The sequence below is a fragment of the Escherichia sp. KTE31 genome (genome assembly GCF_000407925.1).
In the GTDB taxonomy this organism is placed as follows: Bacteria; Pseudomonadota; Gammaproteobacteria; order Enterobacterales; family Enterobacteriaceae; genus Escherichia; species Escherichia ruysiae.
Window position 1 is genome coordinate 1,491,453 of record NZ_KE136722.1, and the last position, 57,671, is coordinate 1,549,123.

Consider the following 57,671-nt stretch of genomic DNA (forward strand, 5'->3'; position numbering starts at 1 on the left):
TTTAATATCGCCCACGCTATCCGGATGTTTTTATTTGCCAGCGCCACCACGGCGATATTGTTATTACGTCTTTCTGCCACCGACTGTAGCCAGAGGCTGCGTCTGTCTGTTTTTCCGGCGCTGAACCTCAGGACTGCACGGGCACCATGGATTATCAGCGTTCTCAGGTAACTGTCACCACGTTTGCTGATATGGCCCAGCCGCTCTTTTCCGCCGCTTGAATGCTGTCGCGGAACCAGTCCAATAAAGGCCGACATTTCCCGACCGTTTTTAAATTGCTTCGCATCGCCCACGGCAGCCACCAGTGCACTCGCCACTATCGGGCCAAAACCCTCTATTTCCATCAGCCGTTTTATGCGGATATCGTCCCGTGCCGCCTGCTGAAGACGCCGGTCATGACGCGATATGCGCTCATCCAGCATCTGCATTTCCTCTGACAGCTCGCACAACAGACGGATGAAGCGGTCATTCCACTGCTCCTGCTGCGACAGGATTTCCGGCAGGGCTTTACGCACGTGATTTATCCCCACTGGCAGCACCAGACCAAATTCACTCAACAGCCCCCGGATTTCATTGCACAGTGCAGTCCGCTCGCGGATGATCCTGGCCCGGACCCGGTGCTCTGCCTGTAACGTCTGCTGTGCTTCCGATTTGAGAGCGACAAAACGCATACCAGGCCTGCTGATGGCCTCGCAGATGGCTGCTGCATCATTGGCGTCGTTTTTGTTGCCTTTGAGATAAGGTTTGACGAGTTTCGGCGGAATAATACGCACGGTATGGCCCATGCGGGTGAGCTCGCGGGCCCAGTAATGGGAAGAGCCACAGGCCTCAATACCAATAAGACAGGGAGAAAGGCCGGAGAAAAACGTCATCATGTGGGCACGGCGCAGGGTTTTTCGCAGTACCACTTTTTCATGGTGATCGACGCCGTGGATCTGAAAAACATTTTTTGCAAGGTCGAGACCAATACGCTTAATATTCATGACGGACACCTCCACCTGGGAACTGAGTACACCTCAGTCTGGCACATTGATGCCGTAAGGCGGGAGGTGTCCATCACATCGGCCTGCGAATTACTTATAGATAACCGCTGTGCCGCTTAATTTATTGTTGTTGGTGGCGGATGTGATGCTGTATCCACTGGCACCAGCCGCCGCCGCTTTTTCAGCCAGTTTCGCTTCCAGGGCATCGAGGGTGGATGCGCCATCGGCAGAAACTACGCCAATTTTATTCATGCTTTGTGCCTGGGATGCCGTGACCGGCTCCGCCGCGAACACGCCAAATGACAGAGTGGAAAGAGCCATAGCAGCAACAACAGTATTGATAGTTTTCATAATTAATCTCTCGCAGGTGATTTTTGTTTAATTGACGTTGTTTCGTCGATGTGATGAGTATCACGTTTTTTTACGAGAGATAAAATCGAAGAGAATTGACCGCCTTGTTCAAATAAATTGATTGATATCTAACATGTTGATAATCCATTCATTTATCGTATGTATGAACCAATTTTGTAACATGTGGCAGTTACGGCTGCGTTAAAGGCACGGAATGCCACGAAAAACGCAAATCATACTATCTACACATCATGCTAGTTGCAGTTAACGTAACTGGCTGTCTTTCGAACCTCTGCGATTATATCCTGTATAATCCGGTTTTTGTAAATCTTTCTCCTGCTGACAGTGAATGCATAAGCGCACGCCAGGAATGGCTTCCCGACGAGCCTGCGGGATGGGAGCGCCGCACTCTTCACATTCATACAGGCTTTCGCCACGCGGAATTTCACCCCTGGCGCGGGCAATCGCATCTTCAATTGTACTGTTGATCTGTTCGTTGACGGCGTCATCGTTAGCCCAACCGGATGCCATATCGTCCTCCCCATATCAATGCTTGTACAGTTAAGTGTAGCTAATATAGGGGCGAACCTGGGCAGTTCAAGCGTCAGATCTCCGACCATTCCCGCAGCAGATTATGATAAAGATTGAGTAGCGACAGGATCTCTTCTCCTTCACCGTAGCGGTTTTTGAGTGACTGAATATTGTTGTCCAGCTCGAACAGCATGGCGCGCTTTTTATCGTCGCGGATCATTGATTGTATCCACATAAATGACGCCACCCGTACGCCGTGCGTTACTGGCGTCACACAGTGCAGGCTGCTGGAGGGATACAACACCAGATCGCCAGCCGGGAGTTTTACCCGATGTTGCCCGAAGGTGTCATTGACGACCAGTTCGCCGCCTTCGTAACTTTGTGGATCGCTCAAAAACAGCGTGGCGGAAAGATCGGTGCGCATCCAGCCGTTTTGCGGATGACTGCGTACCGCGCCATCCACATGAAAACCATAGGTTTCATTATTCTGATAGCGATTAAACAGCGGCGTGGAAATGGTACGCGGCAAGGCAGCGGCAAAGAACAGTGCATGTTGGTTAACCGCGTTCAGCACTTCATTTTGTAATGCGGCATATAACGCGCTGCGGGTGTCTACCTGTTGATTATTCTTGACCTGCGCGCCTTGTGCGCCGGTGGTGACACGTCCATCAATCCATTCGGCTTGTTCCAGTTGGGCACGAAACCGGGCGACGTCCTGTGGCGATAACACACCGGGAATGTGGTACATCATATAGGTTCTCCAAAAAGTGGGGGCTGAGCATCACACCGATTGTTGATAGAGTGCACTTAACTCATGCCGGATGCGGCGTGAACGCCTTATCCGGCCTACAAAATGATGTGAATTCAATGCATTGCACGAATTTTGCAGGCCTGATAAGCGTAGCGCATCAGGCAGTTCTGTTCTCGCCATCAATCTTAGTGCGCCCTGCACCCCACATCTGAATCAGAAATGCATATTGGCGGTGAGCAGGAAAGTTCTTGGCTCACCCGGGTGATAACGGTAGCCGCTCTTGTTGATTGAGGCGACGTAATCGGTATCGAACAGGTTGTAGACATTTAACTGGAAGTCGAGATTGCGATTAACCCGATAACCCAGTTTGGCATCGGCGACCCAATAACCTTCGGTAAACGCTGGCGTTCCCACCGCGCCGTCTGAACCTTTACGCATACTGCCGATATAGCGAGCGCCTGCACCAACGGAGATATCATCGGTTGCCTGATATTGGCTCCATAGGGTAAAGGCGTGTTCCGGCGTATACGGCAGTGATGAGGAACCATCCTGAGCAACGTCAGCGCCGTTTTTGATAGTCGCTTTTTGCTGGGTGTAACCGCCAATCACTTGCCAGGCCGGAGTGATATTCCCGGCAACGGAAATCTCATAGCCTTCGACGCGTTTCTTACCGTATTGCGAGTAAGTCCCGTCATCATTTTGCTCAACTTCATTTTCGATATCAGTACGGAACAGCGCGGCAGTGAGTAGCAGGCGTTTATCCAGCACCTGCCATTTGGTGCCAATCTCACTGGTTTTGGCTTTTTGCGGTTTAAAGTCGGTACGGCTGGCACTGTTACCGCTACCAGACTGCGCAAGAGCGAAATTACTGCCACCTGGTGGTTGTTGGGAAACGGCATAGTTCACGTAGACATTGCCATTGTCTGTCAGGTGATACAGCGCCCCGGCTTTCCAGTTCACCAGATTGCCAGACTTAGCGGTGTCGACAGTAGTGACTGGAGAACCGTTTGCTACGCCACTCGGGCAGGTGACGGCACCGCGACCACTGCCGCCGCAGGCGGTAGCACTGTCGTATTCAGTATGATAATTGTCCAGCCGAATTCCGCCGTTCAGCTCAAAATCACGGGTGATTTGCAGCGTATCGAAGGCATAAATTGCAAAGGTATCCGTCTGACCATTGGCATTTGCGCCGTTGCGCGTCAGGCCACCGGGATGAATGCTGCTGTCAGGATGATAAATATTCACCGCCGGTAACGTCACCGGATTAACGCCGTAGTTGGTTTGCGTTTCGCGGGTAAATTCCACGCCGGTACTGATATCATGACCGATAGAGCCGGTATAGAACGTCGAGGTCAGGTTGGTCTGGTTGGTGAGAATTTTATTACTCACATCTTTGGTATTCGCAGTGCGTGACCATGTCCAGCTATTCACATCGCTGGTGGGCTGGGTAATATTCGACGCCCCGCCCATAATTGCCGTCATCAGGTAATCCTGCTTCACGCGCGACCAACGCGTGGTATTGCGAATAGTGGTGTTATCGCTGATGTCGTGCTCAAAACGCATGGTGGCAGTATCGGTGGTCGAATCGTCGTAATCGGAATCTGTACCATAAAAGTTATGCGTATCAACTTTTCCGGAATGATTCAGCGCCGCCGTACCCGCAGAAGGTGCGGAATAGCCCGGTAAACCAATGGTCGGAATGCCGCCGTCTGGCGTATTGTGCTGGGTGACGTGTAAATAGTTGAGATACAAACGATTCGACGTACCGAGACCAAATGCCACGGAAGGGGCGACGCCGTAACGCTCGTTTTTGACTTTATCGCGCCCGGCATCGTGCGTCTTTTCGCCCATCATATTCAGACGTACCGCAGTGGTATCGCCAATGACCTGATTAACATCCAGCGTGCCGCGACGGAACCAGGCGCTACCAATACTGGCGGAGGCGTCAATACCTGAATCATTGCGCGGCTGTTTGCTGATCATATTGATCGAACCCGTCGGCGCACTACGCCCGTAGTCGGTGCCGGACGGGCCTTTAATCACTTCGACCTGTTCGGTATTGAAGGTGTCGCGCGAGACGCTGCCGATATCGCGAATACCATCAATATAAATGCTGTTAGAGGTATCGGCGCCGCGCATATAAATGGCGTCACCAGTGGTGGAGTTACCGTTCTCACCAGCAAAAAACGCACCCACGCCGGGGACGTTTTTAAGCGCGTCGGTAAGGTTGGTTGCGCCCTGATCTTTAATCACTTGTTCCGAAATCACCGTCATCGTGCGGGTTGTATCCGCTACCGGACGCGAGAATTTCGGATCGGCAGATTGTTGTGGTGCATAAAGCGAAGGCGTTGATGCTTCGACAACCAGCGTGTCATCCGCGTTAGTTTGCCCTTCGGCGGCGAGTGCCTGTGCTACAGGCGTGATACCGATACAAAGACCGGCAAAGAACGTGAGCGAATGAAATTGTCTGGCAGGGAAATTGCGATTGTTTTCCATTTTGCAGGTGACTTTTTCTTATATGTTAAAATTTTCACTGTCACGAGAAAGCATCTTTGCGGATGCGATGCCACTGTTAATCCCGTAAAAGCGATTGTGCAAGTGATAATAATTTTGATAAGCATTATCACTTGGCGCGATTTTCTATCACCCATTGCGCGAAAAAGAAATACATTTATTTACATTGTGTTCATATTTGATGTTTTTCGATTACAAAATGGACGAAAACTGCATCCAGAGGCGAATGCAGTTACGTTGGTGGGGTTATTTGTAGATGGTTGCAGTACCGAACATCTGGTCATTTCCGCCTGCGGAATTAATGACATAACCTTTCGCGCCTTGTTCGCGCGCTTTTTCTGCCAGTTTATCCTCCAGATCGCTTAGGTTAGATGCGCCGGTCGCCGAAACGGTTCCGGCTGGTCGTAGTTGACCGCTGTCCTGGCTACTCAGTGGCTGCGCGGCATAAGCCGTGAAGGTGATTCCGCTCAGGACGGTGGCAATCAGTAGTGCGAGGCACTTTTTCATAATGACATCCTCATAAATACAACGAGTAGTGCCTGATAAGTGTAGGTCTCCTGTGCGATGAAAATGACGCAAAAAATTGACAGACATGCGCTTATTTTTTGAACAATATTTTTTTACAAAACAAGACAAATCAATGACATGCAGCGTGCTGATTTTTATGATGAATTGATGAAAAATGCAGTCGGGTTAAGGTTTTGAAGCATGTTAAACGCAGCCAGATATTTACCCTGCTGCGTTATGCGGGTATCTTACGCCGCTGCTTAAAGGAGAATGCTATGTCCGCCCAGAAACCGGGGTTACACCCGCGCAATCGTCATCACAGTCGCTACGATCTCGCCACGCTTTGTCAGGTGAATCCTGAACTGGCGCAATTCCTTACGCTTACCCCTGCCGGTGAGCAAAGCGTTGACTTCGCCAATCCGCTGGCAGTGAAGGCGCTCAACAAGGCGCTGTTGGCACATTTTTATGCTGTGGCGAGCTGGGATATCCCTGACGGTTTTCTCTGCCCACCGGTGCCGGGTCGGGCAGATTATATTCATCATCTTGCTGATTTACTGGCTGAGGCAAGCGGAACAATTCCAGCCAATGCCAGCATTCTGGATATCGGTGTTGGTGCAAATTGTATTTATCCGCTGATTGGTGTGCATGAATATGGCTGGCGTTTTACTGGTACAGAAACTAACAGCCAGGCATTAAGCAGCGCGCAGGCGATCATCAGCGCCAATCCGGGTCTTAACCGCGCTATCCGCCTGCGTCGGCAAAAGGATACCGGCGCCATTTTTAACGGCATCATCCACAAAAACGAGCAATACGACGCAACCTTGTGCAACCCACCGTTCCATGACTCCGCAGCAGCAGCGCGTGCCGGCAGCGAACGCAAACGGCGTAACCTGGGGCTGGACAGAGATAACGCGCTGAACTTTGGCGGTCAGCAACAGGAGCTGTGGTGTGAAGGTGGCGAAGTGGCCTTTATCAAAAAGATGATTGAAGAGAGTAAAGGCTTTGCGAAGCAGGTGATGTGGTTTACCTCGCTGGTATCTCGTGGCGAAAACTTACCGCCGTTGTATCGTGCTCTGACGGATGTTGGCGCGGTGAAAGTGGTCAAAAAAGAGATGGCCCAGGGGCAAAAACAGAGTCGCTTTATTGCCTGGACCTTTATGAACGACGAACAGCGCCGTCGTTTTGTCAATCGCCAGCGTTAAAGCGTAGGCTCCCCCGATGGCAGTGGTGCTACCGGGGGCGTTCCCGGCAGCACCTGATAAGTTTGCACCGGCGCACGAACACCAGCCTGGTCGAAATGTTTTTTCACCTGGCTGTCGAGGGCAAATCTCACCGTCCACTGTTTGAGCGGCAGCGTGGTAAACGAAACACGCAGCGTAAACGCGGTATTGCTTAAGCCGACAATACCGGCAAAGTTCGGTTCACCAATAATCAGCCCGCGAATTTCTTCATTTTCCATCACCGCCGCTACGGCATCCTTCAGCGCCTGATTGGCTTTATCGGCATCCTCATGCCGATCGACATCATAGTTTGCTACCACCGAACCAATGCCACGGACGAAGTTAGCAAAGGTGGTTATCGAAGACCACGGAATGATGTGATACGCACCGGTATCCTGACGCACGCCCACGGAGCGAATCGACATCCGTTCCACCGTGCCGGTCAACGGCCCGATGGTAACCAAATCTCCAGTGTTCATACCGTTTTCAAACTGAATGAACACGCCGGTAATAATATCTTTCACCAGCGTTTGCGAACCAAACGAGATAGCCAGACCTAATGCCCCGGCACCTGCCAGCAGCGGCGCGATATTGACGCCGATTTCCGACAACACAATCATGATGGTGATGGTGCTGATAATCACCGCCAGCGCATTGCGAAACAGTGTCAGCAGGGTACGCGTGCGGGCGCTGGGCAGCGGGCGACCGTGAATATCCGAAGCCAGCCGGTTTTCGATCAAACTGGCGAGCACCGTCCAGCCAACCGCCGAGAAGAAAAGGATGAGCGCGATACGGATCAGGATATCCACGGTTTTCTGTCCCGCGCCGTTTTGCAGCCAGTTCCAGAAATCGAACAGCCCCCAGGCGCTGAGCAGCAACATTACCGCCACGCACACCGTCAGAATACGTGCCGTTTTCAGTGCTGCTGATAGCCAGCCGTTCAGCCGTTTTTGCAGCTCCGGATAGTTACGCTGAGTATGTGGCGAGAGAGTGATGGTCTTCGCCAGCCAGCGGGAAAACATACCGGAAACAAACGCCGCGATACCAATAATCGCCAGACTGCGCACCGTTGCGCCCATCATAAATTTCAGGCTGTTTCCTGGATCGAACAACGAAAAGAAAAACAGCACAATAAAATAGGCGCTTGCCAGCCAGTGCCACACCAGCGCAAAGGCGCGGATAAACAGGCTGAAGAATGCCAGCGAGTGCTCCGCGAAGTTGAGCAAATGCTGGGTAATCTCTTTTTTATTACGAAAGATCAGATACAGCGCCCAGACGGTCATGCACAGCATGATTATCACGTTTGCCAGCGCCCCAATTTGCACATTCACCTGATTAGAGATAATCGGCACTGCCACAATCAGTCCATAACCAATCAGACTGCTTAACCAGCTAAGACGGCGGCACCAGTAGCGGGCGCTTTCATCCTGAATATTGAACGGGCGCAGCTCTGCCACGTTCGGGCAGAAAATCAGGCGTAAAACAGCTTTGAAAAATTCAATCAGAGCGAAAGCATTGAGAAACAGGCTTTGTTGAAAAGCGATGGTTTTGCTACCGGCGTTGAGGTTGTCGCTTAGTACCTGGCCGACAAATAACGTCAGAGCCAGCAACAGCAAATCGATAATAAACGCCCCGATAATCATCGCTGGAAGCTGCAACCAGTTACTGCTCTCACGGTTTTTTTGCCGCGCCCACTGACCCATTTTGCGATACAGCGGTAGCGCGCACAGGCGAATCAGCCAGTAAAAACCAAACACCAGCACCGCGAGCATTGAAAAATGGGTCAGCGCGTTGTTGAAGGTTTGCGGGTTAAAGGGTTTATGCGGGGAGCCAGTGATATTGCGGTAAAGTTGCCCGAAGCGCGCGGAGAGGGCTTCGCCATAATGGCGGCTGATTTCAGTCACCTTTTGCAGCACGGTTTGCTCTTCAACCAGCGTCGGCGGCACGATTTTCGGTACGGGGTCTGCGGGGGGCGTGGCGGCAACGGTGCGTAGCTGGTCGATCAACTCTTTGCGCGAGGTGTCATTATCCAGCACATCCGCCAGTGCGCCATAGGCCGCTTTTTTTTGTTCGATATCCGGTTCCGGAGCCGGTTCGGAGGTTGAATCTGTTGTTGCTGTGGTTGTTACGCCGGGTATGGACACCGCGTGGGCAGGTGCGCCCAGCAGGCAGATGAGGATGAACAGAATCCACCGCATGACTCCTCCAGTGAGAAAACAGAGCAAAAAGATAAGTATAGATGCTGGGGGAGGGGCGATTTGAAATGAGAGGAATCTGGTGTTCCTCCCTTTCAGGGGAAAGGGAGGCTGAGAAGTTAAGAGACGTGCTGTAAAAATTCCTGCAAACGCTGGCTCGGCGGGTTTTTGATCAACACCTGAGGATCACCATCTTCCGCAATCCGGCCTTTATCAATAAAGATCAGACGTGAAGCCACTTTCTCAGCAAAACCGATTTCGTGGGTCACAATCACCATCGTCATGCCTTCTTCTGCCAGATCCTGCATAACCTTCAGCACTTCATGGCGCAGTTCCGGGTCAAGAGCGGAAGTCGGTTCATCGAACAGCATCATTTTCGGTTTTACCGCCAGCGCACGGGCAATCGCCACACGCTGTTGCTGACCACCAGAAAGTTCGGAAGGGTAGTGATGTGCGCGTTCTGCCAGACCGACCTTCGCCAGCAGCTCACGTGCCAGTTTTTCCGCCTCTTCTTTGTTTGCGCCACGCACGCGTAGCGGACCAAACATCACGTTTTCCAGCGCCGTCAGGTGCGGGAAGAGGTAAAATTGCTGGAACACCATGCCCGCTTCCTGGCGAATCAGACGCTCGTCAACTTTCGGATCGTTAACCTTCAGACCATCGACAATCAGATCACCAGAGGTAATTTCTTCCAGTTTGTTGATGCAGCGCAGCAGGGTTGATTTACCGGAACCAGAAGGCCCGATAATCACCACCACTTCGCCCTGAGCAATGTTCAAATCGATATTGTGCAGCACCTGGGTAGGACCAAAATGCTTGGAGACGTTTTTAAATTCAATCACAGGATTTTCATCCTTCTTTCCAGACGACGCAGAATAAAGCTCAGCACCAGGGTAATAATCAGATAGAACACCGCCACGGCGCTCCAGATCTCAAGGGCGCGGAAGTTACCGGCAATAATTTCTTGCCCCTGACGGGTCAGCTCCGCCACGCCGATAACAATAAACAGCGAGGTGTCTTTAATGCTGATGATCCACTGGTTGCCCAGCGGCGGCAGCATACGGCGCAGTGCCAGAGGTAAAATGACGTAGCGAATGGTTTCCCAACGTGAAAGACCAAGTGCCAGCCCGGCTTCACGGAAACCTTTGTGGATTGACAGCACTGCACCACGCGTGATTTCCGCAATGTATGCGCCGGAGTTGATCATGATGGTGACCACCGCCGCAGTAAACGGGTCGATGCGTAAGTCGTTAAACGCCATCGGCAGGGCGAAGTAGATAAACATCACCTGGACGACGATAGGTGTGCCGCGAATCACTTCAATAAAGACTAACGCGACGTGGTTGGCTATCCAACCGCCAAAGGTGCGTGCAAAACCTGCCGCCAGTCCGATCACCAGGCCGCCAGCCAGACCGAGGATCGAAATCCACAGGGTCATTTTGGCGCCTTCAATCAGAAGCGGAATGGCAGGCCAGATGGCACTCCAGTCAAACTGCATATGTTGTTCCTGTTACCGTGGTGTAAATAATCAAATTCAGGGTAATTAATGACGTTGGAGCAAGCCTGTGCCCTCACCCTAATCCTCTCCCCAGAGGGGAGAGGGGACTGTCCGTGCGCTTTACAGGCGTGGTGTTATTATTTCGGTTCTGTACCGAACCATTTTTTGTAGATTTCGTTGTAAGTTCCGTTTTCGCGCAGGGTTTTCAACGCGCCGTTGACTTTATCACGCAGCTCGTCGCTACCTTTCGGGAAAGCAATACCGTATTGCTGTGCTTCCAGAGAGTCACCCACCGCTTTGAACTGGCCGTTACCAGCGGTTTTGATGAAGTAAAGAATGTTTGGTGTATCGTGCAGGACGGCGTCTGCGCGGTTAGTACCCAGTTCCATATAGGCGTTATCGATGTTCGGGAACTGTCGCAGATCTTTGGTTTTGATGTTCGTCTTCGCGTAATCAACGGAGCCAGTGCCGCTCTTCACAGCAACCACTTTACCGTCGAGATCTTTCACGCTTTTCACATCGTTGTTGTTCGCTTTCACCATCACTAACAGACCGCTTTTGTAGTAGCCGTCAGAGAAATCGATCGCTTTTTTACGCTCGTCGGTGATAGTGATGCCCGCCAGCGCCAGATCGACGTTTTTGGTTTGCAGCGCCGGAATGATACCGCTGAAATCCATCGGTTTCAGTTCGTAATCCAGCTTCAGTTCTTTGGCGATTGCCGCCCACAGATCAACATCAAAGCCCACGTATTTGTCGCCCTGTTTAAATTCAAACGGAACGAAAGCGGTATCTGTCGCGACAACTAATTTTTTATCTGCGGCATGGGAAGAAACCGCAAAAGCCAGGGTCAGTGCTGCCAGTGAAACTTTTAATACAGACTTCATAGCATTTCCTTTTTTCTATCCACGGGACGATCCCCTGCGTAACATTTACCTATATGAAAAAATCGTGCCAGTTTTGCAACTCGTTGATTTTTCGAGAGGCGATGAAAACGGATTGCACGATTTATGAGGCAACACCGTTAGATTGCACCATTATGGGGCGCCAAAGTGGTGCGCTAAAATAGTGCAGTCAACACAGTGATTATTTAGCGTAAATCCTGATGAAAAAACAATCTTTATGTAACGATTGTGTGATGATGTTGATACAAAAAATTTACTTTGCCAGGCTGGAAGGGCAGTTGGATGCACTAAAAAAGTGCGTAGAGACGAGGCATCAAAAAAAACGGCCCCCTTTCAGGAAGCCGCTTTTATTGCCTGCTAACGTTTTGAACCATCAGCGGCGGTGTTATTCGATGTTAGATTCGATAAACCACAGGAATTTATCCAGGTCGCGGGAGGCGGCAGTCAGGATATCTGCAGTATCATCATCTTTTGCTTCACCGATGGCTTTACGTACATCATTGGCGACAATTGCATAACGATCCGCCAGCTCTTTCAGGTGATCCTGAACGTTGTGGATGTCCAGCGGGTAGCTTTTCAGCGGTGTTTTGCTATTGATAACTTGAGTGGTGCCAAGGGCAACGCCGCCCAGTTGTACCGCGCGTTCAGCCATGGTATCCAGATGATCGATCAGAGCGGTACGGAAGCCATCCAGCATTTCATGTACGGCAATGAAGTTAGCGCCGCGCATATTCCAGTGTGCCTGTTTGGTAATCAACGAAAGATCAATAAACTGGATAACCTGACGATTCAGCAACTCTACTGTCGCTTTTTTCTCGCTGTCAGAGACATCGTTGCGGGTATAAAGCAGATTGGTCGCTTTTGATTTAACTAATTTAGCGGTACTCATAATTTCATATCCTCTTGATGTTATGTCCCAGTAATTAACGAGACTAAGTATAGCACCGGCTATGTGTTCCGCTATTCTGGCTGTTCCTATCACACTAATAGTGGTAACAAGCGTGAAAGATAAAACCGACGAAAATACAGTGGCTTATATATTCAAATAAGAACGATTCTTATTTATTTGTTCACCAGGAATTTTCGGAATAAATATGCTTTTGTGTAGTCAGATATATAAGGATGTGGCAGGTGAAAATTAGCGAAATATTCTGCATGGTTATGCATAACCATGCAGAATTGTAAATTTAATTAATATCTATTTCTTCTATTTTGCTCTCTTTGCGTGCTGTCAGCGTGGAGCCCATTGAAGCCGCGATGATAGCGCCGAGCGCCAGAATCTGTATTGGCGTCAGCATCTCACCGAGGAAAATCATCCCGGAAATGGCAGCCAGTGCCGGTTCCATGCTCATCAGCGTACCAAATGTCCGCGTCGGCAAACGGGTGAGGGCAATCATCTCCAGCGAGTAGGGCAGAGCGGTCGAGAGAATTGCGACAGCTAAACCTAATGGAACAACCGACCAATGCCAGAGAGCCTCTCCAGCCTGTAACGCACCGATTGGCACGAAAATTAATGCCGCAATCAGCGAACCGATCGCCACCGTCGCAGGGCCGTGTTCAGCACCGGCACGTTGCCCACTTAATATGTAGATAGCCCAACAAGCACCGGCACCGAGCGCCAGCGCACAGCCGGTTAAATCGACATGGGAAACATCTTGCCCCAGCGGCAGCAGGAACCACAGACCGAGCACTGCCAGCAAAACCCATACGAAATCTACCGGGCGACGAGAGGAGAACAGCGCCACCGCCAGTGGCCCGGTGAACTCCAGCGCAACTGCAATTCCCAGAGGTACAGTCTGAATAGAGAGATAAAAGAGATAGTTCATCCCACCCAGAGATACACCGTAAAACAACAGCGGCAACCGTTGTTCTCGGGCAAAACGCAGCCGCCACGGTTTAAAGAATGCGACAAGAATCAATGTTCCCAGCGCAAGGCGCAGTGCAGTCACTCCAGGCGCGCCAACCAGTGGAAAAAGTGATTTTGCTAATGAAGCCCCACCCTGAATAGACGCCATGGCAACGAGCAATATGACTATTGGTAACCAGACCGGCATTTTACGTAATGACCCTGGCATCTTTTCTCCCATAAAGTTGTATAGCAAGGTAAAGCGTGGAGTGTACTGGATGTACCAGTGGCTGGTTGAGCATTTGTTGAAAAATTTTTCCCCATTTTGGCTAAAATGCGCCAGGATTGATGGATTCATCAGTTTGCTGATTAAGAATAATCTGGATGAGAGAGTGTGAATATATGCGTAATACTTACGCTATTCACTGAAAAAGTGATTTAAATTTAGATGGATAGCGGCAAATGGAAACGTTCTGTTACACGAAATGGCCCGTTAGACATCACAAATCGCGAAGAGTTTCCCATTAATTTTTGATATATTTAAAACTTAGGACTTATTTGAATCACATTTGAGGTGGTTATGAAAAAAATTGCATGTCTTTCAGCACTGGCCGCAGTTCTGGCTTTCACCGCAGGTACTTCCGTAGCTGCTACTTCTACCGTAACTGGTGGTTATGCACAGAGCGACGCTCAGGGCAAAATGAACAAAATGGGCGGTTTCAACCTGAAATACCGCTATGAAGAAGACAACAGCCCGCTGGGTGTGATCGGTTCTTTCACTTACACCGAGAAAAGCCGTACTGCAAGCTCTGGTGACTACAACAAAACCCAGTACTACGGCATCACTGCTGGTCCGGCTTACCGCATTAACGACTGGGCAAGCATCTACGGTGTAGTGGGTGTGGGCTATGGTAAATTCCAGACCACTGAATACCCGATCTACAAACATGACACCAGCGACTACGGCTTCTCCTACGGCGCGGGTCTGCAGTTCAACCCAATCGAAAACGTTGCTCTGGACTTCTCTTACGAGCAGAGCCGTATTCGTAACGTTGACGTAGGCACCTGGATTGCCGGTGTTGGTTACCGCTTCTAATCACTTCGGTGATATAAAAAATCCGCCTCTCGGGGCGGATTTTTTTATCTTAAGATTTGGGATCGAATATATCGGTTCCGAGATGGTTGTAATCCACCTTCTGTAACTGGAAGTTAGTGATGTATATCGGCCCGACTTTCTTCTCAGAGATAAACGGGTAATTGATGTTGATCTCCTTCGCTTTAATCCCTGTCCATTGAGAGAAAAAACCTAAGAAGTCATTGGCTGAACGGCGGGCTTTAATTATCCGGTGCGCTTTATCGTCGCTGGAAATGACCATAAAAGGCACCTGGAAATTTTGCTGATATTTATCGTCATGAGCCAGATATTGCACTTCTTTACCGCGTTCTTTAAAGGCCAGACCGTGGTCAGAAAAGTAAACCAGCGAGAAACTGCTACCGCTGTTGCGTAACTGGTCATAGAGTTTGCGCAGTAAATCGTCCGTTTGCGTCATGGTGTAGAGATAGCACGACGTCTCTTTCGATTGCACAAAGGTTTCGTATTTGCCTTGTGTCCGGTCGCAGGCCTGCGGATGTGAGCCCATCAGATGCAAAACAATCAGTTGCGGTTGCGAGTGTTCTTGCGCCAGCACCTGAGCGGTCATGTCCAGTAACGCTTCGTCTTTGGTGTTCTTATCTGCTTCAAAATTACCTTCTTTCAGGAAGTGCACTTCATCTGCACGTTTAGCAATGCTGGCGATGGCGGTATCGTACTCACCAATTTGTCCCTGATTGGAAAACCACCAGGTCTGAAAACCTGCGCGGTTGGCAAGGGTGACAAAGTTATCCTGAAATTGTGGCTTGCCATCGACGACGCGGTTAAGCGTTAAGCCAAGCGATTTTTGCGTGGAGCCGCTGGCGGCAATGTAGTCAGCGAAGATCAGACCGTTAACGCTGCTGGCAAACGGGGTGTTGTTCCAGTGACCGCCAAAGGCACCGAGAGCGTCGCGACGTGCGCTTTCACCGATCACCACCACATAGGTCTGATATTTCGGTTTAACTGCAGTAACCGTCCAGGTATCTTTCATCCCGGAAAGTTTTGCCATCCGCTCTTGCTCTTCAATCACCTCGTTATTGTTGACGATGACATCCTTAGCGAAACGAAATACCGGATAGCCAGTATCCTTCAATTTAAATACGCCGCCCCAGGCCAGGTTTTGCGCGGGGGCAACAAAAAAAGTCGCCACGCTGAATACCAGACACAGGCTGTCGAATTTACTCCAGCGCGTTTTTTCACTCTCTTTTTTTCGCCGGACAGCTATCACGCCGAGCGCAAAAATAAATAAGCCGACCAGATAGCTGTACCACGGAAAAATCGTCAGGATTTCAGTTGACTCTTCCATATTGGTGGAGTGCAGGGCCAGCAAGGTATTGAAGTTAGGCGCGCCGTAGGCCTGAGCAAAAGGGAAATAACAGGCTGCCACTAACGAACTGACGCCAACCAGGACTTTTTGCACGCGAGGCAATGTCCGCCATAGCAAAAGCAAAATAGCCGTAAACGCGGCGGTGTAGAGAAAACTGAAGGGATAGCCTAAGCCGAGATTAATTAATAGCGACTGTAAAAAGTAGAACGCAGTCCACGGGCTAAATACCCGGCTACGGGTAACAAGCGATTCTTTGAGGGTTAAATTCATATGCCACTATCGTAACAAACGCCATGTGCTTACCCTGGCGTCAAGGGTCAATACCTGCAAGAGTGCGTGAAGAGGGGAAAAGGGTCCGCATCCGCGAGCCGCAATATACGCAGGGCTGCAAGAAGATAGAGCGAGCCGCCGTTCAGGTCAACTACTGACGAACCAATCTTTTGCGAAGGGGATTGCAAATCCGACAAAAAGTGGGGGTTTTCAGGCAGAAACTATTTATGCCTGCAATAAAGCAGGAGTGAAGCGGCGTACCGCGACGCCGCTATTTATCGGAAGGTTTATCCTGCTGCGGTTTATTGTTGACCATATCGCACAACATAGAGAGCAGCATTAACCGTACTTTAAAGGGAGAATGACTAAACACGCGCATACACCTCTTGAACTCATTCATAAGACCTCCTGACTTGCTAATCCCGTCGATCCATGAGGGATGATTGCATTACATACAGATATAGCACAGGCTATATTATATAGCTATTGCTAAAACGTTAATTTTTTGTGCCTTCGCAACTCTGGTTTACAATGTGCGCACGAAATGAGAACGCTATATATGTGTCACCATAATGAGGAAGCACAATGAGTCGTCGCGCAGGTACGCCAACAGCAAAAAAAGTGACGCAGTTAGTGAACGTGGAAGAACACGTTGAAGGGTTTCGCCAGGTCAGAGAAGCGCATCGCCGTGAACTTATTGACGATTATGTTGAGCTGATATCTGACCTGATAAGAGAAGTGGGGGAAGCCCGTCAGGTGGACATGGCTGCTCGTCTGGGCGTTTCGCAACCGACGGTGGCTAAAATGCTTAAGCGGCTGGCAACCATGGGACTGATTGAGATGATCCCGTGGCGTGGTGTGTTTTTAACGGCGGAAGGGGAGAAGCTGGCGCAGGAAAGCCGCGAGCGCCATCAGATAGTCGAAAATTTCTTGCTGGTGTTGGGCGTCAGCCCGGAAATTGCCCGTCGTGACGCGGAGGGTATGGAACACCATGTGAGTGAAGAGACGCTGGACGCCTTTCGTTTGTTTACCCAGAAACACGGTGCCAAATGAGCCTGCCTTTTTTACGCACGCTGCAAGGCGATCGCTTTTTTCAGTTATTAATTCTCGTTGGTATCGGATTAAGTTTTTTTGTTCCCTTTGCGCCGAAATCCTGGCCTGCTGCTATCGACTGGCACACCATCATTACTTTAAGTGGCCTGATGCTGCTGACCAAAGGTGTTGAATTAAGCGGTTATTTTGATGTGCTGGGGCGCAAAATGGTGCGCCGTTTTGCTACTGAGCGTCGGCTGGCGATGTTTATGGTACTGGCGGCGGCGCTGCTTTCTACCTTTCTGACCAACGATGTCGCGCTGTTTATTGTTGTCCCGCTGACCATCACGCTGAAAAGACTGTGTGAGATCCCGGTTAATCGGCTGATTATTTTTGAGGCGCTGGCAGTGAATGCCGGATCGCTGCTGACGCCGATTGGTAATCCGCAAAATATCCTTATCTGGGGACGTTCGGGTCTTTCGTTTGCCGGTTTTATTGCACAGATGGCACCGCTGGCTGGTGCGATGATGCTGACATTGCTGCTGCTGTGCTGGTGTTGTTTTCCTGGAAAGGCGCTGCAATATCATACGGGGACGCAAACGCCGGAGTGGAAACCACGGCTGGTGTGGAGTTGTCTGGGGCTGTATATCGTCTTCCTTACGGCGCTGGAGTTGAAACAAGAGCTGTGGGGGCTGGTGATTGTGGCGGCGGGCTTTGCGCTGCTGGCACGTCGCGTGGTGCTCAGTGTGGACTGGACGTTGCTGCTGGTGTTTATGGCGATGTTTATTGACGTCCATTTACTGACCCAGCTTCCGGCGTTGCAAGGCGTGTTGAGTAACGTGAGTCATTTATCCGAACCCGGATTATGGGTAACGGCGATTGGTTTATCGCAGGTGATCAGTAACGTGCCGAGTACTATTTTGCTGCTGAACTATGTGCCGCCGTCGTTGCTGCTGGCATGGGCGGTTAACGTAGGTGGTTTTGGCTTGTTACCGGGATCGCTGGCAAATTTGATTGCGCTACGGATGGCGAACGATCGTCGTATCTGGTGGCGTTTCCATCTTTATTCGATACCAATGCTGTTGTGGGCGGCGCTGGTAGGATACGTTTTGTTAGTTATGCTCCCGGCAGTGTAAGAGCTGGCAAATAAAAAGGCGGATTATGAGTCCGCCTTGTGCTTTAAGTTTTAAAGATTAATTCAGACGAACCGGCATCCCGGAACGGTTTTGAATAGCCTGATCCAGAACAGCCTGGTCAACATCTGGCTGACCGGTCACTGTCTGCACGCTCTTGGTTAGCGTAATTGGCACAATTTCCTGACCTTCAAACTGAGCTTCGGTCGTAGACAGCGGATTATGGACTTCAATATAACGGCTGCCGTCCGGCTCGGTGGTGGCTTTTACCGGCTCATCAATAAACTGTACGCGAGTACCGACCGGCACTTTCTCGAACAGGAATTTGATGTCTTCGTTACGCAGACGCACACAACCGTGGCTTACGCGCAGGCCGATACCAAAGTTGGCGTTGGTGCCGTGGATAGCGTACAGGCGACCGATATACAGTGCATACAGTCCCATCGGGTTATCCGGGCCAGCCGGAACGACAGCCGGAAGCGGTTCGCCCGCAGCGCGGTATTCTGCATGCATTTTAGCGGTCGGCGTCCAGGTCGGGCCTGCTTTCTTACGCTCTACTTTGGTGGTCCAGTTGATAGGCGTGTCTTTACCTAACTGACCAATGCCGATCGGCAGTACGATAACGGTGTTAGTCCCTTTCGGATAGTAATACAGACGCATCTCTGCGCTGTTAATCACAATGCCTTCATGAACAGTGTCCGGCAGGATCAGTTGCTGCGGGATGTTCAGTACGGTGCCGCCTTTCGGCAGGAAGGTATCCACACCAGGGTTCGCTTCCATCATATTGGAAAGCCCCATCTGATACTCAGCCGCAAAGTACTCCAGCGGCTGAGAGTTACCTTCAGGGATAGTGATCACCTGATTCTGACCAACCAGGCGACTCCCGTCGGTTGGCAGAGGATAAGTTACCGCTGAAGCGGTACTGCAAAAGCCGACAACAGCGAAGGCCGCTGCGAATAACGTTTTCAATTTCATATTCATGTTAAGCGAGATTTCGTGCCTGGCAGGCCATTAGGTTGAGAATATTAGAGTATTGGAAGCGCATTATATGTTCATTCCAGCTAACAGTGAAATCAGATGTGTACGAAATCACATTTTTTGCCTTTGGGAAGAGTGTAGACCTTAAGCGGGGGACGGGATCTTCTTTCAGATTTATGGCATAATGCGCGGTTTGTCATATCTCTTTTCAGGATACGCCTGTGTTAGTTTCCAGTAACGTCACCATGCAGTTCGGCAGTAAGCCGTTGTTTGAAAACATTTCCGTCAAATTTGGCGGCGGCAACCGTTACGGCCTGATTGGCGCGAACGGTAGTGGTAAATCCACCTTTATGAAGATTCTCGGCGGCGACTTAGAGCCGACGCTGGGTAACGTTTCCCTCGATCCCAACGAGCGCATTGGTAAACTGCGTCAGGATCAATTTGCCTTTGAAGAGTTCACCGTGCTGGATACGGTGATCATGGGGCATAAAGAGTTGTGGGAAGTGAAGCAGGAGCGCGACCGCATCTATGCTTTGCCGGAAATGAGCGAAGAAGATGGCTATAAAGTTGCCGATCTGGAAGTGAAATACGGCGAAATGGACGGTTACTCTGCGGAAGCTCGCGCTGGTGAACTGTTGCTTGGCGTGGGAATTCCAGTGGAACAACACTACGGCCCGATGAGTGAAGTTGCTCCCGGCTGGAAGCTGCGTGTGCTGCTGGCGCAGGCGCTGTTTGCTGATCCGGACATTCTTCTGCTCGACGAACCAACCAACAACCTCGACATCGATACCATTCGCTGGCTGGAGCAGGTGCTGAACGAGCGTGACAGTACCATGATTATCATCTCGCACGACCGTCACTTCCTGAACATGGTTTGTACCCACATGGCGGATCTGGATTACGGCGAACTGCGCGTTTATCCGGGCAACTACGATGAGTACATGACGGCGGCGACTCAGGCACGCGAACGTCTGCTGGCTGATAACGCCAAGAAGAAAGCGCAGATTGCCGAGCTGCAATCTTTCGTTAGCCGCTTTAGCGCCAACGCCTCGAAATCTCGTCAGGCAACTTCGCGTGCGCGTCAGATTGATAAAATCAAACTGGAAGAGGTGAAAGCCTCCAGCCGTCAGAACCCGTTCATCCGTTTTGAGCAGGATAAGAAACTGTTCCGTAACGCGCTGGAAGTGGAAGGGCTGACCAAAGGGTTTGATAACGGTCCGCTGTTTAAAAATCTCAACCTGCTGCTGGAAGTGGGTGAAAAGCTGGCGGTACTCGGCACCAACGGCGTCGGTAAATCGACCTTGCTGAAAACGCTGGTGGGTGATCTGGAACCGGATAGTGGCACCGTAAAATGGTCAGAGAACGCGCGCATTGGTTACTACGCGCAGGATCACGAATATGAGTTCGATAATGACCTGACCGTGTTTGAATGGATGAGCCAGTGGAAGCAGGAAGGCGATGACGAGCAGGCGGTGCGCAGCATTCTCGGTCGCTTATTGTTCAGTCAGGATGACATCAAAAAGCCTGCCAAAGTGCTTTCCGGTGGTGAAAAAGGCCGTATGTTGTTTGGTAAGTTAATGATGCAGAAACCGAACATTCTGATCATGGACGAACCGACCAACCACCTGGATATGGAATCCATCGAGTCACTGAACATGGCGCTGGAACTGTATCAGGGCACGCTGATCTTTGTTTCACACGACCGTGAGTTCGTAAGCTCCCTGGCGACCCGCATTCTGGAAATCACCCCGGAACGCGTGATCGACTTTAGCGGTAATTACGAAGATTACCTGCGTAGTAAAGGGATCGAGTAAGTTATTGTCAGTAGCCCTGGAAATGTCAGGGCTACTGATGACAAATGCAAGATTGTTATCAGGCCTACGTAGACCCTGCAATATATTGAATCTGAAGGGCTTTGTAGGCCGGATAAGGCGTTAACGCCGCATCCGGCATGAAGAAAGCGCACTTTGTCAGCAATCTGAGCAACATCGAACCGACTTCCTTAACCTCACATCAATTCACTTCCACTAATCCATCACCTCTCAAACATCCATGCCCAGCGCGCGTTTACCGTGAACGTTCAGATCCTCCAGCGTAAAACGACCTTGCCAGTTTGTTTCATAATCTTCACGCGGGAAATCCCCCGGCGAGATGCCTTTTTCCAGTGCCTCTTTGACCTTGTGCGCATAAGCCCGGTTCTTCTCGCACATCGGCGCGGCAGGAATATACATCACGTTCCCCCAGCCCTGTTGATTGTCTACCGGTGCGACACAGTGGATCACATCGCAGTGCCACCAGACAGAATCCCCCGCTGTTATTGCCGGAATTGACGTTAGTGCTTTCATCAATAAGGGGTGCCATTTTTCAGAAACAGGCAGAACTTTACCAGGCGCGACTCCGCACAGCTCGTCGTCCGGCACGTCATCCAACAGCGGGCGTAATAAAACATACGCCATCGCTTCCGGGATCGGCACCACATGCAACAACCCCTGGCCTGGTAACATATCGGAAAGTGCCGTCCAGCCCTGGAACGTGCGGAACACGGAACATTTGGTAGTGTTATCGACGGTGTATTCTTCTACATCGGTACGGTGTGCTGCATCCCACGGATCGTAATCATCAAAATTACCGTTGAAAACATGAGCAAAAACGCGCTGATAAGCAGGTAATAACCAGCGTTCCAGGGCACCAGAATCGGTGTGAGCGCCCAGGCCTTTGGACGTCGTGCCCGGTGGGCGACGGCGGATCCTGTCTGGATAGATCACGCTGACATCGGGATCAAACCATTGTTTGCCGCTGCTTTCAGACTTCCACAGGCGGTTAAGGAAAGATTGCACCGCAGCCATATTGTCGCTCTGCCGCGCCTGCATCTGTGCCTGTGACCAGTAAATGGGATAGATTTCGGGGCGAGACGCCTCCAGCGAGCCGAAAAAGCTGTCACCGGGACCTTTATAAACATCATCAAAGTGATTGGCATCAAGGTAGTTGAGCATTGCGCGATCCCACGCCAGCGCCTGCTCGCGGGGGAAATGGCCTTTTATTACCGCGCAGCCGCGACGTTTTATCTCATTGCGCGTGGCTTCACTCACTGTACCTGCTGCAATGTCGCTATAAGGAACTTCCGGCCAAACCGGCAGTCCTTGCGCTTTCAGTGCGTCTATTTCTGCTACACGCGCTTCGATTTTTGCAGAGAGTTTATCGAAGACCTGTTGTACATCGCCGATCTGTTTTCGCAGCTCCGCTTTCATCTCACGGATAGCTGTTTTTGCATCTGTTGGCAGCGTCTCATAGGTAAAAGTCATATCAACCTCACAACTTTCGTTCGAAAGTAAAAATGATTACGATTGATACTTTAAGTTAAAAATAAGTTAACGCAAGATGAAAATCTTGAGTTAGTGCACAAAGTGAGCAAAAAAGAGAGATGCCGGAGCGGTCACTCCGGCCGGGAGAAGATTACTTATTGAAAGGAGTGGTGCTACCCAGCACCGCCTGAATCACATTCAGCGCGCCTTCATGATTATTATCATCGGTAGCGTAACGGGCGATTTGTTTAATGTTTTCCGCAGCATTGCCCATTGCAAAGGAATAATGTGCCATTTTAAGCATCTCTGCGTCGTTACCGCTGTCGCCAATCGCTACCACATTTTGCGGCGACAGACCCCAGCGTTTTAACAACCGCGAAATACCATTTGCTTTATGCAGGCCGGGAATAATCAGGTCGATAAAACCCGCGCCACTGGTGACAGGTTTCATAATGCCATCGAGCGCAACGTGCAGTTTGTCGACAACCAGCGGGATTTGTTCATCCGGCAGGTTGAGCGAAAACTTAAAAAGCACGTCATCAATCTCCTGGTAATCCTTCACAGGTTTCAGTCGATGGTAGTGTTTTTCCATCAGTGCGACGAATGCTTCCGGCGCATTTTCACTGATGTATGCGCTTTGCAGACCACAGGCGACAAAATTGAGTTGTTTATCCTTCAGCAGTTCACCAATGACAATTCTGGATTCATGCCGGGTCAGTTCACCGTGGAACAACTGCTTGCCATGTTCGTAGACCAGCGCGCCATTTTCCGCGACAAAAGAGATTTCATCTTTTAGCTCAGGAAAGAAGGAAATAAGCTGGTAATACTGGTTACCACTGGCGACAACGAACTCAATGTCGCGCTTTTTCAGTTCCTGATACTGCGCCATAAAACGTGACTGGTTGTACATTTTGGCGTCGTTAAGAAAAGTACCGTCCATATCGCAAACGATAACTTTTACAGTCATAAAAGTGCTCCCGGCAATTAATGCAAACGCCACAGTGTAATGACAATGTGATGCGGAGCACAAACTAATTTCGAATGAAAGCGAGAGTAAAATTGATTTCGTGAATGTTTTAGCCCGGCGGCGACGCCGGGCTGAGGGGATTACAGCATGTGTTCAGTACGGGCGATGATATCGTCCTGTGCGTCAGGAGAGAGCGCGGTGAAGAAGGCGGAATAGCCCGCGACACGCACTACCAGATCGCGGTACTGATCAGGATGTTTTTTCGCTTCCAGCAATGTTTCTCGGGAAACAATGTTGTACTGAATATGCCAGCCTTTATGCACTTCGAAGAAGGTGCGCAGCAGGATCATCAGTTTCTGCTTGTCAGATTCGTTCTCCAGCGTCGCCGGGTTCAGTTTCTGATTGAGCAACACACCGCCGAGAATCGCTGCCGTAGGCAGTTTACCCACAGAGCCAATGACCGCCGTTGGGCCGAGATGGTCAGTACCGGAGGCCGGGCTTGCGCCTTCTGCCAGCGGGGTATGCGCTTTACGTCCGTCCGGCGTTGCCATCGTCTGCGCGCCAAACGGTACGTTGGCGGAAATAGATGATGTACCTGCGTAATAGTTGCCGCCAACTGGACCACGACCATAGCGCGGGTTATGGTACTGTTTCAGTTCGTCGATATAGGTCTGATAGGCGCGAGCCAGCAGCGTATCGACGCTATCATCATCGTTGCCATACTTCGGCGCGCCGTTAATCAGACGCTGACGCAGTTGCTCGTGAGTCAGACCTTCGAAGTCTTCCGCCAGTGCGGCAGCCAGTTGTTGCTGACCAATCGCACCCTGTTCAAATACCAGTTTTTTCACCGCCGCCAGGCTGTTGCCGAGGTTGGCAATACCAACCTGCAAGCCGGAAACCCAGTCATATTTCGCGCCGCCTTGCTTGATACTTTTCGCTCGCTCAATGCAGTCATCCACCAGCGCCGAGCAGAGAATATCGTGCACGTTCTCTTCCAGCATGGTGTCGACGACATATTCGATTTCGATTGATTTGCGGGTGTAGTAACCGATTTGCGTATCCCACGCGTCCATTACTTCATCGAAGTTGTTGAAGTTACCCGCTGACAACGCTTTTTCTTGTGGCAGGAACACTTTGCCGCTGGTGGCATCACGACCGCCTTCCAGCGCCGCCAGCATCACGCGGGCGAAGTTGATAAAGCTCATGCCGGTGCAGCGATAGCCCCATTTACCGCCGACGGCGGTTTCGATACAACCAATCGCTGCGTAATCGTAAGCGTCCTGCGGTTCAATACCGAGTTTGATAAATTCCGGGATCACGATTTCGTCGTTGTTGAACGCGGGCATCCCGAAGCCGCAGCGGATCACCTGTACACAGGCATCGAGGAAATCGTTACTCATTCCTGCATGGTAGCGCACGCTGAGGTTAGGCTGAGTGGAGCGCAGACGACCGCAGGATTCAAGGATCGCGTAAGAGAGCGGATTCACTGCGTCCATCGGTTGACCATCAACCAGATTTTGCCCACCAATGGTGACGTTCTGATACAGCGGGCTACCCGCAGAGGCTTTCGAGTGTGAGCCGGAGCGGATCTTGTTCACTTCCAGCAGTTTCAGCCAGCAGCTATGCAGCATCTCGATGGCGTGTTCGCGATCCAGCGTCTGGTTGAGTTCAACGTCGCGACGATAGTACGGATAGAGATACTGGTCCATACGACCAAACGAAACCGAGTGACCGTTAGATTCAATCTGCAAAATCAACTGGATGAAGTAGCACAGTTGCAGCGCCTGCCAGAAAGTCTGCGGCGGCTGGTGGGCGATAAGGTCGCAGTTTTCTGCTATCGCCAGCAGTTCATCACGACGGCTTTCGCGAGTTTCGGTGGCTGCCATTTCACGCGCCAGAGCAGCGAAACGTTCAATGTGTTCACTGACTGCCACCAGCACGATATCAATGGCTTTCAGGAACTGCTCGCCGTGTAAATCTTCCAGCACCGTCAGGTTGATACGTGAGCGACGCTCCGCCACTTTCTCGCGCAGACCATCAAGCCCTTTTTCCAGCAGCAGCGGGAAATTCACCGCCAGGTGCGCATCGCCGGAGGTCATATTGCCTTCTGCTTTAATGATACCGGTCGCCAGCAGGCCTTTTTGCTCATCGGTAAACATGCCGTAGCAGCGATCCTGTACCGTCTGACCGCGCCACCACGGGCACACTTCATGCAGAACGCGTTTGTTCTCTTCGCTCACCGCAAAACCAGCACCCGGACGATCCGCCAGATCATCAATCTCTTTTTCGATCCAGGAGACGGTATATTCCGGGAAGATCGGCGCGGCACGAACTTCGCTTGCCTGGTTGCCGATGATCAACTCATCGTGTTTGATCCAGATGGTGCGATTCGCCAGGTGATGTGCCAGTGCCAGTGCGCGACGTACCGGGATCGGCTTATCGAGATGTTGTTGATACATCTCGGTATAGTGCTGTGCGCGCTCGGTACAAACCGGCGGTTTCACAATATGCACCAGCGCATTTTTGTGCGCTTTAATGCGGTCGCTGAGCGTGTCCAGTTTCAGTGTTGTCATGGTTGTTATCCTCGTAAAGTCGCGGTTAACCCTTTCTGGCAGGCATACTGCTGGGCAAAGTCGAGCAGTTCTGGCGCATCAAGCGGTTTTTCCGGGGCGTCATAGGGCAGATTAAGTAAGTGATATTTGTTGATGCCCAGCGTGTGGTAGGGCAGGAAATGGATTTCGCCAACGTGCAGCTCGTCGGCGGCAAAATCGGTAATGGCTTTCACAGAGGTTTCATCGGCATTAAAGCCCTGAATCAGCGGCACGCGAATGATGATTTTTTTGCCCGCTGCGGCGAGTTTTTTCAGGTTATCCAGCACTCTGGCGGCGTTACCGTCGGTCCACTGTTTAAACGGCGCGTCGGCGACGTGTTTTAAATCGGCAAGAAACAGATCGATATAGGGCAGAGAAGGGGCGATATATTTCCACGGCACATGCAGGCAGGTTTCTACCGCAGTATGAATGCCTGCCTCGTGGCTGGCTTGCAGTAGCGCCATCGCCATTTCCGGCTGCATAAACGGTTCACCGCCAGAAAGCGTTAATCCGCCGCCGCTGCGATCGTAAAACGGTTTATCGCGCAGAACGGTCGCCATGATCTCCTCAACGCTTTTCACTTCGCCGCACACGGTTAACGCCTGTGTCGGGCAGCAGTCGGTTAACGCCGTCAGATGTTCAGGGGTTAACTTTTCCCGATGGATAAGCAGGCCATTCAGCGTGCGCTCAATCACTTCCGGGGCGGCCTTAGCACACAGCTCGCAGCCCTCCAGGCACAGACGCGCGTCATACAGCAGATCCTGCGTGCGGGCGCGGCTTTCTGGGTTCTGACACCAGCGGCAACCCAGCGAGCAACCTTTCAGAAAAACCACTGTGCGAATGCCGGGACCGTCGTGGGTCGAGTAGCGTTGAATATTGAAGATCATAGATGCCTCTCTGTTTCGTTCAAACATTAAATTACTTTCGAATGAAAGTTATGTTGATGTGCGTCAACTGTTCAGAGAGTTTTCTCGTGGTAGTCTGGTTTCAGACAAAAGTACATTTTGAGGATGGTTATGGAACTGTATCTGGATACTTCAGACGTTGCTGCAGTGAAGGCGCTGGCGCGCGTTTTTCCGCTGGCGGGTGTGACCACTAACCCAAGCATTATCGCTGCGGGTAAAAAAACGCTGGACGTTGTGCTTCCGGAACTTCATGAAGCGATGGGCGGTCAGGGGCGTTTGTTTGCCCAGGTAATGGCTACCACTGCTGAAGGCATGGTGAACGATGCACGCAAACTGCGTTCTATCATTGCGGATATCGTGGTGAAAGTACCGGTGACCGCCGAGGGGCTGGCAGCTATCAAAATGTTAAAAGCGGAAGGGATCCCGACGCTGGGCACGGCGGTGTATGGCGCAGCACAAGGGCTGTTGTCGGCGCTGGCGGGCGCGGAATATGTTGCGCCTTACGTCAACCGTATTGATGCTCAGGGGGGGAGCGGTATTCAAACCGTGACCGATTTGCATCAGTTACTGAAAATGCATGCGCCACAGGCGAAAGTGTTAGCCGCGAGTTTCAAAACCCCGCGTCAGGCGCTGGATTGTTTACTGGCAGGATGTGAATCAATCACCCTGCCGCTGGATGTGGCGCAGCAGATGATTAGCTATCCGGCGGTTGATGCTGCCGTGGCGAAGTTTGAGCAGGACTGGCAGGGCGCGTTTGGCAGAACGTCGATTTAACAGGATGTTCTGCATCCTCATAAATTGCTTATGACGTGGCGGAGTGCACCGATGCCTGCCGCGTCTTATCAGGTCTGGAAATCTGCGCCCGAACCGTAGGTCGGATAAGGCGTTTACGCCGCATCCGACACCCGGAGCACAATGCGACGCCTGCGCGTCTTATCAGGCCTGGAGGCGACAATTACTGCCCGCAAACCTCACATCCCGCATTGCGCATCAGTTTCATTTCGCGGAACTGACAGGTCATCGCATCGTACATCACGATTTTTCCGCTGGCAGGTTTGCCATAACCTGCCAGCAGTTTGATCGCTTCCATTGCCTGCAACGAACCAATTACGCCAATCAACGGCGCCATCACACCTGCTTCCACGCAGGTTAGCGCGTTCTCGCCAAACAAACGGCTAAGGCAGCGGTAGCAAGGCTCGCCGTCCTGATAAGTAAAGACGGTGATTTGCCCTTCCATACGAATTGCTGCCCCGGAAACCAGCGGCACCTTTGCGGCAAAACAGCCAGCATTCAGTTGATTACGTACCGCTACGTTATCCGTACAGTCGAGCACCAGATCGTGTTCAGCAATCAACGCTGCAAGCTCAGCGTCATCAAGCAACGCATTCACCGGCGTAATCGAGATATGGGGATTGATCCGTGCCAGGGCATCACGAGCAGATTCAACCTTCGGTTGCCCGACCGTAGCGTCACTGTGTAGCGTCTGGCGTTGCAGATTCGAGAGCGAGACAGTGTCGAAGTCGAGCAGCGTCAGGTTACCGACACCGGCGCTTGCCAGATACTGCGAGGCTGCGCAGCCGAGTCCACCAAGGCCGACGACCAGCACGCGAGAATCTTTTAACGCTTCCTGACCGTCAAAATCAAAACCACGCAGGATGATTTGCCGGTTGTAGCGCAGCATCTCCTGATCGCTGAGTTCCGCCATTACAGGCCTCCGAATAACGCGTTAAATGGCTCGACTTCCACCCACTCGCCCACTTCCACATTGCCGCGATCGCGTTCAAGCACGATAAAACAGTTGCCGAGGCTAAAGGAGCTAAATATATGTGAGCCCTGATGCCCGGTAGTGGTGACTTCCAGTTCGCCGTTGGCATTGCGTTGCAGCACACCACGCTGGAAATCAAGACGACCAGGCGTTTTCTTGAGGCGAGAAGCCGTGCGTACGCGCTGACGCGCGGGCAGGCCGCTGGCGGTGTTGCCGCTTAATTTTGCCAGTAACGGTTGTACCAGTTGGTAGAAGGTTAGCGTTGCTGAAACTGGATTACCCGGCAGGCCGCAGAACCAGCTATTGCCGAGTTTACCGAACGCGAACGGTTTACCCGGTTTAATTGCCAGCTTCCAGAAGGCAATTTCACCCAGCTCTTCGAGAATGGTTTTGGTGTAATCTGCTTCACCAACCGAAACACCGCCAGAACTGATCACTACATCCGCCTGACTGTCGGCTTCAATAAATGCTGCGCGCAAGGCGTGGGGATCGTCGCGGATAATCCCTAAGTTGATCACCTCGCAACCCAGTTGTTCTAACATGAGGTGTACGGCGAGACGGTTGGTATCGTAGATTTGACCGTCGCCCAGCGGCTGACCTGGCAACTGGAGTTCATCACCGGTGGAAAACAGCGCCACACGCACTTTGCGAATCACCGGAACTTCGGCAATTCCCAGCGAAGCAATCACCGGCAGCTCTGCGGTAGTCAGGCGAGTACCCGCCGGGAAAACAACCGCACCCGCAGAGATATCTTCACCGCGACGACGAATATTTTGCCCGCTACGCACTTCAGCGGTAAAACGCACTCCTGCGTCTGTTTGTTCGGTCTGTTCCTGCATGACCACCGCTTCGCAGCCTTCCGGCACCGGAGCACCGGTCATAATGCGAATACAGGTGCCAGCAGGCCATTCACCATGATACGGCTGACCGGCAAACGATTTGCCAGCAACAGAAAGCGGTTGCCCGGAGGCGATATCGGCTAAACGAACCGCGTAGCCGTCCATTGCCGAGTTATCAAACCCAGGGACATCGAGCGGCGAAACCACATCGCTCGCCAGAATACGACCAAAACACTGAACCAGTGGCAGCGTTTCCTGGGCAGTCAAAGGGGTAACGCGAGAAAGCATCTCATTAAGCGCGGTGTCGAGCGACATCAAACCGGTGGTAAATTCCATGAAAACACTCCTGCGGGGCAAAATCGAATCCGCCTATTATGTCAGAAAAACGCCACGGACTGTATGCCACCTCGGTCGTAGAGCGGGCTCCTGCCTTTACATGCCATATACATCTTTCTATATTCAAAAATTGAATGAATAATTCATAAAAATTCTGATATTTATAGCAAAGTGGCGAGCCACCCTTAATGGACGAATACTATGGGCAAAGCAGTGATTGCAATTCACGGCGGCGCAGGCGCAATTAGCCGCGCACAGATGAGTCTGCAACAGGAATTACGCTACATTGAGGCACTGTCAGCCATTGTCGAAACCGGACAGAAAATGCTCGAAGCGGGCGCAAGTGCGCTGGATGCAGTGACGGAAGCCGTGCGCTTGCTGGAAGAGTGTCCATTGTTTAACGCCGGAACTGGCGCTGTCTTTACGCGTGATGAAACCCATGAGCTCGACGCCTGCGTGATGGATGGCAACACCCTGAAAGCCGGTGCTGTGGCGGGCGTCAGTCATCTGCGTAATCCGGTTCTTGCCGCCCGTCTGGTGATGGAACAAAGCCCGCATGTGATGATGATAGGTGAGGGCGCAGAAAATTTTGCTTTTGCTCATGGCATGGAGCGCGTCTCGCCGGAGATTTTCTCCACGCCTTTGCGTTATGAACAATTGCTGGCGGCGCGTGAGGAAGGGGAAACGCTCCTTGACCATAGTGGCGCACCGTTGGATGAACAACAGAAAATGGGCACTGTGGGAGCTGTGGCGTTGGATCTCCATGGCAATCTGGCGGCTGCCACGTCCACGGGGGGAATGACCAATAAATTACCTGGTCGGGTCGGCGACAGCCCGCTGGTTGGCGCCGGGTGCTACGCCAATAACGCCAACGTGGCAGTTTCTTGTACCGGCACGGGCGAAGTCTTCATTCGCGCGCTGGCGGCGTATGACATTGCCGCGTTGATGGATTACGGCGGATTAAGCCTCGCACAAGCCTGCGAGCGGGTCGTTATGGAAAAACTCCCTGCGCTCGGCGGCAGTGGCGGTCTAATCGCTATCGATCACGAAGGTAACGTCGCGCTACCGTTTAACACCGAGGGAATGTATCGCGCCTGGGGCTACGCAGGCGATACGCCAACCACCGGTATCTATCGTGAAAAAGGGGACACCGTTGCCACACAGTGATGAGCTTGATGCCGGTGATGTGCTGGCGGTTGATAATCTCAATATTGCCTTTATGCAGGACCAGCAAAAAGTGGCAGCGGTTCGCGGTCTCTCTTTTAGCCTGCGACGTGGCGAGACACTGGCGATTGTTGGAGAGTCCGGTTCCGGCAAGTCAGTCACAGCACTGGCGCTGATGCGTCTGCTTGAACAGGCGGGCGGCCTGGTGCAGTGCGACAAAATGGTATTGCGGCGCCGCAGTCGTGAGGTAATTGAGCTTAGTGAGCAGAGTTCCCGGCAAATGCAGCATATACGCGGTGCGGATATGGCGATGATTTTCCAGGAGCCAATGACGTCGCTAAATCCGGTATTTACCGTGGGCGAACAGATTGCCGAGTCTATCCGTCTGCATCAGAACGCCAGTCGTGAAGAAGCGATGGCGGAGGCGAAACGGATGCTGGATCAGGTTCGCATCCCGGAAGCGCAAACCATTCTTTCGCGTTATCCGCATCAACTCTCCGGTGGGATGCGACAGCGGGTGATGATTGCCATGGCGCTGTCATGTCGCCCGGCGGTGCTGATAGCCGATGAGCCGACGACCGCACTGGACGTCACCATTCAGGCGCAGATCCTGCAATTAATCAAAGTGTTGCAAAAAGAGATGTCGATGGGCGTCATCTTTATCACTCACGACATGGGCGTGGTGGCGGAGATTGCCGATCGGGTACTGGTGATGTATCAGGGCGAGGCGGTGGAAACGGGCAGCGTCGAACAGATTTTTCATGCGCCACAGCATCCTTATACCCGTGCGCTATTGGCTGCTGTTCCGCAGCTTGGCGCGATGAGAGGGCAAGATTATCCCCGACGTTTCCCGTTGATATCGCTTGAACATCCGACTAAACAGGAACGCCCTGTCGAGCAGAAAACGGTAGTTGATGGCGAACCTGTTTTACAGGTGCGTAATCTGGTCACCCGTTTCCCTTTGCGTAGTGGGTTGTTGAATCGCGTAACGCGGGAAGTGCACGCCGTTGAAAAGGTTAGTTTTGATCTCTGGCCGGGTGAAACGTTGTCGCTGGTGGGGGAGTCTGGCAGTGGCAAATCCACCACCGGACGGGCGCTGTTGCGCCTGGTTGAAAGCCAGGGCGGCGAAATTATCTTCAACGGTCAGCGAATTGATACTCTGTCACCCGGCAAACTTCAGGCATTGCGCCGCGATATTCAGTTCATTTTTCAGGATCCTTACGCCTCACTGGATCCACGCCAGACGATCGGTGATTCGATCATAGAACCGCTGCGTGTTCATGGGTTATTGCAGGGTAAAGACGCTGCTGCACGCGTTGCGTGGCTACTGGAACGCGTTGGTCTGTTACCCGAACATGCGTGGCGCTACCCGCATGAGTTTTCCGGCGGTCAGCGTCAGCGTATCTGTATTGCCCGTGCGCTTGCGTTGAATCCCAAAGTCATTATTGCCGATGAAGCCGTGTCGGCGCTGGATGTTTCTATTCGCGGGCAGATTATCAACTTGTTGCTCGATCTCCAGCGTGATTTCGGTATTGCATATCTGTTTATCTCCCACGATATGGCGGTCGTGGAGCGGATCAGCCATCGTGTAGCGGTGATGTATCTCGGGCAAATTGTCGAAATCGGCCCCCGACGCGCGATCTTTGAAAATCCGCAGCACCCTTATACGCGTAAATTACTGGCGGCAGTTCCGGTTGCTGAACCGTCCCGACTGCGGCCACAGCGCGTACTGCTATCGGACGATCTTCCCAGCAATATTTATCAGCGTGGCGAAGAGGTTGCAGCCGTCTCGTTGCAATGCGTCGGGCCGGGGCATTACGTCGCACAACCACAATCAGAATACGCATTCATGCGTAGATAACATTCAGGCGGAGAATCAAATGGCAAGAGCTGTACACCGTAGTGGGTTAGTGGCGCTGGGTATTGTCACAGCGTTGATGGCATCTTGTGCATTCGCTGCCAAAGATGTGGTTGTGGCGGTGGGATCGAACTTCACCACCCTCGACCCGTATGACGCGAATGACACGTTGTCACAGGCCGTGGCGAAATCGTTTTACCAGGGGCTGTTCGGTCTGGATAAAGAGATGAAGCTGAAAAACGTGCTGGCGGAGAGTTATACCGTCTCCGGCGACGGCCTCACTTATACCGTGAAATTGCGTGAAGGGATTAAGTTCCAGGACGGCACCGACTTCAATGCGGCGGCGGTAAAAGCGAATCTGGACAGAGCCAGTGACCCGGCGAATCATCTTAAACGCTATAACCTGTACAAGAATATTGCCAAAACTGAAGCGGTCGATCCGACAACGGTGAAGATTACGCTTAAACAGCCGTTCTCTGCGTTTATTAATATTCTTGCCCATCCGGCGACAGCGATGATTTCTCCGGCGGCGCTGGAAAAATATGGCAAGGAGATTGGTTTTCATCCGGTGGGAACCGGGCCGTATGAACTGGATACCTGGAATCAGACCGATTTTGTGAAGGTCAAAAAATTCACTGGTTACTGGCAGTCGGGACTGCCCAAACTGGACAGCATTACCTGGCGTCCGGTGGCGGATAACAACACCCGTGCGGCCATGCTGCAAACCGGTGAAGCGCAGTTTGCTTTCCCCATTCCCTACGAGCAGGCCGCGCTGCTGGAGAAAAACAAAAATATCGAGCTGATGGCCAGTCCGTCGATTATGCAGCGTTATATCAGTATGAATGTGACGCAAAAGCCATTCGATAACCCGAAGGTACGTGAGGCGCTGAATTATGCCATCAACCGTCCGGCGCTGGTGAAAGTCGCGTTTGCGGGATATGCAACGCCCGCCACTGGCGTGGTGCCGCCGAGTATCGCCTACGCGCAAAGTTACCAACCGTGGCCTTACGATCCGGCAAAAGCGCGCGCATTACTCAAAGAGGCGGGATATCCCAACGGTTTCAGTACCACGCTGTGGTCGTCGCATAACCACAGCACCGCGCAGAAAGTGCTGCAATTTACCCAGCAGCAGTTAGCGCAGGTAGGGATTAAAGCCCAGGTGACGGCGATGGATGCCGGACAGCGGGCAGCAGAAGTAGAAGGTAAAGGGCAAAAAGAGAGTGGCGTGCGACTGTTCTATACCGGCTGGTCGGCTTCGACCGGCGAAGCTGACTGGGCGTTGTCGCCGCTGTTTGCGTCACAGAACTGGCCACCGACGCTGTTTAATACTGCGTTTTACAGCAATAAACAGGTAGATGACTACCTGGCTCAGGCACTGAAAACTAACGATCCGGCGGAAAAGACCCGCTTGTATAAGGCGGCGCAGGATATCATCTGGCAAGAGTCGCCGTGGGTTCCGCTGGTGGTCGAAAAACTGGTGTCGGCACACAGTAAAAATCTGACCGGTTTTTGGATCATGCCAGACACCGGCTTCAGCTTTGAAGATGCGGACTTGCAATAAGCAACGCAGGGAGTGGAATGCTTAATTACGTTATAAAACGCTTACTGGGGTTGATTCCGACGCTGTTTATCGTCTCGGTGCTGGTGTTTTTATTTGTCCATATGCTGCCCGGCGATCCGGCGCGATTGATTGCCGGGCCCGAAGCTGATGCTCAGGTCATCGAACTGGTGCGTCAGCAACTGGGGTTGGATCAGCCGCTGTATCACCAGTTCTGGCACTATATCAGCAATGCCGTGCAGGGAGATTTTGGTCTGTCGATGGTCTCGCGTCGTCCGGTTGCCGATGAGATTGCCAGCCGCTTCATGCCAACGCTGTGGCTGACCATAACCAGTATGGTCTGGGCGGTGATATTTGGTATGGCGGCGGGGATTGTTGCCGCCGTCTGGCGTAACCGCTGGCCAGATCGCTTGAGTATGACCATCGCGGTGTCGGGGATCTCCTTCCCGGCATTTGCCCTGGGGATGCTTTTGATTCAGGTTTTTTCCGTTGAGCTGGGTTGGCTGCCGACTGTCGGTGCGGATAGTTGGCAGCACTACATTTTACCCTCCCTGACGCTCGGCGCGGCAGTGGCAGCCGTGATGGCGCGCTTTACCCGCGCGTCGTTTGTCGACGTATTAAGCGAAGATTATATGCGTACCGCGAGGGCGAAAGGGGTGAGCGAAACCTGGGTTGTCCTCAAACATGGGCTACGCAACGCCATGATTCCGGTAGTGACCATGATGGGCTTACAGTTTGGCTTTTTGCTCGGTGGATCCATCGTGGTGGAGAAAGTCTTCAACTGGCCCGGACTTGGGCGCTTACTCGTTGACTCCGTAGAAATGCGCGATTACCCAGTGATTCAGGCGGAAATTCTGCTTTTCTCGCTGGAATTTATTCTTATCAACTTAGTGGTGGACGTGCTTTATGCCGCCATTAACCCGGCTATCAGGTACAAGTAAGGATGCGATTATTTAACTGGCGTCGTCAGGCGGTGTTAAACGCCATGCCACTGGTAAAACCTGATCAGGTGCGTACTCCGTGGCATGAGTTCTGGCGACGTTTTCGCCGTCAGCATATGGCGATGACCGCCGTATTGTTCGTTATTTTATTGATTGTGGTGGCCATTTTTGCTCGCTGGATCGCCCCCTATGACGCCGAAAATTATTTCGATTATGACAATCTGAATAACGGACCTTCTTTGCAGCACTGGTTTGGCGTCGATTCACTGGGGCGCGACATTTTCAGCCGCGTCCTGGTTGGTGCGCAAATCTCGCTGGCGGCGGGTGTGTTTGCGGTGTTTATCGGTGCGGCGATTGGGACGTTGCTGGGTTTGCTGGCTGGATATTATGAAGGCTGGTGGGATCGGCTGATCATGCGTATTTGTGATGTGCTGTTTGCTTTCCCTGGCATTTTGCTGGCTATTGCTGTTGTTGCGGTGCTGGGAAGCGGCATTGCTAACGTGATTATCGCCGTCGCTATCTTTTCTATTCCGGCGTTTGCCCGACTGGTGCGCGGCAACACGCTGGTGTTAAAACAGCAAACCTTTATTGAATCAGCGCGCAGTATTGGGGCCAGCGATATGACCATTTTGTTGCGCCACATCTTACCGGGGACAGTCTCTTCCATCGTCGTGTTTTTCACCATGCGCATTGGCACCTCGATTATCTCCGCCGCCAGTCTGTCGTTTCTCGGCCTGGGAGCGCAGCCGCCGACCCCGGAGTGGGGAGCGATGCTCAACGAAGCGAGAGCGGATATGGTTATCGCGCCGCATGTGGCGGTTTTTCCGGCACTGGCTATTTTCCTGACCGTTCTGGCGTTCAACTTGCTGGGTGATGGTTTGCGTGATGCGCTGGACCCCAAAATTAAAGGATAGTCACGGTTGAATATTGCTTGAAAGGGTAATGACCTCAGAGGAAATTATTGCCTTAAGCAAGTGTTGTAACTTTCTTCTAATTTTGTAGAATCGGGTAATTTGGTTAAAAAGCCGTTGCGAGGGACTATTTATGCAGCGGCACAGCGTACTGACAGTTATTTTGTTAAATGTATTAACATGCTGAGTTTATACGAAAAGATAAAGATAAGGCTGATAATTTTATTTTTATTGGCTGCGCTGTCATTTATTGTTCTTTTTTTCATCATTAACTATCAACTGGTATCGGAGCGTGCGGTAAAACGTGCCGATAGCCGCTTTGAACTTATTCAAAAAAACGTTGGCTATTTCTTTAAAGATATTGAACGTTCCGCTCTGACGTTAAAGGACTCACTCTATTTATTGAAAAACAGTGAGGAGATTAAACGTGCCGTCATCCTGAAAATGGAAATGATGCCATTTTTAGATTCAGTGGGGCTGGTACTGGATAATAATAAATATTATCTATTTTCGCGGCGGACGAATGATAAAATCGTTGTTTATCATCAGGAAAAGGTAAATGGCCCCCTTGTTGATGAGACAGGACGCGTCATCTTTGCCGATTTTAATCCGTCGCAGCGCCCGTGGTCAGTAGCTTCGGATGGCTCTGACAGTAGCTGGAATCCGGCATATAATTGCTTTGATCGTCCGGGGAAAAAATGTATTTCTTTTACGCTGCGAATTAACGGCAAAGACCGTGATTTGCTGGCTATTGATAAAATTCATGTCGATTTAAACTGGCGATATCTGAACGAATACCTTGATCATATCAGCGCAACTGATGAAGTCTTGTTTCTGAAACAAGGTTATGAAATCATTGCCAAGAACCAACTCGCCCGTGAAAAATTGATTATTTATAATAGCGAAGATAATTATAATATTATTGATTCTGTCGATACGGAGTATATAGCAAAAACATCGCGCGTACCCAATAACTCGCTATTCGAAATCTATTTTTATTATCCTACGGGGAAACTATTTAACGCGTCAGATAAACTCTTTTATTTGCCGTTTGCTTTCATTATTGTCGTATTGCTGGCGCTTTACTTAATGACGACCCGTGTGTTCCGTCGCCAATTTTCAGAAATGACAACGCTGGTCAATACGCTGGAGTTTTTACCTGACTCTGCGGATCAAATGCAGGCACTGAAAATTCGTGACGGCGATGCGAAAGAGATTATCAGCATCAAAAATTCGATCGCGGAAATGAAAGATGCTGAAGTTGAGCGTTCAAATAAACTGCTCTCGCTGATCTCCTACGATCAGGAAAGCGGTTTTATCAAAAATATGGCGATTATTGAGTCAAACAATAATCAGTATCTGGCCGCCGGGATCATCAAACTGTGCGGACTGGAAGCCGTCGAAGCCGTGTTTGGTGTTGAGGAACGCAACAAAATTGTCAGGAAGCTGTGTCAGCGAATTGCCGAGAAATATGCACAATGCTGCGATATCGTGACATTTAATGCCGATCTCTATTTATTATTGTGTCGGGAAAATATACAGACTTTTACCCGTAAGATCGCGATGATAAACGATTTCGACAGTAGCTTTGGCTACCGCAATCTGCGTATACACAAATCTGCCATTTGTGAACCTCTGAAGGGCGAAAATGCCTGGAGCTACGCAGAAAAACTGAAGCTGGCAATTTCCAGCATCCGTGACCATATGTTCTCTGAGTTTATTTTCTGTGATGATGCGAAACTCAGCGAAATTGAAGAGAATATCTGGATTGCGCGCAATATCCGTCACGCCATGGAAAAAGGCGAGCTATTCTTGGTTTATCAACCGATTGTTGATATTAACACCCGCGACATTCTGGGCGCTGAGGCGCTGTGTCGCTGGGTTTCTGCGGAGCGGGGGATCATCTCGCCGCTGAAGTTTATTGCTATCGCGGAAGATATCGGTTTTATCAATGAACTGGGTTACCAAATTATTAAAACGGCGATGGCTGAATTCCGCCATTTTAGCCAGCGTGTGCTCCTGAAACAGGATTTCTTACTGCATATTAATGTTTCGCCCTGGCAGTTAAACGAACCACATTTTCATGAGCGTTTTATCGCCATCATGAAAGAACATGAACTGACAGCGAAAAGTCTCTGTATTGAGATCACTGAAACTGTGATCGAGCGAATTAGTGAACATTTTTATCTCAATATTGAACAATTGCGTAAACAAGGGGTACGAATATCGATTGATGACTTTGGTACAGGTTTGTCAAACCTGAAACGTTTTTATGAAATTAATCCTGATAGCATAAAAGTGGACTCGCAATTTACCGGCGATATTTTCGGCACTGCGGGCAAAATTTTGCGCATTATCTTCGATCTGGCACGCTATAACCGGATCCCGGTGATTGCAGAAGGTGTTGAGAGCGAAGAGGTTGCGCGTGAATTAATCAAATTAGGGTGTATTCAGGCCCAGGGGTATCTGTACCAGAAGCCGTTGCCATTCTCTGCCTGGGACAAAAATGGGAAGTTAGTAAAAGAGTAGTTTAGGTATGTCCAGAATCAATAAATTCGTACTTACAGTCAGTCTGCTGATTTTTATCATGATTTCAGCGGTTGCCTGCGGGATCTATACCCAGATGGTAAAAGAACGGGTGTATGGCCTGAAACAGTCCGTTATTGATACTGCTTTTGCGGTGGCAAATATTGCTGAATATCGGCGTAGTGTGGCAATTGATCTCATTAACACGCTTAACCCGACTGAAGAACAACTGCTGGTTGGCTTGCGCACAGCTTATGCTGACTCGGTTTCACCTTCTTATTTGTATGATGTTGGCCCTTATCTGATTTCCAGTGATGAGTGTATTCAGGTTAAGGAGTATGAAAACAATTATTGTGCAGATATTATGCAGGTTGTTAAGTATCGGCATGTTAAAAATACGGGGTTCATCTCTTTTGACGGCAAAACCTTCGTCTATTATCTCTATCCGGTTACTCACAATCGCAGTCTGATATTTTTGCTTGGGCTGGAACGATTTTCGTTACTGTCAAAGTCACTGGCAATGGATAGCGAGAACCTGATGTTCTCACTGTTTAAGAACGGCAAACCGGTGACCGGTGATGAATATAATGCCAAAAATGCCATCTTCACCGTTTCGGAAGCGATGGAGCATTTCTCCTATTTGCCGACCGGATTGTACGTATTTGCTTATAAAAAAGACGTTTATTTGCAGGTATGTACGCTGATTATTTTCTTTGCTGCCCTGGTGGCAGTTATTTCAGGCACAAGTTGCCTCTATCTGATACGCAGAGTGATTAATCGTGGCATTGTTGAGAAAGAAGCCATTATTAATAACCATTTTGATCGCGTTCTGGACGGTGGGCTTTTCTTTTCGGCGGCGGATGTCAAAAAACTCTACAGCATGTATAACTCGGCGTTTCTTGACGATCTGACCAAAGCAATGGGCAGAAAATCCTTTGACGAAGATTTAAAAGCCTTACCGGAAAAAGGCGGTTATTTATGCCTGTTTGACGTCGATAAATTCAAAAATATTAACGACACCTTCGGTCATTTGTTGGGCGATGAAGTGTTGATGAAGGTAGTGAAAATCCTTAAATCACAAATCCCGGTGGATAAAGGTAAAGTCTACCGCTTTGGCGGCGACGAATTTGCGATAATTTATACTGGCGGAACCCTGGATGAGTTGCTATCGATTTTAAAAGATATTGTCAATTTCCAGGTGGGAAGTATTAATTTAAGCACCAGTATCGGCGTGGCGCATTCAAATGAATGTACTACCGTTGAACGACTGAAAATGTTGGCGGATGAGCGGCTGTATAAGAGTAAGAAAAACGGCAGGGCACAGATTAGCTGGCAGTAATTTTTATTAACGAACCGGGCAAATGATTTTGCCCGGCCTGAATTAATTAAACCCGACTACCCCACAAATCGTACTCGTCGGCGTGCTCGACTTTCACACGCAGGATATCGCCCGGCTTAACGTTGGTTTCACCATTGAGATAAACTGCGCCGTCGATTTCCGGAGCGTCTGCCATGCTGCGGCCGATTGCGCCTTCTTCGTCTACTTCATCGACGATCACCAGAATTTCACGGCCCACTTTTTCTTGCAGGCGCTCGGCGGAAATCTGCTGTTGCAGTTGCATGAAGCGATTCCAGCGTTCTTCTTTCACTTCTTCCGGCACTTGATCTGGCAGAGCATTGGCATCAGCGCCTTCAACCGGGCTGTATTTAAAGCAGCCAACGCGATCCAGACGTGCTTCTTTCAGGAAGTCGAGCAGCATCTGGAAATCTTCTTCCGTCTCGCCAGGGAAGCCGACAATAAAGGTTGAACGCAGGGTCAGTTCCGGGCAAATTTCGCGCCACTGTTTAATGCGCGCCAGTTGGCGATCTACAGAACCCGGACGCTTCATCAGTTTGAGAATTCGCGGGCTGGCGTGCTGCAACGGAATGTCCAGATACGGCAGGATTTTGCCTTCAGCCATCAGCGGGATAACGTCATCTACATGCGGGTAAGGGTAAACGTAGTGCAGACGTGTCCAGATCCCCAGTTTTGATAACTGTTCGCACAGGCTGACCATACTGGTTTTTACCGGCTCGCCGTTGTGGAAGCCTGTACGGTGTTTAACATCAACGCCATACGCGGAAGTATCCTGGGAGATCACCAGAATCTCTTTAACGCCTGCATCTACCAGATGTTTCGCTTCGCTTAACACTTCGCCAATCGGACGGCTCACCAGATCGCCGCGCATAGACGGAATAATGCAGAAGGTGCAGCGGTGGTTACAGCCTTCGGAAATCTTCAGATAGGCGTAATGACGTGGCGTCAGCTTAACGCCTTGCTCCGGCACCAGGCTCAGGAATGGGTTGTGTTTCGGTTTTGGCACGTAGTGATGAACGTGCTCCAGAACCTGCTCATAGCTATGAGGGCCGGTGATTTCCAGCACTTTTGGGTGGACTTCGCGGATCTGATCTTCTTTCGCCCCCAGACAACCGGTCACTATTACCTTGCCGTTTTCATTCAACGCTTCACCAATGGCTTCCAGTGATTCTTGCACCGCACTGTCAATAAAACCGCAGGTGTTGACGATCACCATGTCTGCGTCGTCGTAGCTCGGTACTACGTCATAACCTTCAGTGCGCAGTTCGGTCAGAATACGCTCTGAATCGACGAGGTTTTTCGGACAGCCGAGGGAAACAAAGCCGATTTTCGGCTGGGGAGTTACTTTGCTCATAGCTTAAAAAATATTCAGTTACAGGAAAGGTCAGGGCAGGGATTCTACAGAGTTCTGGATAAAATTTGTATCGTAATCTGGTCAACAGGCGAGGAAAACGCCCCAACTATCGGGGCGTAAATGGTTATCAGGCTACTGGGTTTTCCGTTAGCGCCTTTGCAGGCTGGTTGCTGGATTTGTCCCGCAGCGTAAAGACCGAAATAAGCGTGAAGCAACCGGCAATCGCCCCCAGGATGAGATAGGTTTCAGCAAAGCCAATGGTGTCATACAGATAGCCAGCAATGGGTGAATAGATTGCCGTGGCGATGGATGCCACAAAAAGCACCAGCAGGTAGACCGTCGAAGAGAGTTTGTGATCAAAGTTAGCCGCGATAAATTTAAACACAGACACCAGGATCAGTGGTTTTTCGATGGCATGCATCATTTTAACGGCCGCAATCCACACCGGTCCCAGTTGGATAGCAGAACCGGCAATGCGTAACGACATAATGGTTCCGGCAATCACTAATGCCCATTTTGCGCCAGTGCGGTTAACAAACCACGGCATCAGACAGAGAAATAGGGTTTCTCCGCAGACCTGGACAGAAGCCAGAATCCCGTACCAGCGATTGCCTTCTTCTGGCGTCGGAAATTGCAGCGAAAAATATTGTGCGAATTGTTGATCGTAGGTGTCATAAATTTGCGTTACGAACAGAGTGAACATCAATAAAAACCAGAACTGACTATTTTTCGCCAGTTCAAGCGCATGGATAGCTTTCAGCGAATTAGTTTTTTCAATTTCGGCCTCGGTAAGTTCGATTTTGGTAAACATAAAGCAGATTGCGGCGACCACAATGGCACAGCTTGCCAGCCAGAAAGAGAGATTAGGGTTGGTATCAATGTATTTACCCACAATCCACGCGGCGGCGGCCCATCCCAGAGAGCCCCACATTCTTACGCGACCATATTCAAAATGATAACGACGCGAAACTTTATCTATCCAGGAATCCAGAACGCCACAACCAGAATTAAAAATTATCCCCAGGTAAACGCCACCCAAAACAGCGCCCAGCCAGAAGTTATGAACCAGAAGCGGGGCATACACATAAATAAAGAATGGGCCTACGGGAAGTAATAATGCGACGAGGATCCAGATGAGTTGTTTCTTAAGACCAAATTTATCGGAGATGAAACCGAAGAACGGTTGCATTAATAACGCAATGAAAGCATTAACGGAATAAAGTAATCCTGTGCGTGTGGCGGTAATTTCCAGATGCTGTGTCGTCCATATGACAAAAAATGCCATCGTTGCCGACCAGGCAAAGAGGTACAGGAAATCGAAAATACTGAGCAAAATATAATTACGTTTACCGGGCAATAACATAGCCATATCCTCAATCACTGGCGTTGGGTCATTTACCGTTGGCACAGGCATTCGCTGTGCTTACTGGTTATTGTTTTGGTATGCATCTCCGGAAAATGTCATACGTTAACAATTTCATTTTTACTCTGACCCTGACTGTGATGATTAGGCAATGTGTTAAATGAATGTTTGCGATTTGCATCACAATTATTGCTGGTAATAAAAAAGATTTAGCGAAATAGATCACTAAATCTTTTTATGAGAACGTATTACTTTTATGCCTTGCGTGTTAGCTCATCCGCCAGTGTGCGAAGGTGTTCAGCAATATTCATCAGATCAGTCTGTGGTGAGTGCAGAGGGCCAGCAGAGTTACGCACGACCAGGCGACTGGGAAGGATGGTTGAAGAGCGGAGCATCGCGTGTTCATCGTCCGGCTGTAAAATCTGTTGAACGGCAATTTTCCCTTGTAAATCAAAGTCGATTGCGACGGTCGTTAGCGAAGGTTCAAAAAACGCACTCTCATAGGTGTCGTCATAGCCAATGACAGAAATATCTTGCGGGATTTTACGTTTTTGTTGATGTAAGGCGCTTAACGCCCCCAATGCCATCTGATCATTGGCGATCAGAAGAGCGGTCGCCTGTGGCGTTTCACGTAGCATCTGTAACGTCGCCAGATAGCCGCTTTGAGCGTCCCAACTACCGTAATGAATGGCCAGCGGCGTCAGTTGGAGTGAGGCGAGAGTATCGCGCCAGGTATTGAGTCGTAGCCGCGCCGGTACTGAGTTTTCTGGGCCGGAGATCAGGCAAAATTGACGATGCCCCAAATCGTAAAGATATTTCACGCTGGCGCGTGCACCTTCTGCAGGATTAAAAGTGACGTTAAACACCGGGCTATAAGGGTCCACGTCGAGAAACAGACACAACACATCGCTGTTTTCAGCAACCAGAGTTTCAGCCAATGCCGTTTCCAGCGGTGCGTTGATAATAATCTTTGTTACCCGTTGTGCTTTTAAGTCATTAATTGCAGCCTGAATACCTTTAATATCAACATCATCGATCATGGATATCAGCACCTGATATCCCTGTTCTCCGGCATATTTTTTCACTGCTGCCGCAATTTGCGAGGGGGCATGTAGGGCGAGCGAAGTTGTAACCAGCCCGACCGTTTTGCTCTCTTTCCCTACCAACTGTTGAGCTACGCGATTTGGAACGTATTTAAGTTCGGCAATGGCTTGTTCAATTTTTTGACGTGTTTTGGCAGACACGTTCGCTGAATTGTTAAGCACCCGCGACACTGTCTGATAAGAAACATTGGCATGACGAGCAACATCGGCAAGGGTTGCAGCTTTGGTTTTCATATTCGCCCCGGCTAAAAGATTTGTCACAGTATACCGCAGTGAATGTCATACGTATCACGCTCACCTGTCTCAGTGCCGGTAAGCTGACCCATCGAACCTGTTTGCAGGGAAAAACGCGTACTTGATCACATTCCTGCCGGACATTCCTTGCATAACGAAGCAATTAATTACTAGATGACAGTATTGTGAACGAATAACATTTTTTGTCTGTTTAAAACAATTCAGGAGTCAGCATGGACAAGCACCCACCGATCATCCCCAGAGCCCCATGGTTACTTCATGGTGCTGATTACAACCCGGAGCAATGGTTACATGTCCCCGGGATTCTGGAGAAAGATATCGCCATGATGCAACAGGCTGGTTGTAACACCATGTCGGTGGGTATTTTTAGCTGGTCAATGCTGGAACCCACAGAGGGGGAATATTGCTTTAACTGGCTGGATGAGGTGCTGGATAAACTTCATGCTGGTGGGATCTCTGTCTTCCTCGCAACACCAAGCGGAGCCAAACCTGCCTGGCTTGCTGCACGTTATCCAGAGGTTCTGAGAGTTAGCGCCTCACGCGAGAAAATGCTTCACGGCGGTCGCCATAATCACTGCCTTTCTTCTCCCGTGTATAAAGAGAAAGTGACGCAAATTAACCGTAAGCTGGCGCAGCGATACGCAAATCATCCGGCGGTTCTGGGATGGCATATCAGTAATGAGTATGGCGGAGAGTGTCATTGTAATGGATGCCAACAGGCGTTTCGCCGTTGGTTGCAGACTCGTTACACCACTCTTGAGGCGCTTAATCAGGCATGGTGGACTGGCTTCTGGAGCCATACATACAGTGACTGGTCACAAATTGAATCTCCTTCCCCATTAGGTGAGATGTCTAACCACGGTTTGAATCTTGACTGGCGGCGCTTTGTCACATCGCAGGTAAAAGAGTTCTATCAAATGGAGATCGCGCCGTTAAAAGCAGTACGCCCCGATTTACCAGCGACGACCAATTTTATGTGGTATTTCAATGACTACAACTACTGGGCATTAGCTGAAGTGGTTGATTTTGTGAGTTGGGATAGCTATCCCATGTGGCATAAACAGGAAGATGAACGCGCCGTTGCCTGTAAAACAGCGATGTATCACGACCTGATGCGTACTTTGAAAAATAAACCGTTTATTCTGATGGAATCCACGCCCAGCCAGACAAGCTGGCAGCCAACCAGCAAATTGAAAAAGCCGGGAATGAATATTCTTTCTTCCTTACAGGCCGTCGCTCACGGCGCAGACGGCGTGCATTATTTTCAGTGGCGTAAGAGTCGTGGCGCCGTGGAGAAGTTTCATGGTGCGGTGGTTGATCACGTCGGTCATCTGGAGACGCGTACCGGGCGCGAAGTCATACAACTGGGGCAACGGCTGGCTCATCTTAAACAATTGGTCGGAACGAAAACCCAGGCAAAAGTTGCCATTATTTTCGACTGGGAAAACCGCTGGGCTGTCAATGATGCTGCCGGGCCGCGCAATTGCGGTATCCACTACGAGCAAACGGTAGTGGAGCATTACCGACCTTTCTGGGAGCAGGGCGTGGCGGTCGATATTATCAATGCTGATTGTGATCTTACGGGTTATCAGTTAGTTATTGCCCCAATGCTCTATATGGTTCGCGATGGATTTGCTGCTCGTGCTCGCGCCTATGTTGAAGCTGGTGGCAATTTTGTCACCACTTACTGGTCTGGGATTGTCAATGAAACCGATTTATGTCATCTGGGTGGATTCCCTGGCCCGTTGCGTGACCTGATGGGTGTGTGGGCTGAAGAGATTGATAGCCTTAATGATTATCAGCATAACGAAGTTATCTGCGAGCCGAATGCGTATGGACTGCAGGGGCAATGGCAGGCACGGGAATTATGTGCGGTTATTCACGCCGAAGGTGCACAGGTTCTGGCGCGCTATGGTGAGGATTTTTATGCGGGTACACCTGCGTTAACAGTAAATCACGTCGGACAAGGTCGAGCTTTCTATGTGGCTTCGCGTAATGATGCGTCATTTCATCAAGCGTTTGCCGCGATGTTGATCAACACACTTCATCTCCCAAAAGCACTTGCTACTGAACTTCCTGCTGGCGTTATTGCAACGCGTCGGACAGACGGCGAGCAGGAATGGGTTTTTGTACAAAATTACACTGCTCATGTACAAAATGTTGTGCTTCCTGGAGCGTGGCGAGTGACGGAAACAGGCAAGGCTTGTTCACAAGCATTAGAACTGGCGCCGTGGGGATGTGAGGTACTGGAAAGAGAAATAATGTAAATTCTTATTAATAAGATGTGAAGTATTGATCCCTGACAGCATTTTGTACAAAAAGTAGCCATACTATTTAATTGCACAAAGGCTGCAAAGAGGAGGATCGAAGTATGTTCGTTGACAGACAGCGAAGCGATCTACTTAACCGGTTGATCGATGCAAGAGTTGACCTCGCCGCATACGTGCAACTGAGGAAGGCCAAAGGATACATGTCCGTCAGCGAAAGCAATCATCTACGAGATAACTTTTTTAAACTGAATCGCGAACTGCACGATAAATCGCTGCGGTTGAATCTTCATCTGGATCAGGAAGAGTGGAGTGCTCTTCATCATGCTGAAGAAGCATTAGCGACAGCCGCAGTATGTTTGATGAGCGGGCATCATGATTGCCCGACTGTTATTACCGTCAACGCCGATAAGCTTGAAAATTGTCTGATGAGCTTAACGCTGAGTATCCAGAGCCTTGAACAGCACACCATGCTTGAGCAGGCCTGAAAACTAAGGGGGAGAAAGCGTCTCCCCCTTCATGTTTAAGTTTTTGTAAAAATGAATTTGTCATCTCCTCCACTGACTACGCTTTAAGCCAGAGTCAATCCGGAGGCGTTATGCATCGACAATCCCTTTTCCTTGTGCCCTTTCTCTGTGTTTCTTCCGCTCTCTGGGCGGCTCCTGCGCCGGTAAATGTCGAAGTACTGCAAGACAAACTCGATCATCCGTGGGCGCTGGCCTTTTTACCTGATAATCATGGCATGTTAATCACACTGCGCGGCGGCGAGTTGCGTCACTGGCAAGCAGGAAAAGGATTATCTGCGCCGCTTTCCGGAGTGCCGGACGTTTGGGCGCACGGGCAGGGCGGCCTGCTGGACGTGGTTTTAGCGCCTGATTTTGCTCAGTCTCGCCGCATCTGGTTAAGTTATTCCGAAGTTGGCGATGATGGCAAAGCCGGAACTGCTGTGGGTTATGGCCGCTTAAGTGATGATCTCTCAAAAGTGACCGACTTCCGCACCGTCTTCCGCCAGATGCCAAAACTGTCTACCGGCAACCATTTTGGCGGGCGGCTGGTATTCGACGGTAAAGGTTATCTTTTTATTGCTCTGGGCGAAAACAATCAGCGTCCGACGGCGCAGGATCTGGATAAATTACAGGGCAAACTGGTGCGTCTGACCGACCTGGGCGAAATCCCGGATGATAATCCTTTTATAAAGGAATCCGGTGCGCGCGCCGAGATCTGGTCTTATGGCATTCGTAATCCGCAAGGAATGGCGATGAATCCGTGGAGTAATGCACTGTGGCTGAATGAACATGGCCCGCGCGGTGGTGATGAAATTAATATCCCGCAAAAAGGCAAAAACTACGGCTGGCCGCTGGCAACCTGGGGAATCAACTATTCAGGCTTTAAGATACCGGAAGCGAAAGGGGAGAGCGTCGCCGGGACCGAGCAACCTGTTTTTTACTGGAAAGATTCGCCCGCCGTGAGCGGCATGGCCTTCTATAACAGCGATAAATTCCCCCAGTGGCAGCAAAAATTATTTATTGGCGCGCTGAAAGATAAAGATGTCATTGTGATGAGCGTCAACGGCGACAAAGTGACAGAAGATGGCCGTATTTTAACGGACAGAGGGCAGCGAATTCGTGATGTTCGCACTGGACCCGACGGTTATTTATACGTTCTCACCGACGAGTCCAGTGGGGAATTACTTAAAGTTAGCCCACGCAATTAGCTAACGGGAATCATCACCACTTTGCGCACTGCGGGGCGTTCAGTGAGTTGCTGATACCAGCGTTGCAGATTTGGACGCGGTGTCCAGGTCAGGCCAACATTAAACAAATTGTAGATGAACGGTGCGATAGCGATATCGCCCACACCAAACTCGTCGCCAGAGAACCATTTTACTTTTGCCAGTTCCGCATCGAGCAGGGCAAACAGGGCGTCGCACTCTTTGCAACTGGCTTCAATGGCGGCCTGATCACGTTCTTCCGGTGGCGTTCTGACTAACCCCATCAGGATCCCACGATGGGCATTGCTGAGCGTCTGGTTTGCCCAGTCCATCCACTTTTCGGCTTCTGCGCGACGTGCCGGCGAGTCGATCCACAGACGTTTTTGCCCGTACTGTGCAGCCAGGTAGCGGACAATGGCATTTGATTCCCAAAGAATTAAGTCACTTTCGTCGTCACGCAACAGCGGCACCAGCCCGTTGGGATTCATCGCCAGAAAATCGGCGTCATGGTTTACCCCAAACTCACGACCCGCCAAAATTTGCTCATAAGGCAGTTCCAGTTCTTCGAGTGTTAGCAACACTTTTTTAACGTTGGTTGAATTATTCCGACCCCACAGCGTAATCATACTCACCCCTTTTCCGACAGGCAGCCACAGGCTGAACAGGACTCCGATGGTGAAGTAAAGTTAACTTTTAAGCAACAGCGAGTAAAAAAATGACGCCAGAAGCAGCGAAGCGGCAGGATATTGCATAAACTTTAAAAACTTTACCAACTTACGGTTTCTTTAAACTTGTGTGTGCGTTATTAATCACCGAACTTATCATACGGCGATATAACGTATTTTTTTTGAATGGATACTCGGGTGGCATTTATGACGCAATACTCCTCTTTCCTTCGTGGTCTTGCAGCGGGTTCTGCATTTTTATTCCTTTTTGCCCCAACGGCATTCGCGGCGGAACAAACCGTTGACGCGCCGAGCGTGGATGCGCGTGCATGGATTTTAATGGATTACGCCAGCGGTAAAGTGCTGGCAGAAGGCAATGCGGATGAGAAACTGGATCCCGCGAGCCTGACCAAAATAATGACCAGCTATGTGGTTGGACAGGCGCTTAAGGCTGATAAGATCAAACTCACCGATATGGTGACGGTCGGTAAAGATGCCTGGGCGACGGGAAACCCGGCACTGCGCGGTTCGTCGGTGATGTTCCTCAAACCGGGCGATCAGGTTTCGGTGGCAGATTTGAACAAAGGTGTGATTATCCAGTCCGGTAATGACGCCTGTATTGCGTTGGCCGATTACGTTGCCGGGAGCCAGGAGTCATTTATTGGTTTGATGAATGGTTATGCCAAAAAACTGGGCCTGACCAACACTACCTTCCAGACTGTGCACGGTCTGGATGCGCCGGGGCAATTCAGTACCGCGCGCGATATGGCGTTGCTGGGTAAAGCGTTAATCCACGATGTGCCGGAAGAGTACGCCATTCATAAAGAGAAAGAGTTTACCTTTAACAAAATTCGCCAACCAAACCGTAACCGTCTGCTGTGGAGCAGCAACGTTAACGTTGATGGTATGAAGACCGGAACCACGGCTGGTGCGGGATACAATCTGGTCGCTTCTGCTACTCAGGGTGATATGCGTTTGATCTCTGTGGTGCTGGGGGCAAAAACTGACCGCATCCGTTTTAATGAGTCTGAGAAATTACTGACCTGGGGCTTCCGCTTTTTTGAAACCGTGACGCCAATTAAACCTGATGCCACCTTTGTGACTCAGCGCGTCTGGTTCGGTGATAAGAGCGAAGTGAATCTCGGCGCAGGCGAAGGGGGATCAGTGACCATCCCACGCGGGCAACTGAAAAACCTGAAAGCGAGTTATACGTTAACGGAACCGCAGCTCACCGCGCCGCTGAAAAAAGGTCAGGTTGTCGGCACCATTGATTTCCAGCTTAACGGTAAATCTATTGAACAGCGTCCGCTGATCGTGATGGAAAATGTGGAAGAGGGCGGGTTCTTTGGTCGGATGTGGGACTTCGTGATGATGAAATTCCATCAGTGGTTCGGCAGCTGGTTCTCTTAATCTTCTGATGACCGGATGGCGCGGAAACGTCATCCGGTTATGCGTTATTAATACATCAACTTAATACGCTGCGTCTGCGCATACTTCACATACTCATCTTCCGGACAACAATCGCTCACCACAATATCAAAGCGTTTCAGCTCGCCCATGCGCGCCGGACGTACCTTGCCAAACTTACTGTGGTCGACAACCAGCACGTGCTTTTGTGCCATCGACATCGCCCAGTGTTTTACCGGCAACTCTTCAAGATTAAAACAGGTTGCGCCTTTACTGACATGCACGCCCGCTGCGGAATAAAAAGCGATATCCGGGCAAAAATTATTCAGTGTTTGCTGAAAATCAATGGGTTTGAAAATGGCGTTGCTGGCGTGAAATTCACCACCACAAAGAAACGCGCGGCAATGGGGTTTCTCTTTTAGCGCCAGAAAGGTATTTAGTGAATAACAAATGGCGGTGAAAGGGATTTCATTATCTATCGCTTCAATAATCCACGGCGTGGTGGTGCCGCAGTCAAAAAAGAGGGTCTGATCGGGTTCAACCAGCGTCGCGGCCAGTTTGGCCGCCCGGCGTTTTTCTTCCACCAGGCGGGATTTTTGATCGCTTAACAGGTAATGGCTGGCACTACGCGGTTCCAGAACAATATAGCCGCCGAGTAGTACGACGGGGGCACTGTTGTTATTCAAATCGCGACGAATCGTCATCTCTGAAACCCCGAGCAGGGCGGCGGCGTCCTTCAGGTGTAACTTATCGCTGCGTTTTAATTCTTGTAGTAACTGCCCTATACGCTCTTCGCGACGTGTTTCCATATTCCCTCTGAATAGTTATTGAAGCGAGCCGCCTGATATTACACTTTTTATCCGAAATCAGCCACGCACCCAGCCTTTACGTATAGGTAAGGCGAAACAGAAGCGATACCACAATTGCAGCTTCTGGTAGAGTATAGCCCCCACAGCCTGCCAGATAATCTGGGCGCTAAGGCAACCAATCATTCCTGCCAACAATCCACCGAGCATGTCCAGCGGCCAGTGAACACCGAGATAAACACGTGACCAGGCAATGACCACCGCCAGCGCCATAAGGATTGTGCCTGACCACAGGCGATGCCAGCATAAAAATGCCAGCGCAAAGGTGAAAATCACCGTACCGTGGTCGCTTGGGAAAGAGTCATCCGCCGCATGATGCAGGAAGTTATAGCCGATATGATCAACAAACGGACGGTCGTGCGGAAATAAGTGCCCCATCGTCCAGGAAACAAACAGGCTGACTGCCAGCGCGATGGCGATTTTTATCACCAGTTGCCGTTGAGCCGTAAATCCCCATAGCCAAAGCACCGTAGCCAGCAGCGGCACTACAGTAATTAAATCTTTGGCAATAAAAATCGCTAACGAAATCATCCATGCGGATGAGTCTGGCGTCGCATTAATAAGAGAGAATAATGAGTAATTCAGATTTTCCAGCATAACTTTCAGACTCAAAAGGTGATTAAAATGGGGAGCCATCAGGTTAGTCGATGAGCATAAAGTGCGTGTTAAACAGGGTAAAGCGGCATCGTCTTATTTCACTTTCGGATTGGCTTACAACAGGGAATAGTAACGCGAAGGAATTAAATAAAGCTTAAAGAAAGAGTGGCTATACTCGGAATAATGTAAGAATGTGCTTAAGCGTGGTTTCACCTACAAAATTTACTTTCTCGTTTGCCGCGCTTTTATTAAACTTTGCGCGATTATTATTGGCGAAGAAATTGCATGCAAAATAGATTAGCTTCCGGTGCCAGACTTGGGCGTCAGGCATTACTTTTCCCCCTCTGTCTGGTGCTCTACGAATTCTCGACCTATATCGGCAATGATATGATTCAACCCGGTATGCTCGCGGTAGTGGAAGAGTATCAGGCGGGTATTGACTGGGTTCCTACTTCGATGACCGCTTACCTGGCGGGCGGGATGTTTTTACAGTGGCTCCTGGGGCCGCTGTCGGATCGTATTGGTCGCCGTCCGGTGATGCTGGCAGGCGTAGTGTGGTTTATCGTCACCTGTCTGGCAATATTGCTGGCGCAAAACATTGAACAATTCACGCTACTACGCTTCCTGCAAGGCATAAGCCTTTGTTTCATTGGCGCTGTTGGATACGCCGCGATTCAGGAATCCTTCGAAGAGGCGGTTTGTATCAAGATCACCGCGCTGATGGCGAACGTGGCGCTGATTGCTCCGCTACTCGGTCCGCTGGTGGGCGCCGCGTGGATCCATGTGCTGCCCTGGGAAGGCATGTTTGTGCTGTTTGCTGCATTGGCGGCGATCTCCTTTTTCGGTCTGCAACGCGCTATGCCGGAAACTGCCACGCGTATTGGTGAGAAACTGTCCCTGAAAGAGCTAGGCCATGACTACAAGCTGGTGCTGAAGAACGGTCGCTTTGTTGCCGGAGCTCTGGCGCTGGGATTCGTCAGCCTGCCGCTGCTGGCGTGGATCGCCCAGTCACCGATTATCATCATCACCGGCGAAAAGTTGAGCAGCTATGAATATGGGTTGCTGCAAGTGCCAGTTTTCGGGGCGTTAATTGCGGGTAACTTGCTGTTAGCGCGTTTGACCTCGCGCCGCACCGTTCGTGCATTGATCATCATGGGTGGCTGGCCGATTATGATTGGCTTGCTCGTCGCCGCTGCCGCAACGGTTATCTCATCGCACGCGTATTTATGGATGACCGCCGGGTTAAGTATTTATGCTTTCGGTATTGGTCTGGCGAATGCGGGACTGGTGCGATTAACCCTGTTTGCCAGCGATATGAGTAAAGGTACGGTTTCTGCGGCGATGGGGATGTTACAAATGCTGATCTTTACCGTCGGTATCGAAATCAGTAAACATGCCTGGCTGAACGGGGGCAACGGCCTGTTTAATCTCTTTAACCTTGCCAACGGAATTTTGTGGCTGCTGCTGATGTTTATCTTTTTAAAAGATAAACAAACAGGAAATTCAAACGACGGATAAGAAAATGCCTAGTTGCTTTGTACAATCAGGCATTCATGGATTAATGGTGATGGTCGTCGATTTGATGTTCGATAACCATCCCTTCGCCTACGCTGGCAAGATGACGAACATACGGATGTGGGCGGTAAGCCGGAGCTGGAGTAGGCGCCACATAGACAGTTTGTGGTACAGTCGCGACGCTGACCGCTTGTGGAACGCTGACTGAATCGGGGACTACCACCACTTTGTATCCGCTCGGCACATCAACGGTGACACTTTGCGCCATTGCCACACCAGTAAAACTCAACAGAAACGCGCCCAGCAGTACACAATTTTTCATCATTTCGCCTGAAATAATCCAGAAGGGGAATTTCCGCGAATTATGCATCCTTCATTCAGGCATTGTGTTGCCGGGCGTGCTGCCGTTTTATTGATTAAATGGCGCTTCGTGCTTAAGAATTTTATCGATCACATCCAGTACGCCTTCACGGTTATTGGAGCCTGCGCGGTATTTCGCCGCAGCTACGACCGCGTTGCCGGCATTTTCCATCGCAAAGCTAAAGCCAGCCTGGCGCAGCATTTCGATATCGTTACCGCCATCGCCAAAGACCACCACTTCACTGTCATCTATTCCCCATAACTTCTGGAGTTGCCGCAGGCCATTGGCTTTATGTACGCCGGGGATAATCAGATCGATGCTACCGTTGCCGGTGTGAACCGGCACCATAATATCGCCAATCGAATCATGTAACTCTTTTTGTACTTGCGGAATCAGTTCATCGGAAAGATTCAGGCCAAACTTAAAGAAGATATCTTCTAAGTTGTCAAAGTTATCGACATATTCCAGACGGTGATAATACATTTCCGCCACCGTTTTCATGGCATCGTCATATTTTTTGAGGGTATAGGCGCTATTTTTTCCGCAGGCAATAATTTCCACTTCCGGGCGCGTCAGTAAATGTTCCACGACAGTGGCAAATGCATCCTTCGACAGCTCGCCATTAAAAACATCTTTGCCTTCGCTCACAACCCAACCACCGTTTTCTGCCACAAAGGCAATTTCATCGGCAATTTCGGGGAAGAAAGAGATCAACTGATAATATTGATTCCCGCTGGCGACCACAAAGCGAATCCCTTGTGCTTTCATCTGCTGATACTGAACCATAAACCGCTCGCGGTTATAGGTTTTTTGATCGCTTAAGAAAGTACCATCCATGTCTACCGCAATTAATTTAATGCTCATCAACTATTCTCCATCGCCGTTTGCGTTTTGGTATCGGGTTTGGCGACGGCCTTCGCGACAATAGCCGCGAGAATAACCAGCGCCAGTACAACCAGCATTGCACTACGTAATCCATAATGTTCGCCGAGATAGCCCAGTAGCGGCGGCCCGACGAGGAAAGCCAGATAACCGGTTGTTGCTACCACGCTGACGCGGGTTGGCGCATCGGGGCCGGTATCACTGGCGGCAGAAATGGTCAGCGGGAAGCCCAGCGAGGCACCCAATCCCCAAAGGACAACAGACACCCCCGCGACCCAGGCGCTATCGACAAAAATAATCAGCCCAATACCCAACGCGCCCATTAGCGCACTAGCACGAACCACGGCAACGCGGCTGTAACGGTCTATGAACCAACCGCCAGTGAAGCGTCCAACGGTCATCCCCAATGTGAAACCGGCATAAATCAGTGAGCCGGAAGTGGGGCTAAAACCGTGACCATCAACCATTAACAAGGGTAACCAGTCGTTGGCAGAACCTTCTGCAAAGGCCATCGCCAGCACCACAACACCAATCAACAGCAACTGGATATCGCGATAAAAAGGTACGCCTTTTTCGCCATGCTGCGTGCCATCGGCGGCATTTTTTCCCGTACCGCCAGGGATTGCCTGAATGGCGATATAAATAGGCGCGATGCCTACCAGTGCCGCCAACAAAATATGCACAGTTGCCGGAACGCCAAAGGCCGTTAGCGCCATCCCAATACCAGCGCCTGCCAGCGTGCCGAGGCTATAAAAGCCGTGCATCATCGGCAAAACCGTTTTATTCATTTCTCGCTCAACGGCGGCACCTTCAACGTTTATAGCAACTTCAGCGGAACCAAAACTGGCTCCAAAGACGCCAAGACCAACGGCAAAGAGCACGGGCGATGTCAGCCAGAGCGCCACACTTAATATCATCATCCCGATCAACGCGCAGGACATCGTGACCAGGATGACATTACGCGTCCCAAAACGTTTCACTAACCACGCTGAGCAGAGAATTCCGCTCATCGAACCGATCGACAAACCAAAGAGTACACCGCCCATTTCAGCGATCGAAACAGAAAGAATGTCGCGAATCGCTGGCGTACGGGTTGCCCAGGACGCCATTAACAAGCCTGGCAAAAAGAAGAACATAAACAGCGCCCAGGTTCGGCGTTTCAAGGCATTACGTGAAGAATTTACGGTCATAGATCACGTCAAAAAAAGAAGAGGGAAGACAACCTTAGCAAGGTTGTGTACATTTGTACACAATTGCAAAGAGAGGAAATGACATGCGTCGCGCTAACGATCCGCAACGGCGAGAAAAAATCATCCAGGCCACGCTGGAGGCGGTGAAACTTTACGGAATACATGCCGTTACGCACCGCAAAATCGCTACCCTTGCCGGAGTGCCGTTGGGGTCGATGACCTACTATTTTTCAGGAATTGATGAGTTGCTGCTGGAGGCGTTCAGCAGTTTTACAGAGATAATGTCTAAGCAATATCAGGCATTTTTTAGCGATGTTAGTGATGCCTCAGGCGCCTGCCAGGCCATAACCGACATGATCTACAGCTCGCAGGTTGCAACGCCGGATAACATGGAACTGATGTATCAACTTTACGCATTGGCCAGCCGAAAACCGCTATTAAAAACGGTGATGCAAAACTGGATGCAGCGTAGTCAGCAAACGCTCGAACAATGGTTTGAACCCGGAACCGCCCGCGCGCTGGATGCGTTTATTGAAGGGATGACACTGCATTTTGTCACTGACCGTAAGCCGCTATCGCGCGAGGATATTTTACAGATGGTGGCGCAATTGGCAGGGCAGGAGATAAATTTCAGGCAACAAAAAACCCATCAACCTTGAACCGAAATGGCGGGGTTGATGGGCTCCACAAAATGGGGACATCAAAGAAAAGCAGTGGCACTAATTAAGACTGATGCCCCGAGGAAAAGTTCTGCGGTTGTACAAAAAAATTTCATTTTTGGGGCAACTTCAGTTTTATCCGAGTCCTGGCCATACCATTACGATGATTGTCCCTGCCAGCGTCAGCAGTACGTTAGCTATTGCATAAGTGCCCGCATAACCTAATGCCGGGATGTTGCTGCGCGCAGTGTCGCTGATGATCTCCATTGCCGGAGCACAAGTACGTGCGCCCATCATTGCACCGAATAACAGCGCGCGGTTCATGCGCAGCACATAAGCGCCAAACAGGAAGCAAATAACAACGGGCACCAGGCTGACAATTAACCCGGCAATCAACATCTGACCGCCAATCGCACCCAGGCCGTTATTGATGCCACTACCGGCGCTTAAACCCACACCCGCCATAAATACCATCAAACCGAACTCTTTCACCATGCTTAACGCGCCCTGGGGAATATAGCCGAAGGTCGGGTGGTTCGCTCGCATAAAGCCCAGCATAATACCAGCGAATAACAACCCGGCGGCGTTACCCATGCCGAAGCTGAATGTGCTGAACTGGAAGGTGATCATCCCGATCATCAGACCTATGACAAAGAACGCGCAGAATGCCAGTAGATCAGTAACCTGGCTGTGAATCGAAATAAAGCCGATGCGATCGGCGATGGTTTTCACGCGACGGGCATCGCCGCTCACCTGCAATACATCGCCTTTATTAAGCACCACGTTATCGTCGATCGGCATTTCGATCTGGCTGCGGATGACGCGGTTAAGGAAACAACCGTGATCGGTCAGCTTCAGTTGTGCCAGGCGTTTACCGACAGCGTTATGGTTTTTGACGACCACCTCTTCAGTGACGATACGCATGTCGAGAAGGTCTCGATCAAAAACTTCTTTACCGTTACGGAAGCTGGGATCGAGCCGGGCGTGGGCGTCGGGATAGCCTACCAACGCTATTTCATCGCCCATCTGTAGCACGGCGTCACCATCCGGATTTGCCAGAATCCCGTTACGACGAATACGTTCAATGTAGCAACCGGTTTGTCGATAAATACCCAGTTCACGCAAGTTTTTGCCATCGGCCCAGGCGACCAGTTCCGGCCCGACGCGGTAGGCGCGAATAACCGGCAGATAGACTTTACGGCTGGCGTCGGTATCCAGACCTCGTTCACGAGCGATTTGTTGGGCGCTGGTCTGTAAGTCCTGATGCTGCAACTTAGGCAAGTAAC

The 57,671-nt window shown here is 50.6% G+C and carries 51 protein-coding genes (2 of these 51 cut by a window edge); 20 read left to right on the top strand and 31 right to left on the bottom strand.

The features are described 5' to 3' along the window. The 6 genes from WES_RS14005 to mcbA all read right to left on the bottom strand — a co-directional run. On the bottom strand, positions 1–983 hold the 5' portion of the coding sequence (locus tag WES_RS14005) for an IS110 family RNA-guided transposase (RefSeq protein ID WP_016235157.1). The gene continues 40 nt to the left of window position 1, outside the view; the window shows 983 of its 1,023 coding nt (coding positions 1–983); it begins with the start codon at positions 981–983; its stop codon lies beyond the left edge, outside the window. A gap of 90 nt (positions 984–1,073) precedes the next feature. Then, positions 1,074–1,334 (bottom strand): DUF1471 family protein YbiJ, encoded by a 261-nt coding sequence (gene ybiJ / locus WES_RS14000; protein ID WP_000849307.1) that lies wholly within the window; start codon positions 1,332–1,334, stop codon positions 1,074–1,076. A 264-nt stretch (positions 1,335–1,598) separates the two neighbouring features. Continuing rightward, positions 1,599–1,865 (bottom strand): C4-type zinc finger protein YbiI, encoded by a 267-nt coding sequence (gene ybiI, locus WES_RS13995; protein ID WP_000146361.1) that lies wholly within the window; start codon positions 1,863–1,865, stop codon positions 1,599–1,601. A gap of 73 nt (positions 1,866–1,938) precedes the next feature. After that, a complete protein-coding gene (gene ybiX / locus WES_RS13990; RefSeq protein ID WP_000990156.1) occupies positions 1,939–2,616 on the bottom strand; it encodes a PKHD-type hydroxylase YbiX in 678 nt (225 codons plus the stop codon). A 213-nt stretch (positions 2,617–2,829) separates the two neighbouring features. Next, positions 2,830–5,112, bottom strand: a complete 2,283-nt coding sequence (locus WES_RS13985) for a catecholate siderophore receptor Fiu (RefSeq protein WP_016159025.1) — start codon at positions 5,110–5,112, stop codon at positions 2,830–2,832. Between the two features lie 264 nt (positions 5,113–5,376). Then, entirely contained in the window at positions 5,377–5,637 is a 261-nt protein-coding gene (mcbA, locus tag WES_RS23965; protein ID WP_010351222.1) for a DUF1471 family periplasmic protein McbA, read from the bottom strand. 275 nt (positions 5,638–5,912) lie between these two features. Between mcbA and rlmF the strand changes: the two genes are divergently transcribed. Then, positions 5,913–6,839 (top strand): 23S rRNA (adenine(1618)-N(6))-methyltransferase RlmF, encoded by a 927-nt coding sequence (rlmF, locus tag WES_RS13975; protein WP_010354760.1) that lies wholly within the window; start codon positions 5,913–5,915, stop codon positions 6,837–6,839. Here rlmF and ybiO read toward each other — a convergent pair. From ybiO to rhtA, 6 genes are all read right to left on the bottom strand, one after another. Next, positions 6,836–9,055, bottom strand: coding sequence for a mechanosensitive channel protein (gene ybiO / locus WES_RS13970; RefSeq protein ID WP_016159024.1), 2,220 nt, complete (start codon positions 9,053–9,055; stop codon positions 6,836–6,838). The genes rlmF and ybiO overlap by 4 nt on opposite strands. 116 nt (positions 9,056–9,171) lie before the next feature. Beyond that, on the bottom strand, positions 9,172–9,894 hold the full coding sequence (gene glnQ, locus WES_RS13965) for a glutamine ABC transporter ATP-binding protein GlnQ (RefSeq protein ID WP_000569080.1): 723 nt from the start codon (positions 9,892–9,894) through the stop codon (positions 9,172–9,174). After that, on the bottom strand, positions 9,891–10,550 hold the full coding sequence (gene glnP / locus WES_RS13960) for a glutamine ABC transporter permease GlnP (RefSeq protein ID WP_001159053.1): 660 nt from the start codon (positions 10,548–10,550) through the stop codon (positions 9,891–9,893). Before glnP ends, glnQ begins: the two co-directional genes overlap by 4 nt. A gap of 137 nt (positions 10,551–10,687) precedes the next feature. Beyond that, on the bottom strand, positions 10,688–11,434 hold the full coding sequence (gene glnH / locus WES_RS13955) for a glutamine ABC transporter substrate-binding protein GlnH (protein ID WP_000843874.1): 747 nt from the start codon (positions 11,432–11,434) through the stop codon (positions 10,688–10,690). A gap of 403 nt (positions 11,435–11,837) precedes the next feature. Continuing rightward, positions 11,838–12,341 carry a DNA starvation/stationary phase protection protein Dps gene (dps, locus tag WES_RS13950; RefSeq protein WP_000100800.1) on the bottom strand — a complete coding sequence of 168 codons (504 nt, stop codon included), beginning with the start codon at positions 12,339–12,341 and terminating at the stop codon, positions 11,838–11,840. Positions 12,342–12,639: 298 nt separating this feature from the next. Continuing rightward, a complete protein-coding gene (gene rhtA / locus WES_RS13945; RefSeq protein ID WP_010351217.1) occupies positions 12,640–13,527 on the bottom strand; it encodes a threonine/homoserine exporter RhtA in 888 nt (295 codons plus the stop codon). A gap of 233 nt (positions 13,528–13,760) precedes the next feature. Here rhtA and WES_RS23970 point away from each other — a divergent pair, with 233 nt between their 5' ends. Together WES_RS23970 and ompX are read left to right on the top strand one after the other, a co-directional pair. Next, positions 13,761–13,826 (top strand): hypothetical protein, encoded by a 66-nt coding sequence (locus WES_RS23970; protein ID WP_123056750.1) that lies wholly within the window; start codon positions 13,761–13,763, stop codon positions 13,824–13,826. A 52-nt stretch (positions 13,827–13,878) separates the two neighbouring features. Then, positions 13,879–14,394 carry an outer membrane protein OmpX gene (gene ompX, locus WES_RS13940; RefSeq protein WP_010351215.1) on the top strand — a complete coding sequence of 172 codons (516 nt, stop codon included), beginning with the start codon at positions 13,879–13,881 and terminating at the stop codon, positions 14,392–14,394. A gap of 49 nt (positions 14,395–14,443) precedes the next feature. Here ompX and opgE read toward each other — a convergent pair whose 3' ends face one another. Both opgE and mntS read right to left on the bottom strand, forming a co-directional pair. Then, complete coding sequence (gene opgE, locus WES_RS13935; protein WP_016159023.1) at positions 14,444–16,027, bottom strand: phosphoethanolamine transferase; 1,584 nt, start codon at positions 16,025–16,027, stop codon at positions 14,444–14,446. A 271-nt stretch (positions 16,028–16,298) separates the two neighbouring features. Continuing rightward, the gene (mntS, locus tag WES_RS13930) at positions 16,299–16,427 is read right to left on the bottom strand and encodes a manganase accumulation protein MntS (RefSeq protein WP_001001761.1); all 129 of its coding nucleotides are present in this window, start codon (positions 16,425–16,427) and stop codon (positions 16,299–16,301) included. A gap of 185 nt (positions 16,428–16,612) precedes the next feature. On the opposite strand from mntS, the gene mntR reads away from it, so the two are divergent. Together mntR and WES_RS13920 are read left to right on the top strand one after the other, a co-directional pair. Further along, positions 16,613–17,080, top strand: coding sequence for a manganese-binding transcriptional regulator MntR (gene mntR, locus WES_RS13925; protein WP_000091016.1), 468 nt, complete (start codon positions 16,613–16,615; stop codon positions 17,078–17,080). Further along, the gene (locus WES_RS13920; RefSeq protein WP_016159022.1) at positions 17,077–18,195 is read left to right on the top strand and encodes an anion transporter; all 1,119 of its coding nucleotides are present in this window, start codon (positions 17,077–17,079) and stop codon (positions 18,193–18,195) included. Before mntR ends, WES_RS13920 begins: the two co-directional genes overlap by 4 nt. Positions 18,196–18,252: 57 nt before the next feature. On the opposite strand, the gene ldtB is transcribed toward WES_RS13920, so the two are convergent. Next, positions 18,253–19,173, bottom strand: coding sequence for a L,D-transpeptidase (ldtB, locus tag WES_RS13915; RefSeq protein ID WP_016159021.1), 921 nt, complete (start codon positions 19,171–19,173; stop codon positions 18,253–18,255). A 218-nt stretch (positions 19,174–19,391) separates the two neighbouring features. On the opposite strand from ldtB, the gene WES_RS13910 reads away from it, so the two are divergent. After that, a complete protein-coding gene (locus WES_RS13910) occupies positions 19,392–20,984 on the top strand; it encodes an ABC-F family ATPase (protein WP_000961452.1) in 1,593 nt (530 codons plus the stop codon). A gap of 228 nt (positions 20,985–21,212) precedes the next feature. Here the strand turns inward: WES_RS13910 and WES_RS13905 are convergent, their stop codons facing one another. The 4 genes from WES_RS13905 to WES_RS13890 all read right to left on the bottom strand — a co-directional run bounded on the left by WES_RS13905 (position 21,213) and on the right by WES_RS13890 (position 26,917). Beyond that, positions 21,213–22,472, bottom strand: coding sequence for a DUF1479 domain-containing protein (locus tag WES_RS13905; protein WP_016159020.1), 1,260 nt, complete (start codon positions 22,470–22,472; stop codon positions 21,213–21,215). Positions 22,473–22,623: 151 nt separating this feature from the next. Further along, entirely contained in the window at positions 22,624–23,439 is an 816-nt protein-coding gene (ybiV, locus tag WES_RS13900) for a sugar-phosphatase YbiV (RefSeq protein WP_016159019.1), read from the bottom strand. A gap of 140 nt (positions 23,440–23,579) precedes the next feature. After that, positions 23,580–26,012: a glycyl radical protein gene (locus tag WES_RS13895; protein ID WP_016159018.1), complete on the bottom strand. Its 2,433-nt coding sequence runs from the start codon at positions 26,010–26,012 to the stop codon at positions 23,580–23,582. A gap of 5 nt (positions 26,013–26,017) precedes the next feature. Next, entirely contained in the window at positions 26,018–26,917 is a 900-nt protein-coding gene (locus WES_RS13890) for a glycyl-radical enzyme activating protein (RefSeq protein ID WP_010351157.1), read from the bottom strand. Positions 26,918–27,046: 129 nt separating this feature from the next. On the opposite strand from WES_RS13890, the gene fsa reads away from it, so the two are divergent. Further along, positions 27,047–27,709 (top strand): fructose-6-phosphate aldolase, encoded by a 663-nt coding sequence (gene fsa, locus WES_RS13885; RefSeq protein WP_016159017.1) that lies wholly within the window; start codon positions 27,047–27,049, stop codon positions 27,707–27,709. Positions 27,710–27,890: 181 nt separating this feature from the next. On the opposite strand, the gene moeB is transcribed toward fsa, so the two are convergent. Together moeB and moeA are read right to left on the bottom strand one after the other, a co-directional pair. After that, positions 27,891–28,640 carry a molybdopterin-synthase adenylyltransferase MoeB gene (gene moeB, locus WES_RS13880; RefSeq protein ID WP_016159016.1) on the bottom strand — a complete coding sequence of 250 codons (750 nt, stop codon included), beginning with the start codon at positions 28,638–28,640 and terminating at the stop codon, positions 27,891–27,893. Continuing rightward, positions 28,640–29,875 (bottom strand): molybdopterin molybdotransferase MoeA, encoded by a 1,236-nt coding sequence (moeA, locus tag WES_RS13875; protein ID WP_016159015.1) that lies wholly within the window; start codon positions 29,873–29,875, stop codon positions 28,640–28,642. Before moeA ends, moeB begins: the two co-directional genes overlap by 1 nt. Positions 29,876–30,076: 201 nt before the next feature. Between moeA and iaaA the strand changes: the two genes are divergently transcribed. The 7 genes from iaaA (at position 30,077) to WES_RS13840 (ending at position 40,172) form a co-directional block, all read left to right on the top strand. Further along, positions 30,077–31,042, top strand: coding sequence for a beta-aspartyl-peptidase (gene iaaA, locus WES_RS13870; RefSeq protein WP_016159014.1), 966 nt, complete (start codon positions 30,077–30,079; stop codon positions 31,040–31,042). Next, positions 31,029–32,900 (top strand): glutathione ABC transporter ATP-binding protein GsiA, encoded by a 1,872-nt coding sequence (gsiA, locus tag WES_RS13865; RefSeq protein WP_010351158.1) that lies wholly within the window; start codon positions 31,029–31,031, stop codon positions 32,898–32,900. The genes iaaA and gsiA overlap by 14 nt, the downstream gene beginning before the upstream one ends. A gap of 19 nt (positions 32,901–32,919) precedes the next feature. Next, positions 32,920–34,458, top strand: coding sequence for a glutathione ABC transporter substrate-binding protein GsiB (gsiB, locus tag WES_RS13860; protein WP_016235167.1), 1,539 nt, complete (start codon positions 32,920–32,922; stop codon positions 34,456–34,458). A 17-nt stretch (positions 34,459–34,475) separates the two neighbouring features. After that, positions 34,476–35,396: a glutathione ABC transporter permease GsiC gene (gsiC, locus tag WES_RS13855; protein WP_016159011.1), complete on the top strand. Its 921-nt coding sequence runs from the start codon at positions 34,476–34,478 to the stop codon at positions 35,394–35,396. A 2-nt stretch (positions 35,397–35,398) separates the two neighbouring features. Then, positions 35,399–36,310, top strand: coding sequence for a glutathione ABC transporter permease GsiD (gene gsiD / locus WES_RS13850; RefSeq protein WP_001236057.1), 912 nt, complete (start codon positions 35,399–35,401; stop codon positions 36,308–36,310). 177 nt (positions 36,311–36,487) lie between these two features. Beyond that, on the top strand, positions 36,488–38,836 hold the full coding sequence (locus WES_RS13845) for a sensor domain-containing phosphodiesterase (protein WP_016159010.1): 2,349 nt from the start codon (positions 36,488–36,490) through the stop codon (positions 38,834–38,836). A 7-nt stretch (positions 38,837–38,843) separates the two neighbouring features. Next, positions 38,844–40,172 (top strand): GGDEF domain-containing protein, encoded by a 1,329-nt coding sequence (locus WES_RS13840; RefSeq protein ID WP_016159009.1) that lies wholly within the window; start codon positions 38,844–38,846, stop codon positions 40,170–40,172. Between the two features lie 46 nt (positions 40,173–40,218). Here the strand turns inward: WES_RS13840 and rimO are convergent, their stop codons facing one another. From rimO to WES_RS13825, 3 genes are all read right to left on the bottom strand, one after another. After that, complete coding sequence (gene rimO, locus WES_RS13835) at positions 40,219–41,544, bottom strand: 30S ribosomal protein S12 methylthiotransferase RimO (RefSeq protein ID WP_016159008.1); 1,326 nt, start codon at positions 41,542–41,544, stop codon at positions 40,219–40,221. Positions 41,545–41,671: 127 nt separating this feature from the next. Further along, positions 41,672–42,907 carry an oligosaccharide MFS transporter gene (locus WES_RS13830; RefSeq protein WP_000926278.1) on the bottom strand — a complete coding sequence of 412 codons (1,236 nt, stop codon included), beginning with the start codon at positions 42,905–42,907 and terminating at the stop codon, positions 41,672–41,674. A gap of 254 nt (positions 42,908–43,161) precedes the next feature. After that, positions 43,162–44,244: a LacI family DNA-binding transcriptional regulator gene (locus WES_RS13825; protein ID WP_000849772.1), complete on the bottom strand. Its 1,083-nt coding sequence runs from the start codon at positions 44,242–44,244 to the stop codon at positions 43,162–43,164. Positions 44,245–44,477: 233 nt separating this feature from the next. Between WES_RS13825 and WES_RS13820 the strand changes: the two genes are divergently transcribed. The 3 genes from WES_RS13820 to yliI all read left to right on the top strand — a co-directional run bounded on the left by WES_RS13820 (position 44,478) and on the right by yliI (position 48,246). Then, the gene (locus WES_RS13820; RefSeq protein ID WP_016159007.1) at positions 44,478–46,532 is read left to right on the top strand and encodes a beta-galactosidase; all 2,055 of its coding nucleotides are present in this window, start codon (positions 44,478–44,480) and stop codon (positions 46,530–46,532) included. A gap of 104 nt (positions 46,533–46,636) precedes the next feature. Then, positions 46,637–47,020 carry a biofilm formation regulator BssR gene (gene bssR / locus WES_RS13815; RefSeq protein WP_000497145.1) on the top strand — a complete coding sequence of 128 codons (384 nt, stop codon included), beginning with the start codon at positions 46,637–46,639 and terminating at the stop codon, positions 47,018–47,020. 110 nt (positions 47,021–47,130) lie between these two features. Beyond that, positions 47,131–48,246: an aldose sugar dehydrogenase YliI gene (yliI, locus tag WES_RS13810; RefSeq protein WP_016159006.1), complete on the top strand. Its 1,116-nt coding sequence runs from the start codon at positions 47,131–47,133 to the stop codon at positions 48,244–48,246. On the opposite strand, the gene gstB is transcribed toward yliI, so the two are convergent. Further along, positions 48,243–48,869, bottom strand: coding sequence for a glutathione S-transferase GstB (gstB, locus tag WES_RS13805; protein ID WP_010351166.1), 627 nt, complete (start codon positions 48,867–48,869; stop codon positions 48,243–48,245). The genes yliI and gstB overlap by 4 nt on opposite strands. A 246-nt stretch (positions 48,870–49,115) precedes the next feature. Between gstB and dacC the strand changes: the two genes are divergently transcribed. Then, on the top strand, positions 49,116–50,318 hold the full coding sequence (gene dacC / locus WES_RS13800; RefSeq protein WP_016159005.1) for a serine-type D-Ala-D-Ala carboxypeptidase: 1,203 nt from the start codon (positions 49,116–49,118) through the stop codon (positions 50,316–50,318). 47 nt (positions 50,319–50,365) lie between these two features. On the opposite strand, the gene deoR is transcribed toward dacC, so the two are convergent. Together deoR and ybjG are read right to left on the bottom strand one after the other, a co-directional pair. After that, a complete protein-coding gene (deoR, locus tag WES_RS13795; RefSeq protein ID WP_000450138.1) occupies positions 50,366–51,124 on the bottom strand; it encodes a DNA-binding transcriptional repressor DeoR in 759 nt (252 codons plus the stop codon). A 57-nt stretch (positions 51,125–51,181) separates the two neighbouring features. Then, entirely contained in the window at positions 51,182–51,778 is a 597-nt protein-coding gene (gene ybjG / locus WES_RS13790) for an undecaprenyl-diphosphate phosphatase (protein ID WP_000892325.1), read from the bottom strand. 285 nt (positions 51,779–52,063) lie between these two features. On the opposite strand from ybjG, the gene mdfA reads away from it, so the two are divergent. Next, positions 52,064–53,296, top strand: coding sequence for a multidrug efflux MFS transporter MdfA (gene mdfA / locus WES_RS13785; protein WP_010347523.1), 1,233 nt, complete (start codon positions 52,064–52,066; stop codon positions 53,294–53,296). A gap of 40 nt (positions 53,297–53,336) precedes the next feature. Here the strand turns inward: mdfA and ybjH are convergent, their stop codons facing one another. From ybjH to WES_RS13770, 3 genes are all read right to left on the bottom strand, one after another. Beyond that, a complete protein-coding gene (gene ybjH, locus WES_RS13780; RefSeq protein ID WP_016159004.1) occupies positions 53,337–53,615 on the bottom strand; it encodes a protein YbjH in 279 nt (92 codons plus the stop codon). An 87-nt stretch (positions 53,616–53,702) separates the two neighbouring features. After that, positions 53,703–54,518 (bottom strand): 5-amino-6-(5-phospho-D-ribitylamino)uracil phosphatase, encoded by an 816-nt coding sequence (ybjI, locus tag WES_RS13775; RefSeq protein ID WP_016159003.1) that lies wholly within the window; start codon positions 54,516–54,518, stop codon positions 53,703–53,705. Continuing rightward, complete coding sequence (locus WES_RS13770; RefSeq protein WP_024195107.1) at positions 54,518–55,726, bottom strand: MFS transporter; 1,209 nt, start codon at positions 55,724–55,726, stop codon at positions 54,518–54,520. The genes ybjI and WES_RS13770 overlap by 1 nt, the downstream gene beginning before the upstream one ends. A gap of 83 nt (positions 55,727–55,809) precedes the next feature. Here WES_RS13770 and rcdA point away from each other — a divergent pair, with 83 nt between their 5' ends. Beyond that, positions 55,810–56,385 carry a DNA-binding transcriptional regulator RcdA gene (rcdA, locus tag WES_RS13765; RefSeq protein ID WP_001250445.1) on the top strand — a complete coding sequence of 192 codons (576 nt, stop codon included), beginning with the start codon at positions 55,810–55,812 and terminating at the stop codon, positions 56,383–56,385. Between the two features lie 135 nt (positions 56,386–56,520). Here rcdA and WES_RS13760 read toward each other — a convergent pair whose 3' ends face one another. Continuing rightward, positions 56,521–57,671, bottom strand: partial view of an aspartate:alanine antiporter gene (locus WES_RS13760; RefSeq protein ID WP_001024862.1) — the 3' portion only. The gene runs 535 nt beyond the window's last position; 1,151 of the gene's 1,686 nt are visible here — the last part of the coding sequence; the start codon falls outside the window, past its right edge; the stop codon is at positions 56,521–56,523.

Coding starts and splice junctions, on each gene's coding strand:
- ybiJ (WP_000849307.1), bottom strand. CDS start 1,334: ATGAAAACTATCAATACTGTTGTTGCTGCTATGGCTCTTTCCACTCTG.
- ybiI (WP_000146361.1), bottom strand. CDS start 1,865: ATGGCATCCGGTTGGGCTAACGATGACGCCGTCAACGAACAGATCAAC.
- ybiX (WP_000990156.1), bottom strand. CDS start 2,616: ATGATGTACCACATTCCCGGTGTGTTATCGCCACAGGACGTCGCCCGG.
- WES_RS13985 (WP_016159025.1), bottom strand. CDS start 5,112: ATGGAAAACAATCGCAATTTCCCTGCCAGACAATTTCATTCGCTCACG.
- mcbA (WP_010351222.1), bottom strand. CDS start 5,637: ATGAAAAAGTGCCTCGCACTACTGATTGCCACCGTCCTGAGCGGAATC.
- rlmF (WP_010354760.1), top strand. CDS start 5,913: ATGTCCGCCCAGAAACCGGGGTTACACCCGCGCAATCGTCATCACAGT.
- ybiO (WP_016159024.1), bottom strand. CDS start 9,055: ATGCGGTGGATTCTGTTCATCCTCATCTGCCTGCTGGGCGCACCTGCC.
- glnP (WP_001159053.1), bottom strand. CDS start 10,550: ATGCAGTTTGACTGGAGTGCCATCTGGCCTGCCATTCCGCTTCTGATT.
- glnH (WP_000843874.1), bottom strand. CDS start 11,434: ATGAAGTCTGTATTAAAAGTTTCACTGGCAGCACTGACCCTGGCTTTT.
- dps (WP_000100800.1), bottom strand. CDS start 12,341: ATGAGTACCGCTAAATTAGTTAAATCAAAAGCGACCAATCTGCTTTAT.
- rhtA (WP_010351217.1), bottom strand. CDS start 13,527: ATGCCAGGGTCATTACGTAAAATGCCGGTCTGGTTACCAATAGTCATA.
- ompX (WP_010351215.1), top strand. CDS start 13,879: ATGAAAAAAATTGCATGTCTTTCAGCACTGGCCGCAGTTCTGGCTTTC.
- opgE (WP_016159023.1), bottom strand. CDS start 16,027: ATGAATTTAACCCTCAAAGAATCGCTTGTTACCCGTAGCCGGGTATTT.
- mntS (WP_001001761.1), bottom strand. CDS start 16,427: ATGAATGAGTTCAAGAGGTGTATGCGCGTGTTTAGTCATTCTCCCTTT.
- mntR (WP_000091016.1), top strand. CDS start 16,613: ATGAGTCGTCGCGCAGGTACGCCAACAGCAAAAAAAGTGACGCAGTTA.
- WES_RS13920 (WP_016159022.1), top strand. CDS start 17,077: ATGAGCCTGCCTTTTTTACGCACGCTGCAAGGCGATCGCTTTTTTCAG.
- ldtB (WP_016159021.1), bottom strand. CDS start 19,173: ATGAATATGAAATTGAAAACGTTATTCGCAGCGGCCTTCGCTGTTGTC.
- WES_RS13905 (WP_016159020.1), bottom strand. CDS start 22,472: ATGACTTTTACCTATGAGACGCTGCCAACAGATGCAAAAACAGCTATC.
- ybiV (WP_016159019.1), bottom strand. CDS start 23,439: ATGACTGTAAAAGTTATCGTTTGCGATATGGACGGTACTTTTCTTAAC.
- WES_RS13895 (WP_016159018.1), bottom strand. CDS start 26,012: ATGACAACACTGAAACTGGACACGCTCAGCGACCGCATTAAAGCGCAC.
- WES_RS13890 (WP_010351157.1), bottom strand. CDS start 26,917: ATGATCTTCAATATTCAACGCTACTCGACCCACGACGGTCCCGGCATT.
- fsa (WP_016159017.1), top strand. CDS start 27,047: ATGGAACTGTATCTGGATACTTCAGACGTTGCTGCAGTGAAGGCGCTG.
- moeB (WP_016159016.1), bottom strand. CDS start 28,640: ATGGCGGAACTCAGCGATCAGGAGATGCTGCGCTACAACCGGCAAATC.
- moeA (WP_016159015.1), bottom strand. CDS start 29,875: ATGGAATTTACCACCGGTTTGATGTCGCTCGACACCGCGCTTAATGAG.
- iaaA (WP_016159014.1), top strand. CDS start 30,077: ATGGGCAAAGCAGTGATTGCAATTCACGGCGGCGCAGGCGCAATTAGC.
- gsiB (WP_016235167.1), top strand. CDS start 32,920: ATGGCAAGAGCTGTACACCGTAGTGGGTTAGTGGCGCTGGGTATTGTC.
- gsiC (WP_016159011.1), top strand. CDS start 34,476: ATGCTTAATTACGTTATAAAACGCTTACTGGGGTTGATTCCGACGCTG.
- gsiD (WP_001236057.1), top strand. CDS start 35,399: ATGCGATTATTTAACTGGCGTCGTCAGGCGGTGTTAAACGCCATGCCA.
- WES_RS13845 (WP_016159010.1), top strand. CDS start 36,488: ATGCTGAGTTTATACGAAAAGATAAAGATAAGGCTGATAATTTTATTT.
- WES_RS13840 (WP_016159009.1), top strand. CDS start 38,844: ATGTCCAGAATCAATAAATTCGTACTTACAGTCAGTCTGCTGATTTTT.
- rimO (WP_016159008.1), bottom strand. CDS start 41,544: ATGAGCAAAGTAACTCCCCAGCCGAAAATCGGCTTTGTTTCCCTCGGC.
- WES_RS13830 (WP_000926278.1), bottom strand. CDS start 42,907: ATGTTATTGCCCGGTAAACGTAATTATATTTTGCTCAGTATTTTCGAT.
- WES_RS13825 (WP_000849772.1), bottom strand. CDS start 44,244: ATGAAAACCAAAGCTGCAACCCTTGCCGATGTTGCTCGTCATGCCAAT.
- WES_RS13820 (WP_016159007.1), top strand. CDS start 44,478: ATGGACAAGCACCCACCGATCATCCCCAGAGCCCCATGGTTACTTCAT.
- bssR (WP_000497145.1), top strand. CDS start 46,637: ATGTTCGTTGACAGACAGCGAAGCGATCTACTTAACCGGTTGATCGAT.
- yliI (WP_016159006.1), top strand. CDS start 47,131: ATGCATCGACAATCCCTTTTCCTTGTGCCCTTTCTCTGTGTTTCTTCC.
- gstB (WP_010351166.1), bottom strand. CDS start 48,869: ATGATTACGCTGTGGGGTCGGAATAATTCAACCAACGTTAAAAAAGTG.
- dacC (WP_016159005.1), top strand. CDS start 49,116: ATGACGCAATACTCCTCTTTCCTTCGTGGTCTTGCAGCGGGTTCTGCA.
- deoR (WP_000450138.1), bottom strand. CDS start 51,124: ATGGAAACACGTCGCGAAGAGCGTATAGGGCAGTTACTACAAGAATTA.
- ybjG (WP_000892325.1), bottom strand. CDS start 51,778: ATGCTGGAAAATCTGAATTACTCATTATTCTCTCTTATTAATGCGACG.
- mdfA (WP_010347523.1), top strand. CDS start 52,064: ATGCAAAATAGATTAGCTTCCGGTGCCAGACTTGGGCGTCAGGCATTA.
- ybjH (WP_016159004.1), bottom strand. CDS start 53,615: ATGAAAAATTGTGTACTGCTGGGCGCGTTTCTGTTGAGTTTTACTGGT.
- ybjI (WP_016159003.1), bottom strand. CDS start 54,518: ATGAGCATTAAATTAATTGCGGTAGACATGGATGGTACTTTCTTAAGC.
- WES_RS13770 (WP_024195107.1), bottom strand. CDS start 55,726: ATGACCGTAAATTCTTCACGTAATGCCTTGAAACGCCGAACCTGGGCG.
- rcdA (WP_001250445.1), top strand. CDS start 55,810: ATGCGTCGCGCTAACGATCCGCAACGGCGAGAAAAAATCATCCAGGCC.